Annotated in this window: 41 protein-coding genes; 18 read left to right on the top strand and 23 right to left on the bottom strand. The window is 37.6% G+C overall.

Features of this window, described 5'->3' with window-relative positions; all coding sequences use genetic code 11:
- Positions 1-283: 283 nt before the first annotated feature.
- The 3 genes from H6F62_RS16525 to H6F62_RS16515 form a co-directional block, all read right to left on the bottom strand.
- Positions 284-1,003: a rubrerythrin family protein gene (locus tag H6F62_RS16525; protein ID WP_190372510.1), complete on the bottom strand. Its 720-nt coding sequence runs from the start codon at positions 1,001-1,003 to the stop codon at positions 284-286.
- A gap of 458 nt (positions 1,004-1,461) precedes the next feature.
- Entirely contained in the window at positions 1,462-1,722 is a 261-nt protein-coding gene (locus tag H6F62_RS16520; RefSeq protein ID WP_137907367.1) for a chlororespiratory reduction protein 7, read from the bottom strand.
- Between the two features lie 87 nt (positions 1,723-1,809).
- Entirely contained in the window at positions 1,810-3,015 is a 1,206-nt protein-coding gene (locus H6F62_RS16515) for a histidine kinase (RefSeq protein ID WP_190372509.1), read from the bottom strand.
- 285 nt (positions 3,016-3,300) lie between these two features.
- On the opposite strand from H6F62_RS16515, the gene H6F62_RS16510 reads away from it, so the two are divergent.
- A complete protein-coding gene (locus H6F62_RS16510) occupies positions 3,301-4,593 on the top strand; it encodes an S-layer homology domain-containing protein (protein ID WP_137907331.1) in 1,293 nt (430 codons plus the stop codon).
- Positions 4,594-4,655: 62 nt separating this feature from the next.
- Here H6F62_RS16510 and phnE read toward each other — a convergent pair whose 3' ends face one another.
- The 3 genes from phnE to H6F62_RS16495 form a co-directional block, all read right to left on the bottom strand.
- A complete protein-coding gene (gene phnE, locus H6F62_RS16505) occupies positions 4,656-5,453 on the bottom strand; it encodes a phosphonate ABC transporter, permease protein PhnE (protein ID WP_137907332.1) in 798 nt (265 codons plus the stop codon).
- Between the two features lie 177 nt (positions 5,454-5,630).
- Positions 5,631-6,404, bottom strand: coding sequence for an ATP-binding cassette domain-containing protein (locus H6F62_RS16500; RefSeq protein ID WP_137907333.1), 774 nt, complete (start codon positions 6,402-6,404; stop codon positions 5,631-5,633).
- A gap of 127 nt (positions 6,405-6,531) precedes the next feature.
- Positions 6,532-7,506 (bottom strand): phosphate/phosphite/phosphonate ABC transporter substrate-binding protein, encoded by a 975-nt coding sequence (locus H6F62_RS16495; protein ID WP_137907334.1) that lies wholly within the window; start codon positions 7,504-7,506, stop codon positions 6,532-6,534.
- Between the two features lie 401 nt (positions 7,507-7,907).
- Between H6F62_RS16495 and H6F62_RS16490 the strand changes: the two genes are divergently transcribed.
- Positions 7,908-9,335, top strand: a complete 1,428-nt coding sequence (locus H6F62_RS16490) for a hypothetical protein (protein ID WP_137907369.1) — start codon at positions 7,908-7,910, stop codon at positions 9,333-9,335.
- Between the two features lie 217 nt (positions 9,336-9,552).
- On the opposite strand, the gene H6F62_RS16485 is transcribed toward H6F62_RS16490, so the two are convergent.
- From H6F62_RS16485 to H6F62_RS16450, 8 genes are all read right to left on the bottom strand, one after another.
- The gene (locus H6F62_RS16485) at positions 9,553-10,209 is read right to left on the bottom strand and encodes a heterocyst differentiation related protein (RefSeq protein WP_190372508.1); all 657 of its coding nucleotides are present in this window, start codon (positions 10,207-10,209) and stop codon (positions 9,553-9,555) included.
- Positions 10,210-10,433: 224 nt separating this feature from the next.
- Positions 10,434-11,237, bottom strand: coding sequence for a tryptophan synthase subunit alpha (gene trpA / locus H6F62_RS16480; protein WP_137907336.1), 804 nt, complete (start codon positions 11,235-11,237; stop codon positions 10,434-10,436).
- Positions 11,238-11,332: 95 nt separating this feature from the next.
- Positions 11,333-11,644, bottom strand: a complete 312-nt coding sequence (locus tag H6F62_RS16475; protein WP_137907337.1) for a DUF3007 family protein — start codon at positions 11,642-11,644, stop codon at positions 11,333-11,335.
- Between the two features lie 27 nt (positions 11,645-11,671).
- Positions 11,672-11,881 carry an NAD(P)H-quinone oxidoreductase subunit L gene (gene ndhL / locus H6F62_RS16470; RefSeq protein WP_137907338.1) on the bottom strand — a complete coding sequence of 70 codons (210 nt, stop codon included), beginning with the start codon at positions 11,879-11,881 and terminating at the stop codon, positions 11,672-11,674.
- A gap of 794 nt (positions 11,882-12,675) precedes the next feature.
- A complete protein-coding gene (tilS, locus tag H6F62_RS16465) occupies positions 12,676-13,668 on the bottom strand; it encodes a tRNA lysidine(34) synthetase TilS (RefSeq protein ID WP_190372507.1) in 993 nt (330 codons plus the stop codon).
- Positions 13,669-13,740: 72 nt separating this feature from the next.
- Positions 13,741-14,760 carry a serine/threonine-protein kinase gene (locus H6F62_RS16460; RefSeq protein ID WP_162501180.1) on the bottom strand — a complete coding sequence of 340 codons (1,020 nt, stop codon included), beginning with the start codon at positions 14,758-14,760 and terminating at the stop codon, positions 13,741-13,743.
- Positions 14,761-14,797: 37 nt separating this feature from the next.
- Positions 14,798-16,270 (bottom strand): ABC transporter substrate-binding protein, encoded by a 1,473-nt coding sequence (locus tag H6F62_RS16455; RefSeq protein ID WP_190372506.1) that lies wholly within the window; start codon positions 16,268-16,270, stop codon positions 14,798-14,800.
- A gap of 13 nt (positions 16,271-16,283) precedes the next feature.
- On the bottom strand, positions 16,284-17,600 hold the full coding sequence (locus H6F62_RS16450; RefSeq protein WP_137907342.1) for an NB-ARC domain-containing protein: 1,317 nt from the start codon (positions 17,598-17,600) through the stop codon (positions 16,284-16,286).
- Positions 17,601-17,755: 155 nt separating this feature from the next.
- On the opposite strand from H6F62_RS16450, the gene H6F62_RS16445 reads away from it, so the two are divergent.
- Entirely contained in the window at positions 17,756-17,944 is a 189-nt protein-coding gene (locus tag H6F62_RS16445; RefSeq protein ID WP_137907343.1) for a hypothetical protein, read from the top strand.
- A gap of 42 nt (positions 17,945-17,986) precedes the next feature.
- On the opposite strand, the gene dhaL is transcribed toward H6F62_RS16445, so the two are convergent.
- From dhaL to H6F62_RS16415, 6 genes are all read right to left on the bottom strand, one after another.
- Complete coding sequence (gene dhaL / locus H6F62_RS16440; RefSeq protein ID WP_137907344.1) at positions 17,987-18,625, bottom strand: dihydroxyacetone kinase subunit DhaL; 639 nt, start codon at positions 18,623-18,625, stop codon at positions 17,987-17,989.
- A gap of 1 nt (position 18,626) precedes the next feature.
- Positions 18,627-19,697, bottom strand: coding sequence for a dihydroxyacetone kinase subunit DhaK (gene dhaK, locus H6F62_RS16435; protein ID WP_137907345.1), 1,071 nt, complete (start codon positions 19,695-19,697; stop codon positions 18,627-18,629).
- 71 nt (positions 19,698-19,768) lie between these two features.
- Positions 19,769-20,815 (bottom strand): UDP-3-O-(3-hydroxymyristoyl)glucosamine N-acyltransferase, encoded by a 1,047-nt coding sequence (gene lpxD / locus H6F62_RS16430; RefSeq protein ID WP_190372505.1) that lies wholly within the window; start codon positions 20,813-20,815, stop codon positions 19,769-19,771.
- Positions 20,816-20,878: 63 nt separating this feature from the next.
- Entirely contained in the window at positions 20,879-22,120 is a 1,242-nt protein-coding gene (locus H6F62_RS16425; RefSeq protein WP_137907370.1) for an NAD(P)/FAD-dependent oxidoreductase, read from the bottom strand.
- 72 nt (positions 22,121-22,192) lie between these two features.
- On the bottom strand, positions 22,193-22,357 hold the full coding sequence (gene rd / locus H6F62_RS16420; RefSeq protein ID WP_137907347.1) for a rubredoxin: 165 nt from the start codon (positions 22,355-22,357) through the stop codon (positions 22,193-22,195).
- A 9-nt stretch (positions 22,358-22,366) separates the two neighbouring features.
- On the bottom strand, positions 22,367-22,561 hold the full coding sequence (locus tag H6F62_RS16415; protein WP_028090074.1) for a hypothetical protein: 195 nt from the start codon (positions 22,559-22,561) through the stop codon (positions 22,367-22,369).
- 201 nt (positions 22,562-22,762) lie between these two features.
- Here H6F62_RS16415 and H6F62_RS16410 point away from each other — a divergent pair, with 201 nt between their 5' ends.
- A complete protein-coding gene (locus H6F62_RS16410) occupies positions 22,763-23,329 on the top strand; it encodes an SRPBCC family protein (protein ID WP_190372504.1) in 567 nt (188 codons plus the stop codon).
- A gap of 5 nt (positions 23,330-23,334) precedes the next feature.
- The gene (locus H6F62_RS16405) at positions 23,335-23,910 is read left to right on the top strand and encodes a DUF924 family protein (RefSeq protein ID WP_190372503.1); all 576 of its coding nucleotides are present in this window, start codon (positions 23,335-23,337) and stop codon (positions 23,908-23,910) included.
- 95 nt (positions 23,911-24,005) lie between these two features.
- Here H6F62_RS16405 and clpB read toward each other — a convergent pair whose 3' ends face one another.
- Together clpB and H6F62_RS16395 are read right to left on the bottom strand one after the other, a co-directional pair.
- Positions 24,006-26,630 carry an ATP-dependent chaperone ClpB gene (gene clpB / locus H6F62_RS16400; RefSeq protein WP_190372502.1) on the bottom strand — a complete coding sequence of 875 codons (2,625 nt, stop codon included), beginning with the start codon at positions 26,628-26,630 and terminating at the stop codon, positions 24,006-24,008.
- A 258-nt stretch (positions 26,631-26,888) separates the two neighbouring features.
- On the bottom strand, positions 26,889-28,526 hold the full coding sequence (locus H6F62_RS16395; protein ID WP_242026049.1) for a serine/threonine-protein kinase: 1,638 nt from the start codon (positions 28,524-28,526) through the stop codon (positions 26,889-26,891).
- Positions 28,527-28,807: 281 nt separating this feature from the next.
- On the opposite strand from H6F62_RS16395, the gene H6F62_RS16390 reads away from it, so the two are divergent.
- From H6F62_RS16390 to H6F62_RS16330, 13 genes are all read left to right on the top strand, one after another.
- Positions 28,808-29,350: a COP23 domain-containing protein gene (locus H6F62_RS16390; protein ID WP_137907352.1), complete on the top strand. Its 543-nt coding sequence runs from the start codon at positions 28,808-28,810 to the stop codon at positions 29,348-29,350.
- A 153-nt stretch (positions 29,351-29,503) separates the two neighbouring features.
- Positions 29,504-32,656, top strand: coding sequence for a serine protease (locus H6F62_RS16385; RefSeq protein ID WP_190372501.1), 3,153 nt, complete (start codon positions 29,504-29,506; stop codon positions 32,654-32,656).
- A gap of 1,244 nt (positions 32,657-33,900) precedes the next feature.
- Positions 33,901-34,440, top strand: a complete 540-nt coding sequence (locus H6F62_RS16380; RefSeq protein WP_190372500.1) for a hypothetical protein — start codon at positions 33,901-33,903, stop codon at positions 34,438-34,440.
- 450 nt (positions 34,441-34,890) lie between these two features.
- Entirely contained in the window at positions 34,891-35,544 is a 654-nt protein-coding gene (locus H6F62_RS16375) for a DUF3386 domain-containing protein (RefSeq protein WP_190372499.1), read from the top strand.
- Between the two features lie 86 nt (positions 35,545-35,630).
- Positions 35,631-35,861, top strand: coding sequence for a NifU family protein (locus tag H6F62_RS16370; protein WP_028084912.1), 231 nt, complete (start codon positions 35,631-35,633; stop codon positions 35,859-35,861).
- A 106-nt stretch (positions 35,862-35,967) separates the two neighbouring features.
- Positions 35,968-38,202, top strand: coding sequence for a glycoside hydrolase (locus H6F62_RS16365; protein WP_137907356.1), 2,235 nt, complete (start codon positions 35,968-35,970; stop codon positions 38,200-38,202).
- 249 nt (positions 38,203-38,451) lie between these two features.
- The gene (hemB, locus tag H6F62_RS16360; protein WP_137907357.1) at positions 38,452-39,438 is read left to right on the top strand and encodes a porphobilinogen synthase; all 987 of its coding nucleotides are present in this window, start codon (positions 38,452-38,454) and stop codon (positions 39,436-39,438) included.
- A 199-nt stretch (positions 39,439-39,637) separates the two neighbouring features.
- Positions 39,638-40,714 carry a GTP-binding protein gene (locus tag H6F62_RS16355; RefSeq protein WP_190372498.1) on the top strand — a complete coding sequence of 359 codons (1,077 nt, stop codon included), beginning with the start codon at positions 39,638-39,640 and terminating at the stop codon, positions 40,712-40,714.
- Between the two features lie 127 nt (positions 40,715-40,841).
- Entirely contained in the window at positions 40,842-41,489 is a 648-nt protein-coding gene (folE, locus tag H6F62_RS16350) for a GTP cyclohydrolase I FolE (protein ID WP_137907359.1), read from the top strand.
- A 153-nt stretch (positions 41,490-41,642) separates the two neighbouring features.
- Positions 41,643-42,017 carry a phosphoribosyl-AMP cyclohydrolase gene (gene hisI / locus H6F62_RS16345; RefSeq protein WP_051289716.1) on the top strand — a complete coding sequence of 125 codons (375 nt, stop codon included), beginning with the start codon at positions 41,643-41,645 and terminating at the stop codon, positions 42,015-42,017.
- 20 nt (positions 42,018-42,037) lie between these two features.
- Positions 42,038-42,811, top strand: coding sequence for a GTP-binding protein (locus H6F62_RS16340; RefSeq protein WP_190372497.1), 774 nt, complete (start codon positions 42,038-42,040; stop codon positions 42,809-42,811).
- Positions 42,808-43,617, top strand: coding sequence for a metallophosphoesterase family protein (locus tag H6F62_RS16335; protein ID WP_190372496.1), 810 nt, complete (start codon positions 42,808-42,810; stop codon positions 43,615-43,617). The genes H6F62_RS16340 and H6F62_RS16335 overlap by 4 nt, the downstream gene beginning before the upstream one ends.
- Positions 43,618-43,661: 44 nt before the next feature.
- Positions 43,662-44,390: a metallophosphatase gene (locus H6F62_RS16330; RefSeq protein WP_137907362.1), complete on the top strand. Its 729-nt coding sequence runs from the start codon at positions 43,662-43,664 to the stop codon at positions 44,388-44,390.
- 849 nt (positions 44,391-45,239) lie between these two features.
- Here H6F62_RS16330 and H6F62_RS20740 read toward each other — a convergent pair.
- Positions 45,240-45,430 (bottom strand): hypothetical protein (locus H6F62_RS20740; RefSeq protein ID WP_206755834.1); only part of this gene is annotated, 191 nt, incomplete at its 5' end.

The raw sequence follows: 45,430 nt of genomic DNA, 5'->3' as shown, positions 1-45,430 counted from the left end.
GAAATAGTTGATAAAGTTATTTCTGTTGCTCTCGATTTGATGAATCCTCAACATTTAAAAAATTGGTTCACTAATTGTTGTTACTGTACCTCATAACACCGGGAAGTGCTGTAATTAGCAACTTGAGTTATTAATAAATTTATAGAACAAAATACATTATTGCAAATATAATTCACTACTAGACAAATAAAGTCCACACTTTGATAAACTCTGTTATCATCTGCATGGACTAATGTACATTTGCTGAAAGTTAACTATGGAACATCCCTATATTCTTTATTACTTATTTTCTAGTCGCCATTTTTTCCTCAAGAGGTTTAAAAGTCTTTTTAGTAGCGCCACAAATAGGACAACTCCAATCATCGGGAATATCAGTAAAAGCTGTACCCGCTGCAATTCCCGAATCAGGATCACCGATAACAGGATCATAAATCATGCTGCATTGTCTACAAATCCATTTTTGAGTGTGAGGGTCTTCGCTTATTACTCTGGTGATAGTTTCTCCACCATTTAATACTTCTAAAGCCTCAATATAGCGATCTGCATGATAATTTTCAATGAATTTGAGCAACCCAAAACGGTGGGCTGCGGTGCGAAATGTGTTAGCATGATCACTAGATTCTTGAGCTTGGTTGAGAAATTCTGCCGCTGCTAAATCATCTCGATCTTTTTGGGCAGCCGCCGCGAATTGGGGATACATTGTAGTGTATTCATAGGTTTCACCTTCAATGGCTAAAGATAAACAACGAGAAATTATTTCCCGTTTTTGTTCATCATTTAAAGCAGCAGCATTTTTAACTACAAGTTCAGGATGTAATAATTCAAAATGTGCGAAAGCGTGTTCAGTTTCTTGATCTGCTGTTTCTTTAAAAAGTTTCGCTAAATCGGAAAAACCCAGTTGACGCGCTACCGCTGCAAAAAATAAGTATTTGCGATTTGCCATTGATTCACCAGCAAAGGCAGATTCTAAATTTTGTAGTGTGGTAAAATTTGATAAATCCATAATTTTGAATGTCTGTGAAGTATTTTTTATGTCGTGGTACAGGATTTGAAAATTGGCTCTTTTAACCAATTTCTCAAGTATTCATAGAATAGTGATCAGCCCATTTTTAATAATCCAGTTTTTTGAGCTATTTCAGGATAATTATCCAACTCAAAATCTTTGATAGTGGTGTAATTGGTTGAGACGGTTGAGGGAATTATAAACTGGGATAATCAATATATTCTCTGGCTTCTGAACCATAAATCTTTTCAGGATTTAGTGTATGCAAATGTGGGTTAATTTCTAAGTCTTTTGGTAAATCTGGATTGGCTATAAATAGCAGACCAAAAGATACTAAATTGGTATGATTACTGTTTATAATTGTATGAATTAAAACCCATTAAAACCAGATGCCAAGGCGTTTTTTGCCCCTTTGATTTCTAGTCACCAAGAGATTTTCAAGAGATTTTCAAGAGATTTTATTTTTCTAAGCGCACCGCATACCACTGTAAATATTTTCCTGGTCCAACATCCAAATTACAACTTGTATTTAGTAAATATCGTGCTTTTTCGGTGACAGACTGGAATTTTTGTACATCTGGCGGTAAATCATGATCAGGAAGTTGTGATACAATTTCCTCTAGTTTTGTTAATAACTCAGCCGCTGTGAGAAATTGTTCTGGTTGATTTGTTTCCAAAACCACGAAATCGTCCTCTTGATACATTAATGAATTTGGCATTTTTGGTAATGGGTAATTGGTAATTGGTAATTGGTAATGGGTAATGGGTAATAGTTTTACCACTGATAACTAACTAATAACTAATAACTACGATGGATATACTGGCAAAGTAAAATGAAACCATGCACCACCGTGGGGAGATGAATCCACCCAAATTTGACCGTAGTGAGCGCGGATAATGCGTTGACATAAACAAAGACCAATTCCATATCCATCTACGTTTTGATCACGTTGGAGACGGAAAAGATGCTCAAAAATGCGATCGCGGTTTTCTTCAGGAATACCAGGACCGCTATCACCAATACTAAATTCCACCTTTTGCGTAGTGCGATGTAGTCCCGACAAACTGATAATACCACCAACAGGTGTATATTTGATGGCATTATCTAAAAGATTAATTAATGCTTGCCTAATTCGGGCTGGATCTGCATACACTAATGGTAAATCTTGAGGAATATCTGTTTCTATAGTTTGGGATTTGCTAATATAGCGATCGCTCAATTCCTCTAACACCTCTAAACACAGTTCCCCTAATTGTAGTTTTTGGGGTGTAATTGGTAGTTCTGTGTCTTGACCAAACCCTACTTGTAAAAGTTCAGCAATCATCCGATCAATAATCCGTGTTTGTGCGCGGGCTTGTTTTAATAAATGCAGTGCCATGGCTGGTTTTAAGCGGGGAAATTCCCCTGTTTCTGGATTGTAATGAGATTGAAGAGTTTCAATAGCGATCGCCGCAGCCGTGAGGGGATTGCGGAGGTCATGGGCTAAAATGGCAATGACGCGGTCTTTAAACTGTAGCTGTTCTTGTAGTTTTTCCTTTTCCTGCTTTAGCCGAAAAATTTCATCTGAGAGTTGAATCAATGCAGATGAAGTAGCAACAGAATGAATAGTATACTTAGGTGATATTACTTGATTCTTTTCATCCAGACGTTCTTGTAAATCCTCCTGTAATTTCAAAAACGTATCTACTGTGGTTTGCCAACGCGGCCACCAAGTTTTTAACTGCGGGATGATATTAGTACCAGCGATAGTCTGTTGTGGTTCTGGATGAATTTTCACCAAAGCAGGAGTTGCTATTAACTTAAAGTGTTCCGCTAAATAAGGCTGTTGTTCAACATCAATAAGTTGTAGTTCAAAACTATACACAGCCTCTAATTCTTTTAAGTAAGCGCGAATTCGCTGTACTTGTTGTCGAGACTTAGGTCGTCCATCAACAAACAGCAACAATTGGAGTGGAGCCTCAGAATAGTTAGGCTGATCCTGGGAAACTTGCATGACATCTTGTTTCAGCACTGGTAACAACCTGGCGACGCTTTACAGAAAATAAAATGGACTAACTAACGTTGGTCGATGGCCGTTGTTTTTTCCAATTTAATATCTATTTTAGATTTTTCCTACTGTAGTCCGATTTAGGTTTTTGACATCAGACGAATTTTTGCGGAATTTTGCCGACTTTTACCTGGATTTTTACACCTATTAGCCCGAATTTGCCACTAGATGCCCATCAAATCGAATTTGTCTTTTACCTGTTGTTAAAAATGCTAGGGTAGAAGGTGAAAATCAATTTGTGATTTCTTTGTGTTTTTCCGTAACTACCCTGCTGCTTTCTTGAGTTTAGCTGTTTTACTATCTTCCTTAACAGCTTGTACCAACAGTCCATCTGCCAAAAACCTGGAACAATCATTGGCTGCTGATCCTCGGCTGCAAAATACTCCTGTTCCCTTTGCTAAACCGACTAGTCAGCAAGTAACACCAGACCCAAACACATCAACAATTAAGTTACCGGCTGATTTTCCCCCAGATCTTCCGATTTATCCCAATGCTGAATTAAAAGAAGTTACACCAGCTAATTCTGAAAATAAAATCTCAATTCGTTGGCAAAGTGCTGATCCTAGTAATTTAATTACCAGTTTTTATCGTCAACAATTTCAGGCTCAAAATTGGCTTGTCCAACAGCCGGAAGACGATGTGCAGGGTACTTTTACAGCCCGACGTAATGATTTACTCATTACTGTGACAATTCAGCCACAAACCCAAACAGCGACGAAATTATTAATTGAATATTCGTCTCATTCCCAAACTACAGCTACTAATCCAGTCACCTCCCCAGATCATCCCCAATTTATTGGTCCGCTATTGCCTAAAACCAATAATACCAAAATAGTCACCCAACCAACTAACAAATCGGAAACTTTAGCCACCCCAGAATTTATTGATCTACAGAAAGCACCCCCGGAATGGCGATCGCATATACAAGATTTAGCATTATTAGGCGTATTTTCTATCGAACCCAAAACCACTCAAGAATTTCTACCTAATAAAATTATCACCCGTCGAGAATATGCTCGCTGGTTGGTTAATGCCAATAATACCATGTATTCTAATAATCCAGCCAAACAAATTCGGTTAGCATCCCCTAGCACTCAACCAGCTTTTAGGGATATACTGCCTCAAGATGCTGATTTTCCCTTGATTCAGGGATTAGCAGAAACGGGTTTAATTAATAGCACTTTATCAGGAGATGCAACAGCGGTTTTATTTCGCCCTGACGCGCCTTTAACGCGAGAACAATTACTATTATGGAAAGTTCCTTTAGATACCCGTCAAGCCTTACCTGGTGCTAATTTAGAAGCTGTTAAACAAACTTGGGGATTTCAAGATGCAGGTAATATAGAACCAAAAGCATTGAAAGCCATTTTAGCTGATTTCCAAAATGCTGAACAATCAAATATTCGCCGCGTTTTTGGCTATACAACTTTATTTCAACCGAAAAAACCCGTAACTCGTGCAGAAGCAGGTGCAGCTTTATGGTATTTCGGTACTCAAGGTGAGGGAATTTCAGCGACAGAGGCCTTGAAGTTGAAAAACTAAACCAGTCAGGACTTTCCAGAAATCAGATTTTGTGTGTTTTTTCCTGGGTTTGACAATTCTCGTTACTGCATTGATTCTAAATAACGCCTTAATTTACTACTAAACCAATCAATAACTGTCACTACTAGCAATAGCACTAACATCATAGTTGTCGCTTTAGTATATTCAAATCCATCTATATAGCTTTTCAATTGAAAGCCTATCCCCCCAGCGCCAACCACTCCTAAAACCGAAGCCGCACGGATATTATATTCAAACATCCATAAAGTATAACCTAGTCCTAGCGGTAATATTTGCGGTAATATACCATATTGAGCAATTTGCATTCTTGATGCACCAATAACTTGTAAAGACTCTAAAGAACGATGATCTACTGATTCTATAGCTTGTTGATAAAATTTGGCCAGATATCCAATAGTATATATTGATAATGCTAATGTTCCCGCAGGTGCGCCTAAACCAGTAGCAGCGACAAAGATTAAACCTAAGATAATTGAGGGTACAGAACGAACAGCATTTTGGAGTAAATTTGCTATCCATCTTAACCATAAAGGAGCGATATTATTAGCACTAGCCATAGCAATTGGTAATGATAAAATTGCGCCTATAGTTGTTCCCCATACAGACATTTGTACAGTTTCAATTAATCCTTGAACAGCGATATCTAAAACTTGCCAATTTGGAGGAAATAGCCGAGAAATAAAATCCGTAATAAAAGGCCAACTATCTTTTAATAAGTGAAAATCAACCTTTAATCCTTGTAAAGACCAGATATAAACTTCAATCATCAACAAGAAAATAACTAAAGGAACAAACCAAGGATAACGATGAAGAATTTGTAACTTAGCAAAGGGTTTCATTTTTTTAAACAAAGTAAAATTTTCTATTTTGAATTTTTCGTAAGCATTCAGCCGCAAATATTAAGTAGATACATAAGGTGCGTTACGCTGGTGCTAACACACCCTACTGCTGACAATTTATCAAACTCTTTCTCTTTGGATATTTGCGTCTTAGCGTGAGATCAGGTTATACTTTTTTCAAGAAAATTGAGCTTGTAAATTTTCACATTTACCATCATAAACTACTTCACCTTTATCTAAAATAATAGCTCTTTGAGCGTATTCTGTAGCTAAAGTTAAATCATGTAAAACGGTAATAATAGTTAAACCTTGTTGATGTAATTCGGATAAAGTTGTCATTACTTGTTGTGAAGCTATTATATCTAAACCTGTAGTAGGTTCATCAGCTAAAAGTATTTGGGGAGACTGCATTAATGCGCGAGCAATTGCTACTTTTTGTTGTTGTCCACCACTCAATTTACTGGTTTTTTGATATATGTGTTCTTTTAAGCCTAATTGTGTTAATAATTCTAAGGCTAATTTACGATCGCTTTGAGGAAATCCCAATAAAGTTTGTCGGTTTTTTCTAACTCCTAATCTTCCACATAAGACATTATCAATAGCTGGTAATTGTCGAATTAATCCCCCTCCTTGAAATAACATTCCCACATCTCGACGAATTTGTGGTAATTTTTGTTGAGAGCAAGAAACACCATTGATTTTAATTTCTCCTTTGATTAAAGGTACTAAACCCACGAAAGATTTTAACAATGTTGATTTACCCGCACCATTCAATCCTAATAAAGCCACAAATTCACCTTGATTAATTTTGCAGTTAATTTTATTTAAAATTGGACGTTTTAGAGATGAAATATAATCTGTCTCTAAATTGGAACATTCAATGCAATTCACGTTACTTCTGGATAAATTTAATGAGTGGGAATTGGTCTTTTTTACTTGATAAATAGTCATAAATAACCTAATTACAAAATTTCGTAATCAAAGGACTAATGGAAAACCAAAGATTTTTAACCTGCGTAAGCAGGTTTTGTCTGTGTAACGGCGTTTTCTAATCGCTTGTGTATTTATTCTCTCCTATTTATGGTTCTATTCCTGTATTTTTTAATGCTTCTCGCACTGGTAGCAGATGACGATTATGATCAATTCTTACCAATTCTGTGGAATTATATAAACCAGTTAATAATTGATTATTTTCTGATTTATTTAACTTTACAAAAGCATTAATCAAATTTTCTCTGACTACAACTGGTACATCATCATCAATCGCAATTCCATGAGCAGGAACACCAGATATTTTGTGTAATACTCTAATTTTATCTCTATTTTCCGCTGCTAAATAAGGAGGAAAAAGAGCATATTCTGATACTACAGCCACATCAGCTTGACCTCTAACTACAGCATCTAAAGCTTTACTATAATTCCCACCATAACTAACTTTACCAAAAAAACTATCTAAACGGTCACGATTAGGAACAAAACCCTGTTTTACTAGTTCACTAACTGGAAAAATAAATCCAGAACCAGAGGTAGGAGAAGTGAAAGCCATGGTTTTTCCTCTTAGTTGTTCTAGGGTTGCTTTCCCGGAATTTTTACTTTTTAATTCACTATTTTTAGGAACAACAAAAATAGAATTATAAGTGTATCTTCCAGAGTAATTTTTGCGAACTTCAGCCAAATATAACCGAGAATTTGCTAATTGTTCTGCTTTTAACGCGGAACGACTGCTTAAAAATGCTACATCAGCCCTATTTGCTCTTAAAGCCTCTACTGCGGCTGTTTCATCACCTACTTGCGCTTTGACAGATATTCCTAATTCTTTTGATAAAAATTTGGCCACACTATTAGCTTTATTTTGCAAGTCAGTAGAATCAGAACGGCTAGGAAAAATTATAGTTATATCTTGCATTTTTTGAGCAATTAAGCCTGTTTTTGCTTGTTTTGTGGGATATTGAGCGATCGCAATTGGCAAAAACCCTGAACTAGTCCAAGCCATTCCCATTAACGCTAATAACCCTCCAGAAAGGCTATACAGACTTTTTTTACACACTTTCATCTTTCTACTCCATTAAGAATTATTTTCAATATTTTTGCAAATTTATTGCAACTAATTTCCTAAAGAGACTTTATCTTTTTTAGAAATAAAAGTCAATAAGGTGAAGATTTTTTTCACATTTAGGATGCTTTGTCAATAATTAATATCTATTGTAGATAGATTATATTTAATTAAATATATCTTAATCAAGATGATCTAAAACTCATAAAAATTTAAGCGTGAAGTATATATATTAAAAGTTAGGTAAATTACCAGTGAGGATAGTCAAAATTATCTGCATTGAGGAAGAATTATGGTATTATTATAAATAGACAACAGCTAGAAAATTAGTTTTCAAACTGATGTTATTGTATGCCATAAACTCAGAATTTACTATATATAAAAACTATATATAAAAAATGATGAACAAATTAAGAATTTACCAGCCAAGAAACCTCTGGTTTGAAAGATTAATGGCCATTACCGCCAGTTTGAACTTAATATTAGTTTTATTGGATTTAAGTTACGTACCCTGGCGAGATTTTTACTTCCGCAGACTTCCTGGAATTACTCGATTTTATGACCCCATTAAAGGTATTGAATCTCATCGTGATACCAAACAATATTTACAAGCAGTAGAGGAATTAGAAGCACAGATAACTCAAACAGGGTTAAACTCATTGCCAGTCAAAACTAAGTTAGAAAACCTCCGTTTTCTTAGTCAAGAGATGATTGAAACTAATCCTTTTGCTGGAGCAGGAAAAAGTGGAACTCTGGAAAAAATTAAAAACCGAATGCGGGAACATATCGGAGAAAAATCTGCAAAAGCTGCATTTAATACTTTTTGGAGTCAGGAATATTTATCTAAACATGATTGGAATCAAGAAATAGATTTTTTCCGCGAGAGAATTAGCCCGGGAATTGCGATCAACTATTATCGTAAAATTGATGAAAATGGGGAATTTCTGAATAATTTTTGGAAAATTGATTTACCTTTTGTGGTTCTATTTACTATAGAATTATGCGGACGGACTTTTTTTATAAAACGTAGATATAGTCATTTAAGTTGGTTAGAAGCAATTCTCTGGCGTTGGTATGATTTATTATTAATAATACCAATTTGGCGCTGGTTACGAGTTATTCCAGTGACAGTGCGACTTGATCAAACAAAGCTGGTTGATTTTCACTTAGTCAGAAGACAAATTCATCAAGGTATTCTGGCTAATTTTGCGGAAGAAATTACAGAAATTGTCGTAGTTCAAGTAATTAATCAAGTTCAAGGTTCAATTCAACGAGGTGAGATTACACGCTGGATATTAGAATCAGAAAATGTGCGTTCTTACATAGATATCAATAATATCAATGAAGTAGAAGCAATGACAGGATTATTAATTAAAACACTGGTTAATCAAGTATTACCAAAAATCCAACCGGAAGTAAATGCTATTTTAGTCTATAGTATTCAAATTGCTTGTCAGCAATTACCTGGCTATAATAACATTCTCATGTTACCAGGATTAGGTAAAGCTCAAACACAAATTAGTGAACAAATAGCTACCCAAATTACTAATAATATCTATGGTGCTTTATCTAATACTATTAAAGATCCTATGGCGGCACAACTTTCTACTCAGCTAATAGAAAAATTTACAACTTCATTCACTTCAGAAATTCAGCAAAAGCAAGTTTTAGTAGAAATTCAAAGTTTGCTAAATGACTTTTTAGAAGAAGTTAAAATTAACTACATTCAACGTTTATCCCAAGAAGATATAGACAAAATACTCGAACAAACCAGAAAAGTGCGAGCAGAATCATCTAGTCGTTATGACAAGGGTACAGGTGACAGGTGACAGTTGACAGGTGACAGGTGACAGGGTACAGGGTACAGGGTACAGGTTTTGGGCAACTTTACTTTTCGTTACTTATGTCGGTTTTTTTCCGTTCACCTACTTAACTAAAAAATTAGGAATACAGCAGTTGCCAATATTGGTACAGACATTAATGATATTGTAGAGACTTTCCTGGGAACGTCTCTACATTCTTATAATTTCTGCTGTTTGCCCTCTATTACTGCATTTCGTCGTATTCTGCGGTTTCTACCCTTCTTGCTTCCATACGCGAAGAAGGCAAAAACTCAGCGCGACGAACAGGTGCTAAAGGCGGTGTAGATCCATTGTAAGGATGAATTACTTGGACAGTACGCACAGGACGCTGTTTTGGCGCAAATAAGGACAATACCCCAGCCACCACAATACCCCCACCAATGGTTAATGTTGCACCGCCCACAGCCCAAAGCATGGGGGAATTTCGCCAATCATTTTGCTCCGGTTGTGGTAGCGCGGCTATTTTTTGTTGTTGACTAGCTAATTGGGCTTGCCATTGCTGTTGAGTAGCACTTTGCAGTTGTTGTTGGAGTTGTTGGTTTTGTAACTTTAGTTGTTCATAGTCACTTTTAAACTTCTCAATCTGCATCTTCTGCTTTTCCATTTCTAGACGCTGATCAGAAGTGGGGGCAGTTGGGGGTTGATTAGCGTATACTGGTTGTCCGTAATTAGGCGGATACTGCACAGAAGGCTGCATTACCTGGGGTGCCATTACCGTTCCTGGCATTTGTGGACTGACAGCAAAATTTGATGATATGGGGGTATTTGTCCCTTTAAGCAAGACTAGAGCCGCTAACCCAGCTACAGCAACTCCGCCAATAAATGCCATACTTTCACTCATTGCTGTTATCCTCCGAATGCTACTAAACAGTAACTCTTATGTAACCGATGTACTCTCACACCCATAATTTTTACCTACTTCGTATTATATGTAAAACTCAAGTTTTAAAACAGTGTATCAGTTAGTTTTTGGTCTATTCTAATATATGCTGTTATTATTTAACGCTATTACAGTCAAATTGTCCAGTAGAAAATCACAAAAAAATACACTGTTTTTATTTTTGTTTAAATGGGATTGTTGAGGGCTGTCTTGAGACTTTGGCAAAACTGACCAATGGCCTCTAGTCCCTGTTCTGGTGTTCCTTCTGCTAGTCGCTTGACCACAGCACTACCCACAATTGCTGCATCTGCGCCCCATTCCTTTACTTGCCGCGCTTGTTCAGGTTCGGAAATACCAAAACCCACACCAATGGGTTTATCTGTAACATGACGAATTTCTTGGAGTAAATCAAAAACCCGTCCTTGCATCTGGGTTCGCATACCGGTGACACCAGTAACACTTACCAAATAGATGAAGCCCCCGGAAGCACGAGCGATCGCTTTTATCCGCTCATGATCACTGGTAGGAGCTACCAATAGGATTAAATCTATCCCCCTCTGGGCGGCAGGTTTTATTAGCCCTGCTGACTCTTCTAGAGGCAAATCAGGAACTACTAACCCCGCTACTCCCGCCTCCTGAACTTGCTGGAGAAATTTATCAATACCTCGATGTAAAATCGGATTGTAATAGGTAAATAAGATAATCGGCGATCGCAAGCTTGGGCTAATATATTTAAGCATTTCTAATACCCGCTCTAGGGTTGTTCCCCGTTGCAAGGCACGAGTAGCAGCGGCTTGAATCACTGGACCATCGGCCAAAGGATCAGAATAGGGTACACCTAACTCAATCATATCAGCACCAGAACGATCTAGAACCTGCAAAGCTTTAGCTGTAGTTTCTAAATCTGGATCACCAGCGGTAATAAAGGGAATCAAAGCGCACTCCTGATTCCGTCTCAAACTTTCAAAGCAACGAGAAATAGCAGTCATTTCACCTAGTCAGTAGTCAGTAGTCAGTGGTCAGTGGTCAGTGGTTATTTATAAAGAAACATAAAGAAACAACTGACAACTGAACAATGATAACCTTAAACCTGAGATTCTTTTTCTTGTTCAATTTTCGCCTGTAGTTTGGCTAATTCTTCAGGAGAAAGTTCATCAAGACGCTTTTGCAAAAAAGCTGTTTCATAAGCCTCTCGTTGTTGATGGTAGGTCATTTTATTCCCCATCGCTCGGAAAATATAGGTGCATAACCAGCCAATTAGACCCGCTATCAAGAATACCTGGCTCCAGATCCCAGCATTTTGACTATCTAAACCTACTAGCTGCAAACCCACATAAGCCAAACCACCGGCTACGAAAACGCCGAAACCAATACCAATCGCGTCAATACGTCGCATGAGTTTTATGACCTACCAAATCTTTATTTAAGCAATTTTGCGCGGACGGGGGTTCAAATTTACAAATGGTGAGAGAACGAGTAAACCCGGAAAGAAGAAAAACACCAAAAAGTACATAAACACCCGTTCCACAGAACCAGCCGTATACCATCTTAAACTCAAGTAGAAAAAGACAGCAATTGGTATCACCAGCAGATAAGCGCCAGCCAAACTCAGATACAGTAGTGCTACAACCATATTCCTTACCGCAATTTGAGAAAACTATATTTGGTGTATTCACTTCATAATACGCTGAATGCCGGGATTAAGGGAATCAGTAATCAGCAATTTAGTGTATTAATTTTTACTTATTGATACGGGAAAATTTAATTTGCTCAAAATTTTAAATTTATGATATAATGGGACGTAGCCATTAAACTGGAAACTTGAGCAAGTAAAAGCCTAACTTTCTGTTTTGTTTGGGGCCAAGTCCCAAATATTCAAGTTAGGAAAATAAAAACTAAATTTTTTAGAAATTTTTTTCAAAATCTACTTGCCAAAAAAAAGTAATTAGTGGTATAACAGACAAGCAGGCGAAAAACTGCACAAAAAACTAAAAACCCTTCGGGAGTGTGGCGGAATGGTAGACGCTACGGACTTAAGGAATTGAGCCTTGAGAGGGAAACCTTTCAAGTGGAAGCTCTCAAACTCAGGGAAACCTAAATCTCATAACCTAAATTTGGTTTATAGATATGGCAATCCTGAGCCAAGCCCGGAAAATCTAAAATTTGAGATGAAAAGTTCTCAAGTTAAAGACTATGGGAAGGTGCAGAGACTCGACGGGAGCTACCCTAACGTCAAGACGAGGGTAAAGAGAGAGTCCAATTCTCAAAACTTAGAATTGCTTGAGCAACTGAGTAGTAGTGAAAACTGCAAGAGAATGAAAATCCGTTGACCTTAAACGGTCGTGGGGGTTCAAGTCCCCCCACTCCCATCTAAAAACTAATTACAGGCACAATAATACGGAAATACAGGAATATATTATTTATTATTTATATTTTCCTAGTTTCGTCAATAATGCAAATCCAGTTTCCTTGTACGATGGCTGTCACACCACCGGGAAAAGGGTCTGTTTGGGAACGATTGGGGGCTGTGATTAAAGCTACTAACTTCTCAATGTGTTCAAAGTTGGGGGACTCAGTTAATATTTTTTGAAGTACCTGACGCATTACCCGACGTTGCAGCGCTAAAGGTAATGTTTTTAAAATCTGACGATTTAGCTGTAAATCCTGTTTCTCACCCTTTACTGAGGCTTCTAGCCGCCAATGATGGGCTGTCTGTTCTAGATATTCTACCTCAGCTTGAAGCAGTTCCGCTGTTTGGGCTAAATTTGTCTCTACTTGGGGGTGGAAATTTACCTTTAAGTATGGTATCAATTCTTGGCGAATGCGGTTGCGCGGATATTGTAAATTTTGATTGGTGCTATCTTCCCAAATGGGTAAATTAAAATCTTGACAAAACTGCTCGGTTTGGGAGCGGGTAATTTCTAACAATGGACGGACTAAGATAATATGATCAGTTAGTGGCCGTTGCCAAGTTAAAGCTTGTAAACCATCGGCACCAGTACCACGAATTAAATTATATAATAGGGTTTCTGCGCGATCGCTGGCGGTATGTCCGGTGATTATATATTGATAATGATGAGTTTGGGCAATTTTAGTTAAAGCTTGATATCGCCAATTTCTGGCTGTAGCTTCACTATTAACAGGTTCATGGGCTGTTTCTAGATAAAAGGGTATATGCCAACTTTGTGCTAAATTTTCCACATGATCAGCATTGTCCTGGGAATCTTCGCGCCAACAATGATCACAATGGGCTATAGCTAAATTCCATGCCCATTTAGGTTGTATATCTAATAATAATTTAATTAAACATAAAGAATCTTGTCCACCAGAAACTGCGACTAATAGCCGTTGGTCGCGCTCAAATAGATGACGGCGGTGGATGGTACGCTGTATTTTAGCGTGAAGGGGAGTCCATGTCATGAGAGTTTTCAATATTTGATCATACTTTAATCGGACTTACGGATTTTGAGAGATATTTTGGGCAAATTATCTTTAAAAAAGATATTTAATCAAAGGTGTAACCAAAAAACCACCAATCCCACAGATAATCACGAGGAATAAAACTTTCCACCCTACAGTTAATGTAACTCCCATAGCTAGTAAAGTCAAAAAAACGAAATTGAGAGTAAAGCTTAAAAACACAATTGGTGGGGGAAATGGCTTTTTATCTTCAAGTTTTTTGATTAACCACAAAATTTCTTGGGTATTTTTAGGTCTTTCTTTGGGGTTATACTCCATTAAATTATCAATGAGATTTTTGAATTGTTCGGAAAATCCTATGGCTTGATCTCGCCATAATAACTCTTCATTCTCAAATAGTAAATTTGGTTTTAAATTTTGATCGCCGGGAAAAATTGCTGTTAGCAAGTGAACAAAAGTACGACCCAAAGAAAAAAAATCGGATTTATAGTTTAATTCCCATGTTCCTTGTCGTTGTTCTGGTGAAGAATAGCCTAGTGTTCCAATTATTGTATTGGCTATAGTTTGTCTTTGAGTTTTTTGGATAGATTCTTTAACAATGCCAAAGTCAATCAAGACTAATTGACCATTAGGTTTTAACATGATGTTATCTGGTTTAATATCTCGATGCACATAATTCTGACTATGAACATGATCTAAGATATCAGTCAATTGTTTTAACCAATCAATAGCTTGTGCTTCATTGGCAATTTTTTGATTTAATCTCAGCCATTTGCCCAAATCCTGCCCCTCGATTTTCTCCATGACTAAACCATGTAAAATTTCTTGAGTGTGAGGACATGAAAATTTAAGATATCCATCAATTTCTACCTTGGGTATTCCGGGATGATTTAAATTACTTAATACCCTATATTCCTGTTCAAATAGTTTCAGGATTTTGGGATTACTGGAGTAATCCAAATTTAAAATCTTGATGACTTTATGATCACCATTCACGCAATCATCTGCTTCAAATGTCTTAGCAAAACCTCCGTCTCCTAGTTCTTGAATAATATAATAACGACCGCTGATAAAATCTCCTGGCTCAATCATAGTTTTTCTCTCTTGTTTATTTTCATAGTTTATCATTTTATAGACAATCTATAGCTTTATTATAGTTAATCGGCACAAAAGTAGCCCCAAAGGTTGAACATTCGGTAGAGACAACACGGATGATTTGGGAAATGTTTTCTTTCCTATCTCCATTGTCATCAAAAGAAATAGTTCCTGAAGCTCCTCCCGTCACTTTTAAGGTGGTTAATTGCTCCCGTATATCCAATCGTTGTTCTTGCAAAGGATCTTCTATAGACACCTTTTCTAGAGCCTTTGTTAAAACCAAGGTAGCATCATAGGACATTGCGGTTTTATCATTTATAGAACTTGTTCCCCAAACTTCTTTAGCTGTGCGAAGCATCTCCTGATTAGGACTGGTTAAACGATGCCAATGAGTGATGAGCAAAAGCTTTTTAACAATATTTTTTCGATTGAGTATTTGAGTATCATAGAGAACCGATTGACCTGCCATTGGTAGTTGATCTTGATTAACATCAATTAAGCTTAAAGTGTTTTTAATACTGTTAGAATTTACCCGACCATCAGGAATGAGAATAAGTGCCTTAGCTCCTTGTTTCTTAACGTCATTTAAGGTATTATTAGCAATAAAAGTAGAGATAGATATATCTCTTTCAATGATCTTATTTGCACCCAATTGATTACGAAATTCTTCAAAGGCAGATTTACTATAAGTGCTAGTTGGTGTGTAAAAAATAGCTACTTTTTCTCCAGTATTTAATTGGGATAATTGCAATTTCTCAATTAACATGGGAGTCTGAACCTTAACACTAGAAACAGTCCGAAAGAAGAAATTTTTGGGATATTTCTTACCGTCTAAAATAGTTTCGCGTAAAGCTGTAGCAGATGCAGAAATAACAACAACTTCCTGGTGTTGATAAACAGGTAAAGCTTCTTTAGTGAGTTCGGATGTATAATGTCCCATAACTGCCACTATGTCATCTTTAGATAGCAGACGTTGAGCTAAGTCATTAACTGTTTTAGGATCATTTGCATCATTAACAATAACGATTTTTAGACCGGGATAATTAGTATTTTGGTTAAAATCTTCTTGAACTTGTGCAACACCTCTTAAAATAGATTCTGCGAAATCTCGAGCATCCTGATTAATAGGAATAACGACAGCAATGGTGTAACTTTTTCTGCCTTTCTGCATCAATTTGGCATTATTCAGGTAGATCAAAGTTTCCGGGTTATTTTGATCTTTTTTTCTCTCATTAGTAAAAAAATCAACAGCTTGTTGAAATTTACCTTCTAAAAAAAATGGGAATTTTTCTTGAGTGAAAAGACTTTCTTCTCCACAGGAGAAATTATCATTTAATTCAAAATTTTTGCACCAAGTGGGAGTAATATCTAATATCTCTACTATCTGTTGAATAAATCTTGGGTTAATAATCCAATATCCCCAAGCAACAAAACCGATCAGCAAAATTAATGATAATCCTTTGATCAAGATTGAGCCTTTACGAATTTTTATGCGGAAATTTCTCATTGAACTTAGCCTTTTAGTGATAACGTCTTTTTATATATTTTTTAATTAAAGGATTTAGAATCCAAAGGGCTTCAGATTCTTGTATTTCTCCCTTTTCGATTAAACGAATTTGCCATAACTTATTGACAGCTTGAGTAATTTCTGCTTGAGGGATAGAGGGAAAATATTTAAATATTTGATGCGTTAATTTTGGTTCTGGTTCAGCAGCTAATTTTTTGATAATATTTCTTTCTAAATTTAACAAATAAGAAAATTGTTTATCTAATATACCAAGCATGACATCGTGCATAAAAATTGTTCCTTCTAGGAATTTAGGAATTTGACCATTATGGATATTTTTAATCATTTCAGCGGCCAAATTCAAAGCTAACGGATGTCCTTGGCAGCATTTAATCAGTGCTTGAATTCCGGGTTCAAAAAGTCCCAAGTTTGTCAATAGAGCTTTGGCTTCTTGATTTTTTAATCCAGATAATGACAACTCATTAATATTTTTTCTGTTCAGAAGTAAATCCATGATACTAGGTTTGTGTATACTCATAAAAATCAAGCAGCTTTTATGTTTTGATTCCCCAACTTTTGACAAAAATTTTTCATAATTAGAGTAATTTTCTTGTTGTTGTGCCGATGCTTCACCATTTCCTGTTACTGCTTCCCATTTATCAAAAATTAGCAAACAACGATGCTGATTTAAGTGATTAATTAGATGACTAATTCTATTATTTATATTTGTTTCTGGATTGTGGGCTGGGAAATAACGTTCTATCTCAGTCAAAATCTCTTCCAACCCGGGGGAATACTCAAGACTCTTCCAAATGACATAATCAAAATGCCTGTAAATATTTTCAACTAACTCTCTTACCAGTGCGGTTTTACCAATCTTGCTCATCCCCAAAACCCCCACCACACGACTGTTTTCTGTGACTATCAATCTTTGTAAATCACTCAGTTCTTGAGAACGTCCATAGAAATCACCGAAATCTGGTGCTTCATGTAAATTTAGATGTGATCTATGTAATATCTTTGAAAGATGGTTATTTTTTCCTGCTATAACTTCTTGATTATTTTGTTCTAAAAGTTGTGTTAAAACTAACTTGCAATTCTTTTTGTTAATATCTGTGTCTGTGACTTCCCGCAAGCGTTTGAATAATTTGGGGGCTTTTATATTCGCTATAGTGCTTAATTCGTAATTCGGAATATCATCACTCATCTTGCTGTAAGATTTTCCTGCCAAAGAATATTTTAAAATTGCTTCTTCACAAGGATCTAAATTTAGATCTATTCCTTTTAAGCGCTGCACCCAATCTTTTAATAGTATGACCAGTTCATCCATAGTCCAGTTCTCCCTCCACAGAATATTCTGGATTGTATCTTAATTTGCATTAACTTTATTAACTTTATTAACTTTATCACTGAAGTAACTTAGTGATGACAATCAAATGGCCGTCATAGATACTTTTTTATGTAAGGACAAAAAAAGAGGTTACTATGGTTTGCCAACAGTTAATGACTAATCTTGATGATCGCGGAATCTTGGCTTCCCAGGTTGCGAAAGTCAACAGAGAAGATGATACCTTCAGAACTATACAAGTGCAATCACGATTATTATACAGAATTTCGTCATCCCTTACTAATTACGCAGGGGATGATGATGATCCTATTGTCCCACCTAGTTAAATTAGACCTTCGCTATGAGACTGGGAATTAATTCCCAGTCTATTAATCCTCAGAACCTTCTACCACTTCCAATAAACTCCGCAACATCCAGTAAGCGGAAGTACCACCGGGATCTTGATGTCCGATACTGCGATCGCCTAAATAACTCGCTCTACCCTTTTTTGCTAACATCGGTATAGTCTGTTTTAATCCCTGTTCTGCCGCTGTGACAGATGCCTCTAAAGCGACAACAGTATTTGAGTTATCTCTGATTGCCTGTTCAAAAGCTGTAACAGCAGGAGATAATACATCCACCATTGTTTTATCTCCCAACTGTGCCTTACCACGCTCAATTACACCATCTAAACCAGATTTTAGTAATTCCAGCAGATCCGCTGCTGTTAATTCTTTTTTCCCATTTGTGACTTTACTGGCTCTTAAAAACCAAGTTCCATACAATGGACCACTGGCACCACCAATACTAGAAATTAAGGTCATACCCACAGTTTTCAAAATACTGCTAATATCTTGATCGGCAAAACTGGGTAAAATATTGGTAATTTTTTTAAACCCACGATCCATATTAATACCGTGATCAGCATCACCTATGGCTGCATCTAATTCTGTCAACTGCTCCTTATGATGCTCAATTACATGAGCAAACACTTGTAACCAGGCGATGATTTGCACCTGAGTAACCATTTTAAACCCCCCAGCGTAAACTTGGCGTTTTGACTGGTCTATCCCAAAGACGGATCATCTCATCATCCAATTTTAGCAGTGTGATGGAGCAACCTTGCATATCTAATGATGTCATGTAGGGTCCAATTAGATTTCGCACGATTTGCAGTCCTTCCAATTCACAGATTTCTGCGAGTTGACGATAGACGAGATAGAGTTCCGCAATGGAAGTCCCACCCATACTATTAACATAAGCCAAGAGGCGATCGCCTTTTTGCAATGGTTTATTTAATAGTTCCAAATCTACCCAGCCAATTTTATCATCCCACTCCCGGACTATCCGACTATAATTTGTATCTCTAATAAGAGAATTTACTAAAATCTCCGTAATTTCATCACCTGATTTCCGGGGAACTCGTTCTCTTCCTGGTTCTCCATGAATACCAATTCCTAATTCTATTTCATCGTCACCTAAAATAAAAGTAGGTGTTCCTCTTTCAGGAACTGTACAGGAACTCAAAGCTATACCCATACTTCTACCATTGACATTCACTTTTCTACACAAATCTGCCAATTGATGTAAATTATATCCTTCTGCTGCTGCTGCTCCACAAATTTTTTCTGCTAATACTGTTGTGCCTACACCCCGTCGGCCTTGAGTATAAAGACTATCTTTAACAGCTATATCATCATCAATTAAAATATTGGCAGTGCGGATACCTTGACTATGAGCTAATTCTATAGCCATTTCAAAGTTCATCACATCACCGCTATAATTTTTAACAATATAAAGAATACCAGCGCCACCATCTACCTGTGTTGAGGCTGCTAACATTTGGTCAGGGGTGGGTGAGGTAAAAATCTCTCCAGGACAAGCAGCATCTAGCATTCCTTGACCAACAAAGCCGCTGTGCATGGGTTCGTGACCACTACCACCTCCAGAGATAATAGCTACCTTTCCCTGTATGGGAGCGTCGGCTCTATAAACAAATGTCGGCTCATAGTTGATTTTAATTAAATCCCTATGTGCTAACATCATACCCTGGAGACTTTCCCGGACGAAGTTTTCTGGCCGATTAATCAGCTTTTTCATAGTTTGAGTCTACTGAAAAAATTCTTAAAATAACTATACCTCACGGCGGAATTTAAAATTCTCGAAAATTCTTACCCATTACCTAATTTTCGTTGTAATCGTTGACAAAATTGATATATTTCCGGTAATCGGCTATAAATTGCCGATGCTTTCAGGTATATTTTGTGGGATACCGCTGGAGTACCAGAAACAATTTCCCCCGGTGCTACGTCTTTGTGGACACCACTTTGAGCCGAAGCTATGGCTCTGTCTCCAATTTTTACCTGATTGGCAATTCCCACTTGTCCAGCTAAAATTACCCCATTTCCAACTTTTACACCTCCAGCCATACCTGCTTGACCTGCTATGGCGCAACCAGCCCCGATTTTACTACCATGTCCTATCTGGACTAAATTATCAATTTTGGTATTTTTACCAATTCTCGTTTCTCCCACTGCGGGACGGTCTATGGCTGTATTACAACCTACTTCGACTCCATCCTCTAAAACAGTATAACCAGATTGTTCCATTTTTAACCAACCTGTGGGGGTAGGAACAAAACCAAAGCCTTCTGCACCAATGACAGCGCCGCTATGAATGACGCAATCTGCACCAATTAAACTTCGTTCATGAATGGTACAATTAGCGTGTAGGATGGTATGATTGCCTATTTTCACTTCTGGATAAATAACGACATTGGGGTGAATTATGGCCAAATTGCCAATTTCCACACCTTGAGAAATGACGACATGAGGACCAATATAAACATTATTCCCGATGTGGGCTGTGGGGTGAATAACTGCGGTAGGATGAATTTCTGCACTAGGATGGTATGGTTGATAGAATAGAGCGATCGCTTTGGCAAATAGTAAGCGTGGTTCTGTAGTTGTTAACCATGCAATACCCCTGGCCGTTGCTTGGATTTGCAATTTTTCATCTTCTGGTAAAATCAAAGCACTTGCACCGGTAGAATCAATCAAAGACGCGAATTTTGTCCCTTCTACATAACTCAAAGTACCAGATTTAGCTTCATCTATGGCAGCAACTCCAGTAATTTCTAAATCCTGATCTGGTTGTATAGTCAGGCTTTCGGCTTTAACAGCTTGGCCAAGTTGGCTGATGATTTTACTTAATTTCATAATTATTTACTAAAAATTTCTACAGATTTTTGTCTCACGCAAAAGCCCAAAGCCAGAAATAGGTTAATTGTCTTGTGTTGTTTTGATCATGGACTGACCAGCTAAATATGCGGTTGTCCAAGCACTTTGGAAGTTAAAGCCACCAGTGATGCCATCAATATCTAATATTTCCCCCGCAAAATGCAAGCCCGGTACTAATTTACTTTCCATTGTTTTAAAGTTAACTTCTTTGAGGTTGATACCTCCACAAGTGACAAATTCTTCTTTAAATACACCTTTACCTTTAATTGCGTATTCTCCCTGAGATATTTCCTGGACTAGCTGATTTAAAGTTTTATTAGATATGGCTGCCCAACGATCTTCTGTGGTAATATTGACACGGTTAATCAGATATTGCCAAAGACGATGAGGTAATTCTACACCACGATGTAAGGCGATCGCTTTTTTTCCCCATGTCGATTTTACATTTAAAAGTTTTTCTCTCACTTCCTCCTGTGATAATTCCGGCAACCAATTGATTAATAATTGACATTGATAGCGGTGGTCATGGAGAATCCTCGCACTCCAAGCGGACAGTTTCAACACTGCTGGACCACTTACACCCCAATGGGTAATTAATAAGGGTCCTGTTTGTTGTAATTGGGTTTTACCTGGAAGGGATAACCGTAAATTTACAGAATTAACGCTAATTCCTGCTAATTCCCGTAATTGACTATCTGCAATATTCAGGGTAAAAAGAGAGGGTACAGGAGGTTCAATTTCATGACCTAATTCCCTAGCGATTTTATACCCAGCTAAACTACTACCTGTAGCCAAAAGTAAGCGATCGCATTTTTTACTTTCTCCTGATTTGAGGAGAATTTCAAAACTGTCATTTTTGCGAGTGACAACAGTTACAGGTGTACCAATGCAGATTTCTATTTTAGCCGCAAAAGCAGCTTTAATCAAACATTCCGCAATAGTTTCCGCTCGATCTGTAATGGGGAACATTCGGCCATCAGCTTCAGTTTTTAAGTTTACCCCATGAGCCGCAAACCAAGCAATAGTATCTAAAGGTTGAAAGCGGGTAAATGCACCTAATAAGGCTTTACCACCTCTAGGGTAATTCTGGACTAAACGCTGTGGTTCAAAACAAGCATGAGTAACATTACAACGACCTCCACCGGAAATTAGCACTTTCGCCAAGGGTTGACGACTGGCTTCAATTAAAGTAACATGAGCTTGGGGATTAGCTTCAGCACAAGCGATCGCACCGAAAAATCCCGCAGCCCCACCACCAATAACGACAATTTGCAAGGGTAACAAAATCAAAAATCACAAGTTTCCGTAATATCCAGATCCCCAACTTCTGCAAGAGGATGAGGATCTGTCTCCATATTACTCTTCATATAACTCAAAGTCATCTTTTTGGGCGGCACAAACCGGACAAACCCAATCATCTGGAATATCTTTAAAAGCTGTTCCTGGTGCTATACCGCTATCTTCATCACCTATTTCTGGGTCATAGATATAACCGCATAAGCTGCATATATATTTTTGCATCTTCTTTGCCTATAAACGCCACCATCTTTTTGAACAATAACTTAAAATTGCCAATGCGATCGCCCCAAAAAACAGTAAAGTAATTAAACCACCAGGAAAATTAGTAATAATACCAAAACCTCTGAGTAGAAATAGGGCTACACTTATACCCAAGAGAATACCAAAACCCTGGATTAATTTGCCACTTAAGGAAGATTGACTCACGGTGTTTTCCTCTTAACTCCAATTTACGCGCTGATGCAGAAATTATGATCTGATCATTTAAAATCAACTTTAGACTAATTGTCTGCGAAAAATCCATGAATTTGACTGTAATTAAAATCAAGCGACGTAAATTCAATTAAGCCCAAATAAAAAATCGGTGAAAAAGTCGCCAAAATTACTATATCTGCGAGAATATCATATATGTCAAACTCCAATCTTAAAAGTATAGCTGATGCCAACTTACCATTATCAGATATACTCTGGAATCAAGATCAGCAGAGATTATTGATTCAGGGTGAAGTATTACTACAAACGAAATCCCATACTAACTGGGGTGGTGCTGTTACCGCTTGTATGTATATTCCCTTAACTAGATCTCATGTTTGGCAACAAATTACAGATTACCCCCGTTGGGTACAATATTTTCCTGACATTACTAAAAGCGAAGTTATCTCTAAAGGAGATATTAAACGTCTGTATCAATCTGCACAAAAAGCTTTTTTATTTTTCACGGCTCAAGTAGAAATTTATCTGCGTGTGGTGGAAGTAGTAGGACAACAGGTTCAGTTTCGCATGGAAAGAGGCACATTTACAGATTTTCATGCTAATTTAGAACTTAAAGACATGGGTAATGGTACTCTATTAGCTTACACTGTACAAGCCACCCCCAATATTCCCATTCCGTCAATTTTTATTCAACAAGCCATGAATTTGGAATTGCCAGCAAATCTCTGTAAAATGCGACAAGTGCTTTGTAATCATAAATAATAGCAATGTCCCAGGCAACTACCATTTTGGATTTTTGGTTTGGTCATGCAAATGACCCCAACTATGGGAAAATTCAACCATTCTGGTTTGATAAACAACCAGATTTCGATAGTAAAGTCCGCAACCTGTTTCTAGAAGCTTACCAAAAAGCGGTAGCAGGATATTTGCATGATTGGATGAACACACCCCAAACCTGTCTGGCTTTAATTCTATTGCTGGATCAATTTCCCCGGAATATGTTTCGTGATACTCTTCAAGCCTTTGCAACGGATTGGGAAGCACTGTCATTAGCAAAACAGGCTATAGACAAGGGCTATGATAGACAACTATTGGCTGTACAACGCTGGTTTATTTATCTACCCTTTGAACACAGTGAAAACCCAGATGATCAACGGAAGTGTATTAAGCTGTTTCAACAACTTAGTCATGATCCTGATAGTGCTGAAGCGATCGCTTCAGCTTTTCGACATCAAGAAATAATTGCCCGATTTGGTCGTTTTCCCCATCGTAACGCCATTTTAGGACGTATTTCCACCCCAGAGGAGGAGGAATTTTTAGAAGAACCAGGTTCTTCATTTTAAGTTGCTTAGTAGTCAGTAGTCAGTAGTCAGTAGTCAGTGGTCAGTGGTCAGTAGCAAGAAAAATACTTCTCCCCTGCACCCCTGAACCCCTGGCTCTAACCCGTAAACACTTCTGCGGGTAAGCGATTAAAGGAAAGACGCTCATTTTGCACATCTACAAAAATAGTGTCACCGTCACTAAAATCACCCCGTAAGATGGCCTTGGCTATTTGGGTTTCTAATTCCCGCTGAATAGCCCTTTTTAACGGTCTTGCACCAAATACCGGATCATATCCTACTTCTGCTAAAAAGTCCAGGGCAGAACTCGATAATTTCAAAGATATTTTTCTGTCAGTTAATCTTTGTTTTAACCTATCTACCTGTAACTGGACAATATGCCGTAATTCTGATTTTTGTAAACTGTGGAAAATAATTAATTCGTCCAGACGATTTAAAAATTCTGGACGGAAACTATTTCGCATCGCTTCCATAACCCGATTCCGCATTTCATCGTAACGGGTGTCATCCCCAGCTACATCAAGGATATATTGAGAACCGATATTACTGGTCATAATGATGATACTATTTTTAAAGTCCACTGTGCGACCTTGGGCATCTGTCACCCGACCATCATCAAGAATTTGTAGGAAAATGTTAAAAACGTCAGGGTGCGCTTTCTCGATTTCGTCGAATAAAATCACCGCATAAGGACGACGACGAATGGCCTCGGTTAATTGTCCTCCCTCTTCATAGCCCACATATCCAGGAGGCGCACCGATTAAACGGGAAACATTATGTTTATCCATGTATTCGGACATATCAATCCGTACCATGGCTTCCTCAGTGTCGAACATATAAGCCGCTAAAGCTTTAGCGAGTTCAGTTTTACCAACACCTGTGGGACCTAAAAATACAAAACTAGCAATGGGACGGTTGGGGTCAGAAAGTCCAGCGCGAGAACGTTGGATAGCGTCTGCTACAGCAGTAACAGCTTCCTGTTGACCGACAACACGATGATGTAATTCATCTTCTAAATGTAACAGTTTTTCTTTTTCTGATTCTACTAATTTATGCAGGGGAATACCTGTCCATTTAGAAATAATTTCCGCAATATCGGCTTCCGTGACTTCTTCCCGTAATAGTGATTTTCCTGTACCTTGGGTGTGGGAAAGTTCGGTTTCTACGGATTGTAATTGGTTTTGTAAATTTGGTAATTTGCTATACTGTAATTCCGAAGCCTTCGTGAGATCCTGGTTTCTCTCACTTCGGGCTTGTTGAATTTCTAAATTTACGCGGTCAATTTCTTCTTTGATGGACTGAATTTTAGTGATAATATCTTTTTCAGATTGCCATTGACTGCTGAGAGTTCTTTGATCTTCCTTTAAGTCAGCTAGTTCTTTTTCTAATCTTTCCAAACGTTCACGGGAAGCAGGATCACTTTCTTTTTGTAAAGAGAGTTTTTCCATTTCCAATTGCAGAATTTTCCGGTCTATTTCATCCAGTTCTTCAGGTTTAGAAGTAATCTCCATTTTCAGTCTAGCAGCGGCTTCGTCTACTAAATCAATGGCCTTGTCAGGGAGAAAGCGATCGCTAATATAACGATTAGACAAAGTAGCCGCAGCCACAAGAGAACTATCAGAAATTCTCACCCCATGATGGACTTCATAACGTTCTTTCAAACCGCGTAAAATGGAAATTGTATCAACCACATTAGGCTGATCTACATAAACTTGTTGAAAGCGTCTTTCTAAAGCCGCGTCCTTCTCTAAATATTTGCGGTATTCATCCAAAGTTGTCGCCCCAATACAGCGTAACTCACCTCGCGCTAACATGGGTTTTAATAAGTTCCCCGCATCCATCGCCCCTTGGGTAGCACCTGCACCAACAACGGTATGAATTTCATCAATAAATAAGACAATATTGCCACCAGATTCTGTGACTTCCTTTAATACGGCCTTGAGACGTTCCTCAAATTCACCTCGGAATTTAGCCCCCGCAATTAAAGCCCCCATGTCCAAACTAATGAGTTTACGATCTTTGAGAGATTGGGGAACATCACCCGCAACTATGCGCTGTGCCAAACCTTCCGCAATTGCAGTTTTCCCCACCCCAGGTTCACCAATTAAAACCGGGTTATTTTTGGTTCTGCGGGAGAGAATTTGTACTGTACGTCTAATTTCATCATCACGACCGATTACCGGGTCTAGTTGACCTTTGCGGGCGGCTTCCGTGAGATCCCGACCGTACTTCTCTAGTGATTGATATTTACCTTCTGGATTTTGGTCAGTCACCTTTTGTTTCCCCCGAATTTCTTTAATAATATTTTTGAGTTTGTTTTCGTCTAAACCAAATTCTTGACAGAGACTCTTGCCAAAACGGTCATCTTTGGCGTAACCTAGTAATAAATGTTCAATAGAAATAAATTCGTCTTTAAATTCTTGACGATATTTTTCTGCCCGGTCTAACAATGTATCTAAACTGCGTCCTAAATATACGGAAGTGCTAGAACCGGATACCTTGGGTTGACGTTGAATAAACTGCTCAGTCCGATCACGGACTTTTTGCAAGTTTGCGCCGGCTTTGGTGAAAATCGCACTGGCCAGTCCTTCCTGTTCCAGTAACCCTTTCATCAGATGTTCACTTTCTAACTGCTGTTGCTGATACTGTTTGGCCACATCGGGGGTGTGAGCGATCGCTTCCCAGGCTTTTTCTGTAAATTGATTGGGGTTAGTCGGCTGCATAAGCTTTTAGAATAACAAACTACCGTTTAATAGGATCATTGTAAAAATATTTGGCGGAATAGCTAGATCGGTCTTCACATCTTTAAAATGTAGTATTATTGCCCAATGTGGAGTAATAAGTCGTCAGTTGTCGGTGTTTTTTATCTGTAACCTGTAACCTGTAACCTGTAACCTGTAACCTGTTCCCTGTTCCCTGTTCCCTGTTCCCTGTTCCCTGTTCCCTGTTCCCTATTCCCTTTTTTTGTAATTAAGACTTAATTACCAGATTGGACTTATGGGTTTGTCAGAGGTGGGTTTTTCCAGTCTAAAGGATTTAATTATAGTGTCTTCCACAGTTTTCGCAAACTCTGGATAGGATTTGTCTTCAGCGCGATAGGTAAGAATATAGGCTTTTTTACCATTAACAATCCATACTTGCATTTCTTGGAAATTTAGCTTGTGGATATTGTCTCTGAACTCATAAACTACTTGATAACCTTGTGTTTCACCAAGTTGTATTTGTCCAGATTTGATAATTTTCGCATTTTGTCCTAATGCTTCAATTTGTCTGATAGAAAACTTAGTATAATCTGCCAAAGTCTCCGACTGGAATAACTCATCTATAGTGATAAAAAACTCTGGAGTTAGAGAAGATGAGATCATATTTTTGGGAATAATTCGCGTTAATTTATCTATGGCTGGCGTTTCTTGCCAATTTTTAGGATATTTAAACTTAATCCCAGATTTTGCATATTCTACTACCTCTACTACTTCTACTACTTTAGTTGATGATTGCAAATAACTATTAACACCTATCACACCCGCAATTATTGGAATTATTAAAAACACCGATTTGATCAGTAAAGGTTGTAATGTTTTAAGTTGTTTAGGAATAATTGTCGTTGGTTCAGTCCGTGGTGTAGTTATTCGATATTCATTTACAGCCGTCATAACTTCTGCTGCTGACTGAAAACGGTGTCTAGGGTTAACCTTGAGCATTTTATCTAAAATATTATCTAGAGAAGGGCTAATAATTTTACTAGCTTGTTGTCGCCAATTTCGGTAATTATTGTTAAGGTAATCAACGGGAGTTGTACCTGTGAGTAACTCCAGACAAGTAACAGCCAAACTATATAAATCACTAGACGGATAAACTTCTCCTATTCTTCCTTCTTCCCTTTGTTCAGGAGAAGCGTACACCTTTGTAAAAATAGGTAGAGATTTTTTTATATTTGTTTCACCAGAAACAACTTGTTTCACCGCCCCAAAATCAATTAAAAATAGTTCTTGTGTTGCTGTTTCCCTAACAATATTACTAGGTTTAATATCTCGATGAATAGAATTTTGGTCATGAATAAATTGTAAAACCGTTAAAATTTGCTTTAAAAAATCTAAAATCTCTGTTTCGGAAAAACGACCTTTTCTTCTGAGTTCCTGAGATAGATTTTCACCCTCAATATACTGTTGTACTAAATATTTAAACTCAAGTTCTTCTTGTTGACCAAAAGCAGGAGCGGTAAAGGAAAAATAATCATATAAACTGGGAATATTCCCGCTCTTATCACCTAAAACTTCTAAAACCTGAGCTTCTCGTTCAAAAGCTGCTTTGATTCCTTCAACAATTTTGTCAACAATTTCCGGGTTCTTATATTCTTCTCGAATTTCATCAATTTTAATATTCAGTCGTTTGATTACACATTGACGCTGATTCACAGAATCTAAATCAATAGCTTGAAAAGTAGCACCAAATCCTCCTTTTCCCACAGGTTTAATAGTTTGATAATGTCCTCTTTTCCCCCTTAATATTAGAGGCATTCCACAAGCTTGACAGAATATTCCCGACGTAGTGTGAGGGTCTGGAGAGTCGGGAAAACGGTTTTCGGGACTAGGGCAGTGCGGTCGGGTACAATAGTACATGATAGAGGTACAGGATTAATCCATCAAGTTGGATTGTATCATAAAATTAACTTCCGAGTAAATATCTGAATATTTTCAAAAGATTAGTATATAATCAATTATGTGTGTATCAAGTAGCCTTGCTGAATTGAGACATGAAAATCAAAAATTCCATGTCTCAAACTCCCCGTCTCCGCGCCTCTGGGTGAGGAAAATTCATATTTTCACTCACCAACACCTATAAAGTTTAAATAAAAGTAGCACCATAATCACCAAAATTCAGTAATCAAAGGTCAAACATTATGCAACTACCAGCATTAACTAATACCTTAGCATTCACCGCATTAACAGTTACCCTGAGTGTTAACCCCGGTTTGAGTCAAGAGATTCCCAAGCAAGAAGTTAGTTTTGCTTGTCGTTCAATTTCTTACCAAGGTAATACGGAAAGAGTTCCCACTACCATGGCCTTCGTTCCCGACAAAAAACCTAACCCTTATGTACCCATAATTGCTTGGAAATCTGACTCCTTTCCCAGTAGCGAATGGACTCCTAAAAGACGCTGTGAACAAGTAAGTAAAAAATTCCAGCAATTTTACGAACAAGGCCGATTAGATTATTTAACTACCGGTAGGTTGAATGGTTTGGGAGTTATCTGTGCGGCTAAACCTGGTGAATGCAATAAAAACAATATTTTATTTAGCGTCAGACCAGGTGTAAATCCCACTACAGTTCTAGCTGAACTTGAGGATATCAGAGAAGGTAGAACTTCAGACCTAACTTGGCAAAATTCAGGTGAAAATACTTACTTAAATCTGGGTGAATATCTCAAAAATATCTCTAAATAACAAAATACCCCACCCTAACCCTCCCCTTGCGAAGGAGAGGGGACAGGATTCCGGTTTCCCCCCTTTACGGGAAGTAAACTCCGGTTTCCCCCTTTTACAAGGGAGGATTAAGGGGGGTAAATCACTACTGATAAAAACACTATTTAACTAATCATGAAACGTCAAATCGCTATTATCTCCTGCTTACTGCTGCTACCTTATCCAGTGTCAGCAATAGAAACCCAAACCAAGACAACAAAACTACTTACACAGACCTCACAAAGGTGCAAATTACGACCAGCAGACCCAGAAAACGGTATTTATTCAGACCCACAATTACAAACCATTGCTAAACAAATTACAGTTAGAGTCAGAGACAAAGAAAGAGGCGCTTCCGGGACAATTTTCGCTAAAAAAGGTAATTCTTATTTAGTAGTGACTAATTCCCACGTTGTCAGAAGAATTAATAATATCAATATTATCACAGCCGATGGTCAAAAATATGCAGCTAAGATTTTACCTAATACTAACTTTGATAAATTCGATTTAGCCATAGTAGAATTTACATCTAATCAAAAATATTGTTTACCATCAGAAATTGCTGACAGAATCGCCTCCTTTGATATTAACTTAGAAACACCAGTTATGGCCGCAGGATATGCTGTATCTGAGGATAAATTAGTATTGACAACAGGAAAAGTACAACAAATAATTTCTCAACCGAGTTTAAAAGATGGTTATGAAATTGGCTATACCAGCGATATTCAACAAGGAATGAGTGGCGGTGCAATTATTAGTAATACAGGAAATTTAATAGGAATTAATGGGATTAGTTCCTATCCTTTGTCCAATACTGCTTATATTTATACCAACGGAAAACGCCCCACAAATACAGAAATTCAGGAATTTAGAAAACTGAGTTGGGGAATACCCATTAAAACCGTTTTAGGTCAGGTCAAACCAGAAGTTCTCACCGCTTATAATTTACCTATACCAGATATTAAACAGACAATAGCAGAAGTACCATTAACAGGGTGGTTAGGAGAATTAGAAGCAAAAGCTAAACAAATTACCGTCAGAATTGATAGCAGTAGCGGTAGGAATGGTTCAGGAATTATTATCGCTAAACAAGGAGATATTTACACCGTTTTAACTGCTGCTCATGTAGTTTGTAAACCACCAGATAAAGTAGGACCATGTGAGCCAAATACTTATAAAATCCTCACAGTAGATGGTAAACAATATCCCGTAGAACCCAGCACCATTAAATTAGAAGCAGGGGTAGATTTAGCAGTAGTTAAATTCACCAGTGGGGAAAATTATCAAGTTGCGACTTTAGCAAATTATCCCACTAAAGATGATGAATATATGTTCACGGCGGGTTATCCCAGGTTAGGAGAAAAATCACCTTGGCGGTTCACATTGGGACAAATTTATAGTAAGGAAACAGGATTATTAACTACTACCCAATCAGATTTTAACAATAATAGTTCTGGTACAGCCCAAGCAGCAGCTTCTTTAACAGGAGGATATGAATTAGTTTATAGTAGTATCACCTTTGGCGGTATGAGTGGGGGACCTGTTTTAGATTCCCAAGGGCGAGTCATTGGTATTCATGGCAGAACTGAGGGACAAGCTGCTATTGATAATAATAGTAGTAGTCAAGAAACTATCCAATTAGGTAATAGTTTGGGTATTCCGGTGAGTACATTTTTGGCATTAGCTACCCGACTGAATACCCAAGCCCAAAAGATAGAAACCACCCCAACACCAGAACTAAATCAACAAAAAGTTAAGTCTATTCAAACAGCGATTTTATCAGTAGATGTTTCCCAAGGCAATACTACCGCCAGTCAATGGTTAGAAAGGGGAAATCAACTGTGGCGGTTAGGTCGTTATCCAGAAGCAATACAGGCTTTTGACGCAGCAATTAAGCAGAAACCAAAGTTTATTCACCTGGCTTATTATGGTAAGGGTTTGGCGTTATATTGGAGTGGAGACTATCCAGAGGCTATAACTGCATTACAGCAAGCGGTGAAGTCTCAACCTAATTTTGTTCCTGCTTGGGATAATTTAAGTTTAGTTTATAGAAAATCAAACCAACTGGATAAAGCCTTAGCAGCCATAAATCAAGCCATTCAACTCCAGCCCAATAATCCTAATTTGTATAATGAGAAGTATTTAGTTTTAAGGGATTTAAAAAGATATAAAGAAGCAGCAGCAGCGATAAATAAAGCCATTGAACTTAGTCCCCGTGCAGCATTTTACACCAACCGGGGAATTGTCCGTGCTGAATTAGGAGATAAGCCAGGAGCAATAGATGATTACAACCAAGCTATCAAGATTAATCCTAACTTAGCCCAAGCCTACAACAACCGGGGAACTGTCCGTAATGAATTAGGAGATAAGCAAGGAGCAATAGATGATTACAACCAAGCTATCAAGTTTAATCCTAACTATGCTGGTGCCTACTACAACCGGGGAATTGTCCGTTATGAATTAAGAGATAAGCAGGGTGCAATAGATGATTTCAACCTAGCTATCAAGTTTAATCCTAACTATGCCCAAGCCTACATCAACCGGGGAATTGTCCGTGATGATTTAGGAGATAAGCCAGGAGCAATAGATGATTACAACCTAGCTATCAAGATTAATCCTAACTATGCCGATGCCTACTACAACCGGGGAAATGTCCGTAATGAATTAGGAGATAAGCCAGGAGCAATAGATGATTACAACCTAGCTATCAAGATTAATCCTAACTATGCCGATGCCTACTACAACCGGGGAAATGTCCGTAATGAATTAGGAGATAAGCCAGGAGCAATAGATGATTACAACCTAGCTATCAAGATTAATCCTAACTATGCCGATGCCTACTACAACCGGGGAAATGTCCGTAATGAATTAGGAGATAAGCCAGGAGCAATAGATGATTACAACCAAGCTATCAAGATTAATCCTAACTATGCCCTAGCCTACAACAACCGGGGAAATGTCCGTGATGAATTAGGAGATAAGCCAGGAGCAATAGATGATTACAACCTAGCTATCAAGTTTAATCCTAACTTAGCCCTAGCCTACAACAACCGGGGAATTGTCCGTTATCAATTAGGAGATAAGCCAGGAGCAATAGATGATTACACCCAAGCTATCAAGATTAATCCTAACTATGCCCTAGCCTACGTTGGACGGGGATATGTTTATTATCAACTTGGTGACAAACAAAAAGCCAGAGAAGACCTGCAACGAGCAGCGCAATTGTTCATGGCTCAAGGGAATACTGCCCTTTATGAACAAATAATGGCTTTATTAAAAGGGTTGTAGGGAGTTTCTTTGGTGATGTTAATTGTGATTTTGTCTGAATCAGGATGTCCAGGATTTAAGGATTAACAGGATGTGATTGTGAGATTTTCCCTCTTTCCCTGGTTCTGCTGGGGAATGTTCACAGGAGGCTTTGGATGATAACAATAATATTTTGTCAGAATCAGGTGGTTATCGAGCGAAGTCGAGATAATGTCCAGGATTTAAGGATTAACAGGATGTGATTGTGAGATTTTCCCTCGTTCCTTGGCTCTGCTGGGGAATGCTCACGGGAGGCTCTGCCTCCACTATATTTCCCTCGTTCCCTGGCTCTGCCGGGGAATGCCCACGGGAGGCTCTGGATGATAACAATAATATTTTGTCAGAATCAGGATGTCCAGGATTTAAGGATTAACAGGATGTTTGATAATGGTTGGGTTGATGAGTTTTTGGGAATGTTTGATATCTGTTTTTCTATGAGCCTGTTAATAACATGACTATATATGGCGACACAGATTCCCACTATAATTCAATGATAGGCTAAATTCAGAACTTTGTCAAGAGGTAGTTAAGGATAATTTTGACAGACAATATTGAGATAATGAAAATCCTGTACATCCTTAAATCCTGAACATCCTGATTCTGACAATTAATATGTTAAAATAACAGTAAATACCCATCCTGTACATCCTTAAATCCTGGACATCCTGATTCTGACAATTAATATGTTAAAATAACAGTAAATACCCATCCTGTACATCCTTAAATCCTGGACATCCTGATTCTGACAATTAATATGTTAAAATAACAGTAAATACCCATCCTGTACATCCTTAAATCCTGGACATCCTGATTCTGACAATTAATATGTTAAAATAACAGTAAATACCCATCCTGTACATCCTTAAATCCTGGACATCCTGATTCTGACAATTAATATGTTAAAATAACAGTAAATACCCATCCTGTACATCCTTAAATCCTGGATATCCTGATTCTGACAATTAATATGTTAAAATAACAGTAAATACCCATCCTGTACATCCTTAAATCCTGGATATCCTGATTCTGACAATTAATATGTTAAAATAACAGTAAATACCCATCCTGTACATCCTTAAATCCTGGACATCCTGATTCTGACAAAAGAATTTTTGGGGTATTGTTAGGAGTGTTTTAATTTGATTTTAGATTTCTAATTTAATGGATATTAATCAACAAAAGGAACAATTTAGCATCACATACATTAGGGCGATCAAAGATTTGCCATGAAAGTTACTATCAAAGATAGTCAAATACTCACAACAGTTCAACCTGATATTATCCAGACACACCTGCAAGCTACAGGATGGCAAGAAACAGGAAGAATTTATAATGATGCTGGGGCAATTTGGCGATTAAAAAAAGACACCGCAGATGGATATGAAATTTTGCTACCTCTCCAACATAATTTAGGAGATTATGCTGAAAGAATTAGCGATATTTTGAAAACATTAGAGATAGTAGAAAATAGAGATCAATTTGATATTTTAAGCGAATTTATCACCAATTATCCTAACTTTACTGTTCAAGGTGTTGTCATGCAAATCGCCACTCCAGAAATTGATAAACTGAGAGGAGAAATTACATTATTAGGTGCAGTGTTTGAGAAATTAAAAGAAATTAAAACAGTTTTAAATAATCAGGATTATATCTTAGCTATTAAAGCTTATCAAGAAAGGTTGCCAATTCACTGTATAGGTGATTTAGTCAAAGAAGATAATCATTTTATTCTCAACAATCCGCAAAATTTACAAATTAATGGATGACTGTTAATGATGTAATTAATTAAAATTTTGTCTGATAGCGAAGCGTGGCGTAGCCATATCAGGATGTCCAGGATTTAAGGATTAACAGGATGTGATTGTGAGATTTTTGGTTTGTCTTTGCGTCTTTAGGTGAGATAAAAAGGCCAGCAGAATTGATTGTATAAAAGATTTACATTTTTGCGTCTTTGCCCCTTTGCGACTTTGCGCGAAACATAACACACAGGAACACACGAAGAGAATATTATTTTTATCCTGAAAATCCTCAAATCCTGGACATCCTGATTCTGACATTTTAATTTATGCTATTTTAGAAGTAGACTAGGTAAATATAATCCTCTGGAAAGCTGCCAATTACCACATCCCACGTAAAAACACAAATATATTTCTGTATAATTTAAAAAACAACAACTTTGCATTAAACTATTAGAGAAGTGCAGTCAAAGTGGTGATATGGCAATTCAGTCAACAGCAGAAACTTTATTTCAAACTGCTTATGAAAGTCGTTACACTTGGGATGAGAATTTTCCTGGCTATGCTGCCAATGTGCAACTGCTACAGGAAGGTGAGGTTTATAGTGGTAAGATTCAGATTGACCCCAGCCTGAATATACAAGTTACAGAAGTCGCAGATCAACAAATAGCAGCAGGAATTGATATTCAGTTACAGGAAGTAGTTACCCGCTGTCAAAAAACCAGTTTTTTAGATTCCTATGGTCAACATCAGTTTATTTTAGGTGAGTCTGTAGAAAATGATGGGGTAATGGTTTTTGTCAAGGGTGGGAATACTGATTCTCACTATCAAATCCGTAACCAAAAAATATATCAAGAGGTTCGGGTTATGGGTCGTATGGCCTTGGAGATGAATTATGATGATTTTCTAGCTACAGACTGCGGTTATATCCCTTCTGCTTATCATGTGGTTTTTCGTAATTCGCAAACAGGTGATGTTAATAGCATTCTCAAATTTACGGATACATATCAAAAGTTTGGTGATTATTACATTTTGACAAACCAGGTAGTGGCAGAGTATGAAGACGGAAAAACTGAAACTCCGCAATCAATTACTGAGTTTGTTTATTCTCAGATTCAGTTAAGTGACAACTGAAAACGGACAACGGACAATTATCAGCCTAAACTAGATCATTAGCAACTCGGATAATTACCAATTTATCAAGAAGTAGGACAGGAACAATGCAATTAACGCTAGAAAATGTAGAAACCGTACTAGATGAAATGCGCCCTTATCTCATTTCTGATGGTGGTAACGTAGAAATTGTCGAATTAGATGGACCAATTGTTAAACTCCGGTTACAGGGTGCTTGTGGTTCTTGTCCCAGTTCGACTATGACTTTGAGAATGGGTATTGAACGTCGTCTCAAGGAAATGATTCCTGAAATCTCTGAAGTAGAGCAAGTTATCTAACCCGTGAGTAATTGGTAATTGGTGATTGGTAAGATATTCCTATTACCCATTACCCATTACCCATTACCTATTACCTATTACCTATTACTACTCTTTTATAAATCTTATGTCTCATCCTCTCCACGTTGCATTTATCTGGCATCAACATCAACCTTTGTACAAGTCTCCTGAAAATGGCAGTTCTCTGGTGACTAGTCAACAGTATCGCTTGCCTTGGGTCCGTTTACATGGAACTAAGGATTATTTGGATTTAGTATTATTGTTAGAAAAGTATCCTAAGTTGCACCAAACGGTAAATTTAGTACCTTCTTTAATATTACAACTGGAGGATTATGTTGCGGGTACGGCTTTTGACCCCTATTTAACTGCTAGTTTGACTGCTGTGGAACAGTTGACCCGGGAACAAAAAGAGTTTATTATTCAACATTTCTTTGATGCTAACCATCATACTTTGATTGATCCCCATCCTCGTTATGCCCAGTTATATTATCAAAGACAGGAACAGGGACAGCAATGGTGTTTAGCAAACTGGCAATTGTCAGATTATGGTGATTTACTAGCTTGGCATAATTTGGCTTGGATTGATCCTTTGTTTTGGCATGACCCGGAAATTGCTGCTTGGTTAGAACAAGGACGTGATTTTAGTTTAGGCGATCGCCAGCGCATTTATTCCAAACAGCGGCAAATTCTCAGTCAAATTATTCCCCAACATCGGAAAATGCAGAAAAGTGGTCAACTAGAAGTTACCACGACTCCCTATACTCACCCCATTCTGCCTCTATTAGCTGATACCAACGCGGGACGGGTAGCAGTGCCGCAGATGACATTACCTAAACAGCGGTTTGGGTGGGTAGAAGATATACCGCGACATTTACAAAAATCCTGGGATTTATATATAGATAGATTTGGACAAGAGCCTAGAGGTTTGTGGCCTTCGGAACAGTCCGTTAGTCCAGAAATTTTACCGTATATTATTAAACAAGGTTTTAAATGGATTTGTTCAGATGAAGCGGTTTTAGGCTGGTCATTAAAACACTTTTTTCATCGCAATGCTGCGGGAAATGTACAGCAACCACAATTGCTTTATCGTCCCTATCGTCTGCAAACTGCTGCTGGTGATGTATCTATAGTTTTTCGGGATCATAGGTTATCGGATTTAATTGGTTTTACCTATGGATCTATGCCGGCAAAGAAAGCAGCAGCGGATTTAATTGGACATTTGCAAGCGATCGCTAAACAACAAAAAGAAAGTGACGATGATCAACCTTGGTTAGTGACAATTGCTCTAGACGGGGAAAATTGTTGGGAATTTTATCCCCATGACGGTAAAGACTTCCTAGAAACACTATACGAAAGTTTGAGTCATGAACCCCACATCAAACTTGTCACCGTTTCGGAATTTATTGACCAATTCCCTCCCACCGCAACCATAAAAAGTGAACAACTCCATAGCGGTTCTTGGGTAGATGGCAATTTTACCACATGGATAGGAGACCCGGTTAAAAACCGCGCTTGGGACTATCTCACCGCAGCTAGACAAGTATTAGCAAATCACCCGGAAGCTACAGAAGAAAACAACCCCGCAGCCTGGGAAGCCTTATATGCTGCTGAAGGTTCAGATTGGTTTTGGTGGTTTGGAGAAGGCCATTCTTCTAATCAAGATGCCATTTTTGACCAATTATTTCGGGAACATCTGCACGGTATTTACAAAGCCTTAAATGAACCTGTGCCACCCTATCTCCACAGTCCCCTAGAAATCCATGCAGCCCGTTTAGACCACAGACCAGAGGGATTTATCCATCCTAACATAGATGGTAAAGGTGATGAGCAAGATTGGGATAGAGCCGGACGGATAGAAGTGGGTGGTGCGAGGGGAACAATGCACAGTAGTAGCACTGTTCAGCGTCTTTGGTATGGTGTAGACCATTTAAACTTTTACGTGCGGGTAGATTTTAAAATCGGTGCTGTTCCCGGTCGGGACATACCACCAGATTTACACCTATTCTGGTATTATCCTGAGCGGACAATGGTGAATAGTTCCATACCTTTAGCTGAAGTACCAGATACAGCACCCTTAAATTATCTATTTCACCATCATTTAGAAGTGAATTTACTGAGTCAGTCGGTGCAATTTCGAGCAGCAGGAGACAATCATTTATGGTATCCTCGTGCTACTCGCGCTCAAGTTGCTTTAGATTCTTGTCTAGAAATAGCAATACCTTGGGCTGATTTGCAAGTTCCTCCCGATTATCCTCTACGGTTAATTTTGGTGTTATCTGATGATGGTTGTTTTTCTAGTTATGTGCCGGAAAATGGTTTGATTCCTATTGATGTTCCTTAGTGGTAATTCCCGATTTTGATCGGGAATTCTGGTTTTTGTTTCGCGCAGATTCCCTCCAAACAGGGAGGAAAATTACAGCAGTTATCCGTTTATGAAGTACAGATATTAATGATAAAACTCTTGTGGTGCGGGCAAGATGCCCGCACAAAGTGTACCTCACTCAAAGCTACTTGCTGTAAAATCAAATTAATTGGTGGTGGGGTGAACGGGATGATTTATAATAATGGTTATCATTTTGGTTAATCTTATATGTCGTCTCAAAGCTTGCTTAAACGTCCCCGCCGTCTGCGTCGTACTGAAACTCTACGGAGGATGGTACGGGAAACAATTTTAACTGTGGATGATCTGATCTATCCCGTGTTTGTCATGGAGGGGGAAGGGGAAAAAGTAGAGATATCTTCTATGCCCGGTTGTTATCGTTTTTCTCTGGATTTACTCCTGAAAGAAATGGCCGAAGTGTCACAATTGGGAATTAATGCTGTAGCAATTTTCCCAGTAATTCCAGAGGAAGACAAAGATGAAACAGGTTCAGAAAGTTACAACCAGCAGGGATTAGTACAGGAAACGGTTAAAGCCATTAAAAAGCTAGTCCCGGAAATAATTGTCATTACTGATGTCGCTCTTGACCCTTTTACTACCCATGGTCATGATGGTTTAGTGGATGAAAATGGAATTATTCTTAATGACCCCACTATAGAAGTTTTGGTGAAAATGGCACTTTCTCAAGCAGAAGCAGGAACTGATTTTGTTGCCCCTTCTGATATGATGGATGGTAGAATTGGGGCAATTCGTCAAGCTTTAGACGCTGAAGGTTATATAAATGTGGGGATTTTAGCATACTCGGCTAAATATGCTTCTGCCTATTATGGACCATTTCGAGATGCTTTAGATTCCGCGCCCAAATTTGGTGACAAAAAAACCTATCAAATGGACCTGGCTAACGCTAAAGAGGCTTTAAAAGAAGTTAAACTTGATATTGCTGAAGGTGCGGATATTATCATGGTAAAACCAGCTTTGGCGTATTTAGACATTATATGCCAAGTAAAATCAGCCACAAATTTACCAGTTGCAGCTTATAATGTTAGTGGTGAATATGCAATGATTAAAGCGGCCGCTCAAAAGGGTTGGGTTGATGAGAAAAAGGTGATTTTAGAGACTTTAACCAGTATGAAACGGGCTGGTGCTGATTTAATTTTAACTTATTTTGCCAAAGAAGTGGCTTTGATGTTGAGTTAAGGTTCTATTCAGGAAGTGGCAAAGATTTTTTGGCAAATAAATGACAAAATCATTCACATTCACACTTTTTTGTGTTAACTTGATAACGGTTATCATTTTGGTGAGCTATGGTCAGTTTATTCAGTATGACAAGGAAAAACTTGTCTTAAAAATTCACTTTTACCGTACTTTTTTTGTCAAGTAAAACCCATATTTTCAGATGAATACAATCAGTTTAAACGCAAAAAATGCAATTCCTGAAATACCCAAAAGAGGAATGCCAGTAACTATAATTACAGGGTTTCTAGGAAGTGGTAAAACTACGCTTTTAAATCAGATTCTTCAAAACAAACAAGATTTAAAAGTCGCTGTCCTCGTCAATGAGTTTGGTGATATTAACATTGATAGTCAATTACTAATTTCTGTAGATGAAGCTATGATGGAACTTAGTAATGGCTGTATATGTTGTACAATTAATGATGGTTTAGTTGATGCGGTTTATCGAGTTCTAGAAAGGGAAGATCCCATTGATTATCTAGTTATTGAAACTACAGGTGTTGCTGATCCTTTACCAATCATTTTAACTTTTCTGGGAACAGAATTGAGGGATTTAACTAACCTAGATTCAATTATTACAGTGGTAGATGCTGAAGCCTTTGATGAAAAACATTTCGATAGTGAAGCAGCTTTAAGACAGATTACCTATGGAGATATTATTCTCCTCAATAAAATAGACCTTGTGAAGCCAGAAAAAATACAAGAATTAGAAGATTTTATCCATGATGTCAAAAGGGGAGCGAAAATTTTACATACTCAATATGGTGAAGTTGCTTTACCATTGATTTTAGATGTGAGTTTAACACCAATACATAAGTATATTGTCACTGATGATGAAGATCGTCATAAACATGACCATAAACATGAACATGACCATAAACATGAACATAAACATGAACATAAACATGAACATGAACATGAACATGAACATCATCATCATCACTCCGATCATTTAGATAATGATGGGTTTGTTTCAATTTCTTTCCAAAGTAATAAACCATTTGATGTCCATAAGTTTGAGCATTTTTTGACTGAAGAAATACCGAAAAATGTATTTCGTGCTAAAGGAATTTTATGGTTTAGTGATAGTGAGTTGCGTCATATCTTTCAACTCAGTGGACCTCGTTACACTTTGCACGCTGACGAATGGCCTAATCAACCTAAAAATCAGGTAGTTTTTATTGGTAGAAAATTAGAGGCTAGTGAGATTCATGCAAAACTTAACGAATGTTTGTTATAGTTAGGTTAGAAGTCTTCATTAATTCTCAAATTCATCAAATCAAATTTAGTTAATAGCTATTTATAAATATAGTTTATAAATGAAACTATTAACTTTGCTCATAAATCATCCCCATTAACCTAAAAAAATGACTTTATCTATTCGTCCAGAGCTAAATTCTACTGCTGACATTTCATCCTTATATCGGCAAGAATTACCAACTGTAACAGAAGCTGATATGAGACAAGCTGTACGCACTTTGTTGATTGGATTGGGAGAAAATCCTGATAGAGAAGGGTTAAAAGATACTCCCAAAAGAGTTGTTAAAGCTTTAAAGTTTCTGACGAATGGATATCATGAATCTTTGGATGAACTATTAAATGGAGCAGTTTTCACGGAAGATGCTAATGAAATGGTTTTAGTCCGGGATATTGATCTTTTTAGCTCCTGTGAACACCACATATTACCGATTATTGGTCGCGCTCATGTCGCTTATATTCCTAATGGTAAAGTCATTGGTTTATCAAAAATTGCTCGCATTTGTGAAATGTATGCTCGACGTTTACAAGTACAAGAACGGTTGACTTTACAAATTGCTGATGCAGTGCAAGGTTTACTCAAACCTAAAGGGGTTGCAGTGGTCATTGAAGCAACTCATATGTGTATGGTGATGAGAGGAGTGCAAAAACCAGGTTCTTGGACTGTTACCAGCGCCATGCGTGGTGTGTTTTCTGAAGACGCATCTACTCGTGAAGAATTTATGAATTTGATTCGACACAATCCTAACTTTTACTAAAGGCCTTTTTTGAGATAAATTTGGTTGGTATTATGTAGAGATAAGATATATCTGTCTCTACATGATGAATTATCAATCCTGAATTTATTAGAGGTAAAAAGAAAAATATTTGACCGCAGATAAACGCAGATAAACGCAAATGATGAGAAATAAATGATTAAGATAAAATTCGATTTAGCCAATACTACTGAAATGATTGAAAATTTGAAATTTAATGAGCAGGGCTTAATTCCAGCCATAGCTCAAGATTACTACGATGGTACTGTTTTAATGATGGCTTGGATGAATGCAGAATCAATTGTCAAAACCCTAGCTACAGGTGAAGTTCATTATTGGAGTCGTTCTCGCTCCCAATTATGGCATAAAGGAGCAACATCTGGACATATTCAAAAGCTAAAGGAGCTTTTTTATGACTGTGATGGTGATACAATTCTTGTTAAGATTGACCAAGTTGGTGATCAAGCCTGTCATACTGGAGCAAGAAGTTGTTTTTTTAATTCTGTGGAAATTTTGTCAACCTATACATAATTTTTATTATTAGTTTACTCATGAATACGCCCATGATTACTGTTGTGGCTGGATTATTTGGATCTGGCAAAACTACCTGGATTTGTCAAGAGATTCGAGAGATTATATCTTCTAAAAAAGTAATTTATTTTAGTCTGGGAACGGGTAATATTCCCATTGATCAAACTAAAATAGCTACTGATTTTCCTGATTTAAAAATATTTAGTGATGGTCAAGAAATTGAATTTATTGATCATATCCCTACCGCAGATAGTGTTTATATCGAATTAGGTTCTTATCTAGAGTTAAAGGCTATATCAAAAATATTAGGTAATTTAAATTACCGCGCGGTGGCAATTATCCCTCCCGATTTGAAAAACTCTGAATATGATCATTGGACAAAGGAAATTATATATGGTGCGCCAGTCCCAAGTATAATTATAGAAAATCTATGGCGAGTAGAAACTACAGGTCAAGTTATAGATGAAAATAGTTTAGAGGAATTTTGGTATGAAATAACTCATGGTGCTTATGGTATTGTTACTCGCGCTAAGGCAATTTTTGATGTTAATGACGGACGTTCCCTTTACTGTGATTTTGTTTCTGGTGTTCCCCAAATAGACTTTTTAGAATTAGATTTACCACGACATTTACAAGGAAGACCTCAACGATTTAGTGGGATAGAAATAGTAGGAAAAAATCTAGCTGAAACAGCCTTAAAAGAAACATTATTAGATTGCTTTTTGTCTGAATCATTAATTTTTCAATATCAACAACAGGTACAACAAATTTTACTAGAAGGTCAAGAAGTATGAAAATAGCTGTTATGTCATGTATTCATGGTAATTATGAAGCTTTAGATGCTGTACTATTAGATATTGACCAGCAAAAAGCCGAAAAAATCTTTTGTGTTGGTGATTTAGTGGGATATGGACCGCAACCAAATGCTGTAATTGATAAAATTCGCTCTTTAGATATTCCTACTTGCGCTGGTTGTTGGGATGAAGATATTGTAGAGGGATTAAACGCTTGTGATTGTAGTTATCCTTCAGTATTGGCAGAAAAAAGAGGAATTAAAGCTCACCAATGGACAAATCAGGAAATTAACCCAGAAAATCGGGAATTTTTAGCTAATTTACCCTATAGTCTACAATGGCAAAATTTGGCCTTTGTTCACGGTAGTCCCCATAGTAACCATGAATATTTATTACCAGAACTTGATGCTTTTGTGGCTTTAGAACGGGTACTTTCTACAGGTTCAGATGTGCTATTTTGTGGACATACTCACGTTCCTTATGCTCGTGATCTGAATTCTGGTGAGTTACAAATTGAAGTTGATACTCAAGGAAAATCACGTAAAATAAATTTTTTATCTCCTCTGAAAAAGATTGTTAATGTAGGTTCTGTGGGAGAACCACGTCATGGACGACCAAATGCAACTTATGTAATTTACGAAACCGATAATCAAGCGGTGACTTTACGAGAAGTTACTTATGATTATCAAAAAACCTGTGCAGCAATTATCCAAAAAGGATTACCAGAAATTTTTGCTTGGCGCTTGGCTCATGGCTTAGAATACGCAGAACGCGCAGATGATCCAACTCATGTTTGTACCAGATAAAATCTAAAATCTAAAATCTAAAATCTAAAATCTAAAATCTAAAATTGATTATGTGGGCGATTTTGAGTGGAATTGAAGGAAATTTGTCAGCCTATGAGGCTGTAATGGCTGATATTAAACGTCAAAGCCGTTATATAGAGGCATTATACATTATCGGTGATTTAGTCGGTCCAACACAGGAATCTGAAGGGTTGGTACAAAGAGTCAAATCACTGCGACGGGGTGAATTAGCACCGATGATTTGTAAAGGATGGTGGGAAGAACAATGTTTAATTTTACATGGTTGGGGACCAACCGCAGACGCACCAGAATTGATAGCAAAATATGGAGGTGACACTGTACAAAGATTGTGGGATTGTGTTTCTCGTCAAACAGTACAATGGTTGCGATCGCTCGATTTTGGTTTTTTTGAGTTAGATTGTTTATTAATACATGGTTCAACCGTGGGTGTGAGTGAAGAACTTAATCCCCAAACTCCTCCCATACAAATGTTAGATAGATTATCACGGATGCAAGCGAATAACCTCTTTTGCGGTCGTTCTGGTTTAACCTTCCAATACAAATTACAAGGGGGTTCTATCAACAGTAAAATTACCACTCTAGATAGTCAATTTTCCCCAGAAATAGTCACCACCGGTTCCCGTCAAGTAGTTGGGGTAGGAAATGTGGGACGAACCCCAGGAGAAGCTACTTACACTATTTATCATCCAGGAACAAATCAGGTCAAATTTAAAACCATATATTATGGACAACGTAGAGGGTTTCAAAAGTAGGGGTGTCCCCATTTGGTCAGAGATTATCGTTAAGCTGTTACGCAGCTAAATTGTATAATCCTAAATCTGTACTTCATAATACTGGGAACTGCTGTATTACCTATTTTCTTGGGGGATAATTTTTGTTATTACTTTCTGTCCAGAATTACCTCCTTTAACCACAATATTTTCTGTTTCTAAATTACCAATGGCTGTTTCTCCTTGAAAAGTTAAAGTTCTCCGGTACTTATTATGCTAAACCGAGAAGTTGAGAGAAGGGAACTCTTAACTCTTAATTGGGAACAGTTTTAACTGTCTGGATATCCTCCTGCCTGTCGGCAGACACGGCAGACACGGCAATTTTCCAAATCCGACAAAGAAAAATGCAATTCATTTTGAAACACCATTAGCCAAAACCTGGCACTTTTTTGTGGTAAAAATCCGCGAAACCCTTTGTTAATAAATGGTTTTAGGTTTATATGGCTAACGCCACGCTACGCTATCAGCAAGCCTCAATTATTTAATGATAGTTCTTCCTCGTCGGTTCTATGATAACATTTTTAAAATTAATTGTCAAGCCCTAATTCTACTTTTTTCGCGGGATTTGATGAGGAGATAAATTACAGCAAGTAGCTTTGAGTGAAGTACATTTTGTGCGGGCAAGATGCCCGCACCACAAGAGTTTTATTATTAATATCTGTATTTTGTGAATATCGGGAACTGCTGTCACTATGAAGTGATGAAGGACATGATGGTTAGGTGCGTTACGCAATGCTAACACACCCTAGGATGTTTTCTGATTATTTGATGATAGTTCTTCCTCGTCGTTTCTATGATAACATTTTTCAAATCAATTGTCAACCCCTAAATCTACTTTTTTCGCGGGATTTGATGAGGAGATAAATTACAGCAAGTAGCTTTGAGTGAAGTACATTTTGTGCGGGCAAGATGCCCGCACCACAAGAGTTTTATTATTAATATCTGTATTTTGTGAATATCGGGAACTGCTGTCACTATGAAGTGATGAAGGAGATGATGGTTAGGTGCGTTACGCAATGCTA

The organism is Anabaena sp. FACHB-1391, assembly GCF_014696755.1.
Taxonomy (GTDB): domain Bacteria; phylum Cyanobacteriota; class Cyanobacteriia; order Cyanobacteriales; family Nostocaceae; genus Dolichospermum; species Dolichospermum planctonicum.
This window is presented reverse-complemented; position numbering and strand designations above follow the sequence as displayed.

What these genes read in the sequence shown, in the direction of transcription:
- H6F62_RS16405 (WP_190372503.1), top strand. Translation starts at nt 23,335, where the DNA reads ATGTCCCAGGCAACTACCATTTTGGATTTTTGGTTTGGTCATGCAAAT.
- rd (WP_137907347.1), bottom strand. Translation starts at nt 22,357, where the DNA reads ATGCAAAAATATATATGCAGCTTATGCGGTTATATCTATGACCCAGAA.
- H6F62_RS16450 (WP_137907342.1), bottom strand. Translation starts at nt 17,600, where the DNA reads ATGGATGAACTGGTCATACTATTAAAAGATTGGGTGCAGCGCTTAAAA.
- H6F62_RS16390 (WP_137907352.1), top strand. Translation starts at nt 28,808, where the DNA reads ATGCAACTACCAGCATTAACTAATACCTTAGCATTCACCGCATTAACA.
- trpA (WP_137907336.1), bottom strand. Translation starts at nt 11,237, where the DNA reads ATGACTGCTATTTCTCGTTGCTTTGAAAGTTTGAGACGGAATCAGGAG.
- H6F62_RS16485 (WP_190372508.1), bottom strand. Translation starts at nt 10,209, where the DNA reads ATGAGTGAAAGTATGGCATTTATTGGCGGAGTTGCTGTAGCTGGGTTA.
- folE (WP_137907359.1), top strand. Translation starts at nt 40,842, where the DNA reads ATGACTTTATCTATTCGTCCAGAGCTAAATTCTACTGCTGACATTTCA.
- dhaL (WP_137907344.1), bottom strand. Translation starts at nt 18,625, where the DNA reads ATGGTTACTCAGGTGCAAATCATCGCCTGGTTACAAGTGTTTGCTCAT.
- clpB (WP_190372502.1), bottom strand. Translation starts at nt 26,630, where the DNA reads ATGCAGCCGACTAACCCCAATCAATTTACAGAAAAAGCCTGGGAAGCG.
- H6F62_RS16525 (WP_190372510.1), bottom strand. Translation starts at nt 1,003, where the DNA reads ATGGATTTATCAAATTTTACCACACTACAAAATTTAGAATCTGCCTTT.
- H6F62_RS16355 (WP_190372498.1), top strand. Translation starts at nt 39,638, where the DNA reads ATGAATACAATCAGTTTAAACGCAAAAAATGCAATTCCTGAAATACCC.
- H6F62_RS16410 (WP_190372504.1), top strand. Translation starts at nt 22,763, where the DNA reads ATGTCAAACTCCAATCTTAAAAGTATAGCTGATGCCAACTTACCATTA.
- H6F62_RS16385 (WP_190372501.1), top strand. Translation starts at nt 29,504, where the DNA reads ATGAAACGTCAAATCGCTATTATCTCCTGCTTACTGCTGCTACCTTAT.
- H6F62_RS16365 (WP_137907356.1), top strand. Translation starts at nt 35,968, where the DNA reads ATGTCTCATCCTCTCCACGTTGCATTTATCTGGCATCAACATCAACCT.
- ndhL (WP_137907338.1), bottom strand. Translation starts at nt 11,881, where the DNA reads ATGGTTGTAGCACTACTGTATCTGAGTTTGGCTGGCGCTTATCTGCTG.
- tilS (WP_190372507.1), bottom strand. Translation starts at nt 13,668, where the DNA reads ATGACATGGACTCCCCTTCACGCTAAAATACAGCGTACCATCCACCGC.
- H6F62_RS16335 (WP_190372496.1), top strand. Translation starts at nt 42,808, where the DNA reads ATGAAAATAGCTGTTATGTCATGTATTCATGGTAATTATGAAGCTTTA.
- lpxD (WP_190372505.1), bottom strand. Translation starts at nt 20,815, where the DNA reads ATGAAATTAAGTAAAATCATCAGCCAACTTGGCCAAGCTGTTAAAGCC.
- H6F62_RS16380 (WP_190372500.1), top strand. Translation starts at nt 33,901, where the DNA reads ATGAAAGTTACTATCAAAGATAGTCAAATACTCACAACAGTTCAACCT.
- hemB (WP_137907357.1), top strand. Translation starts at nt 38,452, where the DNA reads ATGTCGTCTCAAAGCTTGCTTAAACGTCCCCGCCGTCTGCGTCGTACT.
- phnE (WP_137907332.1), bottom strand. Translation starts at nt 5,453, where the DNA reads ATGAAACCCTTTGCTAAGTTACAAATTCTTCATCGTTATCCTTGGTTT.
- H6F62_RS16460 (WP_162501180.1), bottom strand. Translation starts at nt 14,760, where the DNA reads ATGATTGAGCCAGGAGATTTTATCAGCGGTCGTTATTATATTATTCAA.
- H6F62_RS16340 (WP_190372497.1), top strand. Translation starts at nt 42,038, where the DNA reads ATGAATACGCCCATGATTACTGTTGTGGCTGGATTATTTGGATCTGGC.
- hisI (WP_051289716.1), top strand. Translation starts at nt 41,643, where the DNA reads ATGATTAAGATAAAATTCGATTTAGCCAATACTACTGAAATGATTGAA.
- H6F62_RS16520 (WP_137907367.1), bottom strand. Translation starts at nt 1,722, where the DNA reads ATGCCAAATTCATTAATGTATCAAGAGGACGATTTCGTGGTTTTGGAA.
- H6F62_RS16495 (WP_137907334.1), bottom strand. Translation starts at nt 7,506, where the DNA reads ATGAAAGTGTGTAAAAAAAGTCTGTATAGCCTTTCTGGAGGGTTATTA.
- H6F62_RS16455 (WP_190372506.1), bottom strand. Translation starts at nt 16,270, where the DNA reads ATGAGAAATTTCCGCATAAAAATTCGTAAAGGCTCAATCTTGATCAAA.
- H6F62_RS16490 (WP_137907369.1), top strand. Translation starts at nt 7,908, where the DNA reads ATGAACAAATTAAGAATTTACCAGCCAAGAAACCTCTGGTTTGAAAGA.
- H6F62_RS16395 (WP_242026049.1), bottom strand. Translation starts at nt 28,526, where the DNA reads ATGTACTATTGTACCCGACCGCACTGCCCTAGTCCCGAAAACCGTTTT.
- H6F62_RS16370 (WP_028084912.1), top strand. Translation starts at nt 35,631, where the DNA reads ATGCAATTAACGCTAGAAAATGTAGAAACCGTACTAGATGAAATGCGC.
- H6F62_RS16475 (WP_137907337.1), bottom strand. Translation starts at nt 11,644, where the DNA reads ATGCGACGTATTGACGCGATTGGTATTGGTTTCGGCGTTTTCGTAGCC.
- H6F62_RS16445 (WP_137907343.1), top strand. Translation starts at nt 17,756, where the DNA reads ATGGTTTGCCAACAGTTAATGACTAATCTTGATGATCGCGGAATCTTG.
- H6F62_RS16375 (WP_190372499.1), top strand. Translation starts at nt 34,891, where the DNA reads ATGGCAATTCAGTCAACAGCAGAAACTTTATTTCAAACTGCTTATGAA.
- dhaK (WP_137907345.1), bottom strand. Translation starts at nt 19,697, where the DNA reads ATGAAAAAGCTGATTAATCGGCCAGAAAACTTCGTCCGGGAAAGTCTC.
- H6F62_RS16500 (WP_137907333.1), bottom strand. Translation starts at nt 6,404, where the DNA reads ATGACTATTTATCAAGTAAAAAAGACCAATTCCCACTCATTAAATTTA.